A 57,671-nucleotide genomic window follows, 5' to 3' on the forward strand; every position below is an offset into this window, starting at 1 on the left:
TCGCTGGAAAAATACTTTGCGCGTGTTGAATCGGTTTGGAAGCCTGTTGCCAGTACTGAAGCCTTTGAAATTGTACGCCGCCGTTTGTTTGAATCGGCTGGTGAACGTGCTGAAGTGGAAGGCATTAGTCGGCAGTTCTCTGATTTCTATCGCACTAATAGTGATAAGTTTCCGTTGGAAACTCAGTCGAATGTGTATTTTGAAAGACTTTGCCAGTCTTACCCCATTCACCCAGAAGTGTTTGACCGCTTGTATGAAGACTGGTCGACCCTGGATAAATTCCAGCGCACGCGTGGCGTGTTGCAGTACATGGCCATTGTAATTCACCGCCTTTGGAATTCAGATAACAAAGACGCGTTGATTATGCCGGGTTCCATTGCCTTGGATGACAGCAATGTGCGTAACAAGAGCATTCACTACTTACCCCAAGGCTGGGAGCCGGTTCTGGAAAAAGAAGTGGATGGCCCACGCTCAGAGCCCGCTAATATTGATGGCCATGACACCCGATTTGGCAGTGTACAGGCTGCCCGCCGCGCGATGCGCACCATCTTTTTAGGCAGTGCCCCCTCAAATGCGGAACAAGGTGTTAAAGGCTTAAATCAAGAACATATTTTATTAGGCTGTGCTCAACCTGGTCAGACCCTTGGTGTATTTGAAGATGTGCTGAAGCGTTTACGAGATCGTCTTCATTATTTGTATTCAGAGCAAGATCGCTACTATCTGGATACGCGGCCAAATCTGCGGCGTGAAATGGAAAGCCGAAAGCATAATATTAATGAGTTCCAAGAGCTTCACCCGTTATTAAAAGAGCGTGTAGGAAATGTATTTGGGCGCAATCACTCCTTTGGCGGGGTTCATGTTTTCACGCCATCGGTAGATGTACCTGATGACTATGGCTCGGGCCCACGCTTAGTAGTGCTACCACCAAACGCTGCATACAGCCGAGGTGATGCCAGACAAGCTTATGAGGCTGCTGAAGGGATACTGCGCAACCGAGGTGACCAGCCACGACAAAAGCAAAACCGGTTGATTTTCTTTGCTCCGGAATATGATGTGGTTAGCCGTTTAAAAGATGCAGGTAGGACCTATCTTGCTTGGAAGAGTATCGTGTCTGATGTGGCTGATGGGAAGTTGGATCTAACTGTATCACTGTCCAAGCAGGCTAAGCGCAATATGGATACCGCCGAACAAAGCTTGCATCAAATAGTGCGCGAAACTTACAAGTGGATTATTTGTCCAGTTGAAGATTTTGTGCGAGGCAAGCCGAAGCTGACTTGGGAAGCAGTTTCAGTTTCACCTACTGCGCAAAACCTCGTGACTGAAATTGAAAACACGCTGCGTGAAGAAGAGTGGTTGATTTATGAGTGGAGCCCTATTCATCTGCGTAACACACTTCAGCAGTGGTATTTAAAAGATGATGTCACTGAAGTAGGTGCATTAAAAGTCTGGCAAGACAGTTGCCATTATTTGTACCTACCTCGCCTTGTGAATGACCAGGTTTTCCAAAATGCGATTACTTCGGGCTTAGATAGTGAAGACTACTTTGGTTTTGCTTCGGGTAAAGATGATGATCGTTATTTAGGTTTTGTTTTCGGTCGTGGTTCCATGTCGATTTTGGATGATTCTTCATTGTTGATCGAGCGTGAAGCAGCCGCTGCTTACCGAGAGCGAACAAAGCCAGCGCCCCCACCAGCCCCAGTTGGTGGTGGAACTTCACCGTCCCCAGGCGGTGTTAATGACCCTGGACCTGAAATTGGCCCGACTCCTGGAGGTGGTGGAGGGACTATTCCCACACCGGCAAAAAATAAGAAGCAATTTTACGGCAGTATTGAACTCGACCCTGTTAAAGCAAAAATGGATTTTGCGAATATTGTTGACGAAGTGTTGGAACAGTTTACTTCTAAACTGGGTGTTGAGGTTTCAATTTCTGTTGAGATTCAGGCTAAGTCAAACGAGGGCTTCGACGAGGCGGTAATACGTACTATTTCGGAAAATTGTAATGTTCTTAAATTCAGTCATTCAGAGTTTGAAGAGTAATGCCGTAGCTACCTAGTAGTATCTTTCATGCACATTATTCGGGCTGGGCTCTCTAAAAAAGAAGAAACAGCCCTCAATCAAAAAAGCAACTTCATACCCCCCTCTGACAAAGGATAAATATCAAGGTCAGAGGGGGAGAAACTTACTTCCCCGGCCCAAAGAACCGCGTCTCCTCAACAATTGTATCGCGTGAATCCCCTTCCAGTTCACTCAGTTTCAAGTGCACCGTCTGACTCATCGCGACTAACTTATCCTTAGGCACCGTTACCTGCGCAGTGACATTCGCGATCTCACCCGCCGCAATCACACGGTCATTCAGCACCTTAATCTTGGCATCTGGCAAGCCTTCTACTACCAGCTGATAACGCTGATCAAGATTACCTTTATTCATGACTTTCAAGGTGTAAGTATTTTCAACCAGATTACCGGACACCACTTTATACAGAGCGTTGCGGTCACGAATAATATCCATCTGCACAGTACTACGCATAAACAGTGCGATCAGGAAGCCTATTGCCAACACACCTAACAACCCTGCATAGATCAATATACGAGGTCGCAGGAAGTTGGTTTTACGCCCTTCCGTATTGGATTCTGTGGTGTACTGCACCAGATTTCGCGGCTTACCCACGCTATCCATGACTTCATTGCACACATCAATACAGGCTGCACAGGCAATGCACTCGTATTGTAAGCCGTTACGAATGTCGATACCGGTTGGGCACACTTGCACACAGAGTCCACAGTCAATACAGTCTCCGGCTTTATTCTCGTTTTCGTTACGCTTTTTGCCTTTCATGCGCGGCTCACCACGCTTTTCGTCGTAGGCAATAATCAGTGTGTCTTTATCAAACATGGCACTCTGAAAACGCGCATAAGGACACATGTACTGACACACTTGCTCACGCAGGAATCCGGCATTACCGTAAGTCGCGAAGCTGTAAAACAGCACCCAGAAGACTTGCCAGGCAGAGGCTTCAAAGGTCCAAAGCTCTACTGCCAGTTCCTTAATTGGCGAGAAGTAACCCACGAAGGTAAAGCCAGTCCATAGAGCGAACGTTACCCACAGGAATTGCTTGAGAACACGTTTGCGGATTTTCTCCGGCGTCCACGGTGATTTTGTCAGCTTGATCTGCTTAGCCCGCGAGCCTTCGACCAAACGCTCCATCCAGATGAAGGCGTCCGTCCAGACAGTTTGCGGACAGGCATAACCACACCACAAGCGTCCGGCAAGCGCGGTAAAGAAGAACAGCGACAGGCCTGCCATGATCAACAGCAGGGTCAAAAAGAAGAAATCCTGAGGCCACATAGTGAGGCCAAAGATATGGAATTTACGGGCAGGAAGATCAAACAAGATGGCTTGCCGTCCGTTCCAGGTGATCCACGGCGTGATGTAGTAAATACCTAACAACAGCAATAAGGTGATATTCCGCAGGTTCTGGAAGTAACCCTTGGTCTCACGCGGATACACTTTTTCATGCGATTTGTAGAATTTAATCGGCTGGGGAGAAGGATTAGCATTGCTCATGATGCGTCCTCCTCACTCTCCAACTGACTATTGCGTGCTTCGCGCTCACGCAACAGTGCAGCCGAGCGCTCTGGCAGGTGGATTAACCACGCGACCATTGCACCGGTTGCACTGGTAAGTCCCCAAAACAGGAAGAACCCAATGCTGTAACTTGTTGTGCGACTCCAATCCAGCGGATACGTGGCACTTTCCACTATTACCAACGGATCGAAAGTTGCAAAAAACAGTGCGGTGGCGACCGCAGCGGCAACAAATGACACCCAGACCACAACTCCTATTCGGCGATATAGCTCATGGTGAGGATGCTTACTTTCAGACAAGGGGCTCATTCTATTCTCCCAATTACTTGGACAGGGACATTACATAGGCGGTTAACAAACGAGTCTCTGCTTTAGTCAGCAGGTTCTCGTGTGCGGGCATCTGACCCTGACGACCTTCACGGATTACATCCTGAATGTCTGCCAGCTCAGAGCCATGTAACCAGATATCATCGGTCAGATTCGGTGCACCCAAGGCGTGCATACCTTTTGCATCTGGTCCGTGACAGGCGATACAAGTAGCAAATAAGGCTTCACCTTTCTTTGCTTCCTCGGCATCCGCTTCTGCTTCACGGCCACTTAATGTCAGCACGTAATTTGAAACCTGAACGATTTGTACATCACTCAAGCCCAACTTAGGCATCACACCCGCGCGACCTTTTACAATGGAGTGCTCGATTTGCTCTGGAGAGTTACCATATAACCAATCGTTATCGGTCAGGTTCGGGAAGCCTTTAGCACCCTGAGCCGCAGAACCGTGACAGCTTGCGCAGTTGTTTGAGAACAAACGACTTGCAGTTCCCATCGCCTTTTCATTTTTTGCCAGATCAGTCAGTTCCAGATCCGCAAACTTTTCAAAAGCAACCTTTTGGCGATCAATCATATCCTCACGGGCTTCTTCAAACTGCGACATTTGCGTCCACTTCAAAGCACCTTTGTAGTTACCTAGGCCCGGATACCAGTACAGGTAAATGATCGCCATACCAATGGTAATCACGAACAACCACAACCACCATTTAGGCAAAGGATTATTATACTCCTGGAGTGTTTCATCCCAGACATGACCGGTGGTTGATTCTTCGTCTTTACCGTTCGACTGGCTGGTGGCAAACAACAACCACGCAACACCGACAATATTTCCCACCACTAAAATGATGACATACCAACTCCAACCGTCAGTCATGGCTAGTCTCCTTCTTTTCTGGTGCATTTTCATTCAGGGGCATCTGCGCCATCTCATCAAATGCTGCTTTGTTACGTTTGCTGTAAGCCCAGAACACGATTCCGAGGAATACAACGATCAAAATACCGGTCATTACACCGCTGAAGGTTCCGCTCATTTCTGATCCCTCCCGTTATTGGCAACACCCAGGAATTGCAGATATGCAATCAAGGCATCCATCTCTGTCACGCCCTTCACTTTCTCAGCAGCACCATCAATCTGCTCCTGTGTGTAAGGATGTCCCAACATAGTGAGCACATTCATTTTGGTGGTGATCAGATCACCATCCAGCTCGCGCTCAGCTAACCATGGGAAACCAGGCATGTTTGACTCTGGTACCAAGTCGCGTGGATTCATCAGGTGTAAGCGATGCCATTCATCCGTATAACGACCACCCACACGGGCTAAGTCAGGGCCGGTACGCTTAGATCCCCACTGGAAAGGACGGTCATACACCGACTCACCCGCCACCGATGCAGGGCCATAACGCAAGCTCTCAGACACAAATGGACGAACCATTTGTGAGTGACAGTTGTAGCAACCTTCTTTGACGTAAATATCACGACCAGCCAGTTCCACTGCAGGATAAGGCACTACCCCTTCAGCCGGCTCTGTGGTTTGTGCCTGATACATTAGCGGCACAATTTCCGCCATTCCCGCGACGCTGATGACCAGTGCAATCAACACACCCATCACGCCAACATTGCGTTCTATAAAATCATGTTTAATCATCATTAAGCTCCTTGTGCCGCAACTGCAGGTGTTTTAATTGTGACCACTGCAGGTTCTACATCTTTGATTGTTTTCATCACGTTCCAAGCCATCAGGAACATACCGCCTAAGAACATCAGGCCGCCTAAGAAACGAACCACGTAGTACGGATAAGTCGCTTTAATACTTTCGATGAAGGTGTAAGTCAGCGTGCCGTCATCGTTCACCGCGCGCCACATCAGACCTTGCATAACACCCGCAATCCACATCGCAGCGATGTATAGCAGCACACCAATTGTGGCCAGCCAGAAGTGCGTGTTAATCATGGAAGTACTATACATTTCAGTCTTGCCGTATAGCTTTGGAATCAAGGCATACAGTGAACCGATAACGATAAATGCAACCCAACCCAATGCACCGGAATGTACGTGGCCGATTGTCCAGTCAGTGTAGTGAGATAATGCGTTAACAGTTTTGATAGACATCATCGGACCTTCGAAGGTAGACATACCGTAGAAAGACAATGACACGATCATGAACTTCAGAATTGGATCGGACCGTAACTTATGCCAGGCCCCGGACAGGGTCATGATTCCGTTGATCATGCCACCCCATGATGGCGCTAACAAAATCAGCGAGAACACCATTCCTAACGACTGTGCCCAATCTGGTAAAGCTGTGTAGTGAAGGTGGTGCGGGCCAGCCCACATGTAAATTGAAATGAGTGCCCAGAAGTGAACGACTGATAAACGGTAAGAGTAAACCGGACGATTCGCCTGCTTAGGAATGAAGTAGTACATCATGCCGAGGAAGGCCGCTGTCAGGAAGAAACCTACTGCGTTATGGCCGTACCACCACTGGCTCATAGCATCGACCGCACCTGAGAATACAGGGTAAGACTCTGTCAAACTCACCGGTACGGCCAGATTGTTTACGATATGCAGCACCGCAATGGTGATGATATAAGCCGCAAAGAACCAGTTCGCCACATAGATATGTGAAACCTTGCGCTTTACGATAGTACCGAAGAAGACGATACCGTATGCCACCCACACGACAGTAATCAATATGTCGATTGGCCAAATTAACTCAGCGTATTCTTTAGACTGAGTAAATCCCAACGGCAGCGTAACTGCAGCCAGAACGATCACCAGTGTCCATCCCCAAAAGGTGAATGCAGCCAATTTGGGCGCAAACAGGGGAACCTGACAGGTACGCTGTACCACGTAATAGGAGGTAGCAAACAACGCACTTCCCCCAAACGCAAAAATAACCGCGTTGGTGTGAAGCGGTCTTAATCGGCTGAACGTCAGAAATGAGACATCGAAATTCAGGGCGGGCCACGCTAACTGCGCGGCGATTATGACGCCAACTAACATCCCGACTATTCCCCATAACACGGTAATAATCGAGAATTGGCGCACTACTTTGTCATTGTAGGCTTGTTCACTCATGCATCGCTCCTTTCGCAAGCACCATAGATAAGATGTTTTGCGAATTATCAATGACAGTTGATTTTGAGGCTTTGACGTAGGTCAAGTGACAGAGTGTTAATGATTTGTGGGTTAAAACTTCAGACGGCGGGATTTCTGGAAGTTATTGCGCTTGAAAACACTACGCAAAGTAACTTCCTGAAATCCCTGAATGAGGTGGAAGCACCAATTCCCTTTTGCGAAATATAGCTAATGGTTCCATCCGATAGTGCGACGCGTTAGAATTCGTACTTTGAACAGTTTCAACGGAGCAATTGCGAGATGGGAAGAGCGTATCAAAACCGCAAAGAGTCCATGGCTAAAACATCAGACATGAAAGCCAAGGTCTATAGTAAGTACGGACGTGAGATTTACGTTTGTGCCAAAGCCGGCGGTGTTGACCCTGAAGGCAACCTTGCACTGCGTAGCTTGATTGATCGTGCCAAGAAGGATCAGGTTCCTTCTCACGTTATTGAGAAAGGTATCGAGAAAGCCAAAGGTGGTGGTGGTGAGGATTACTCCCCTGCTCGCTATGAAGGATATGGCCCCGGTAAGTGTATGGCGATTGTTGAATGCCTGACGGATAATCCGAATCGTACGTTTGGAGATGTTCGTGTCTGCTTTACTAAGACTAATAGTAAGATTGGAACTCAGGGTTCAGTTGCTCATATGTTCGATCACCTTGCCATTTTCATGTTTGCCGGTGATGACGAAGAAGCAATTCTGGATGCGCTGATGGAAGCGGATGTGGATGTGACTGATATTGAGAATGAAGACGGCAAGATCACTGTTTTTGCACCGAATGATGAATACGGTAAAGCGCGTGCTGCAATCGTCGCTGCTGTCCCGGATGTTGATTTTGATGTGGATGAGATTCAGTTTATTCCACAGAACACAACGCCAATTACCGATGAAGAAGATTTGGCGATGTTTGAGAAGTTTTTAGATATGCTGAATGATCTGGATGATGTTCAGAATGTTTATCATAATGCGGAAGTTTGAGCGCAAGGCTTAACCGCAAAGCTTAGAATATTGACGGGCAGGCTTGGAAATTCCATCTGCCCGTTGCTTAGATTTCTACACGAAACTCGATTTTTTACCCGCCCAAGTTTGACTCGATGATTTTATTAACGCCGTGACCAGGATTGGCCGCTTTGGTAATTTTCACCAAGTCGTATCTGGAGAGAATTTTTAGATCATTATTCAGGCTTGCAGGGCTTCTATGCATCGCAACCATTAGATCTGAAAAAATCACCTTTTCTTGTTTCCGTAAGTACTTCACCAAATTGGTTCTTTCTGGCTTAAGTATGAGCATAAGGTCTTTAGGGTCAACCCAAATTGTTTTCTTAGGGGTTACTCTCTTACCTTGATCTATTTCTTTAGCGGTTTCTTTAGCAGAAGCAAAGAAGTCCGACAGTCCACCTGACTTAATTTCTATACTCATTGTATGTACTCCTCAATTGCCGCTTCGAAGCGTTCTAAAATATCTTCATAACTACTGTTTTGCAATCATGCCTGTCACTGAGAGCTCTCATCATTTATACCCCTAATATTCTTAGTGTCTGACGTCGAATCCAAACAAAGACGTATATACTGTCAGGTAAAGAATCACACAAAGGAATATCAAAATGATCAAGAAAGCATATTTGGCTGGTGGCTGTTTTTGGGGCTTAGAAGATCTATTTCGCCAACAACAAGGCGTGATCAACACCGAAGTTGGCTATACCGGCGGAAGCGTTCCCAATCCAACTTACCGCAACCACGAAGGCCATGCCGAGGCAATGTTGATTGAGTATGATGATGCGGTCATCAGCTATCGTCAGCTACTGGAATATTTCTTCCGTGTTCACAACCCGACAACACTAAACCGTCAAGGTAATGACATTGGCTCATCGTATCGCTCTGCTATTTTCTACCAAAATGAAGAGGAAAAAGCAGAGGCAGAGGACTTTATTAAGTTTGTCGATGAGTCTGGAAAATGGCCAAATCCGGTTGTTACCACACTAGAACCACTGGATGTTTTTTATGATGCAGAAGATTATCATCAGGATTATTTGGTGAAAAATCCGGGTGGTTACACCTGCCATGTCGAATACTTTAAGTCGTATGACTAAACCGACACAATGAAGGTGATTAGATAGCATTTAAGGCTATTTGCAACCTAATGACCGAAACTAAATCGTGAGAGAATCGTCAACTATATAGACAATCAAAACGGGGACAAACAATGAAAATGATAAATCTCGGAAAAGCCAGCATCTACCTAATTTGCACCAGCCTTCTCACGGCCTGCGGCGCCAGCAATATAAGCTCCAGCCCAAATACAAATAAGCCAGAGACTCCAAGGCCAATGACTGTAAATACTGAAAAATTACTCAACACCATGATTTGGCAACTCGCTAGCATTAGAAATAGTGCTGGAATCACCTCGACTATGCTCAACTCCGGTGATGCTGCTAGCCGTTACCAAATCACCATAAACAATGATCGCATCTTCATTACTGGCGGTTGTAATAATATGAGTGGGAGCTTCTCACGTGGTGCGGATAATAGCTTATCAGTCGGCCCGATGATGGGCACTAAACGAGCCTGCACGGGCACTTTGATGCAATCAGATGCTGAAGTCAGTGATTATTTGAGCCGCGTTACAAGTTACTCCATCAACAATCAAACACTAACGCTGAAAACAGAGAATGGACAGCAGTTGAATTTTTCAGGTTCACCAACGGATGAGGCGAAGTACGGTTCAAAAGGTGTGCGCAAGTTTATCGAGCTGAATAGCACAGCCAAAGGCATTGAATGGCGTGAAGTCAAATACGACAGTCGCTGGATTCGCATAAAAGACGATGCGCCTTGGCAGTCAAATTTTCCGGGGATTCAGGGTTTTACCCCGAAGATGAATATGCACTATATCGTGCGACTGCATGAATACATTGCCCCGAAGACTAAGAAAGCCGTCTGGGTCAAAGACATGGTGACTACCAGCGGGATTTTGCGCTAGTTAATGCAATTAAACCACGCGCCATAGTAGCGGGAATTTAGGGTCAAATATCGTCATTTGGCCGCCTGCTACAGCTAATTTCTCAGAAATATCTAAGGCCTCAGACTGCTTTTCCAGCGTCATGGACGACTCGTTTAAAGGCTTACCATAAAAAGCTGGGCCATTGAGTGAGGTAAATTTTTCAAGGTTTTCCAGCTTGCCTGCATTTTCAAACACATGTGCGAGCACCGACATGGTCACGGATACATTGAAAATTCCGGCACAACCACATGCGCTCTCTTTTGCGCCATCCAAGTGCGGTGCTGAGTCAGTGCCTAAGAAAAAGCGTGGGTCACCAGACGTTGCTGCTTCAACCAAAGCCTGACGGTGTGTTTCGCGCTTAGCTACGGGCAAACAGTAATAATGCGGCTGAATACCCCCTACTAACATAGCGTTACGGTTAATCGTCAGGTGATGTGGGGTAATCGTCGCGGCAACATGACTGTCGCAGGACTTCACAAACTCCACCCCATCCGCGGTGGTGATGTGCTCCATCACGATTTTCAGTTCCGGAAACTGCTTGCGCACGCCCTTTAATGTTCGTTCGATAAACACTGCTTCACGATCAAAGATATCAATCTCGGCATCAACCACTTCGCCGTGGACCAACAGCGGCATGCCAATTTCCTGCATCGCTTCCAGTACCGGATAGACCGCTTCGATGTTCTTAACGCCTGCATCGGAATTCGTTGTCGCACCGGCTGGATAAAGCTTTAATGCCGTAACATCACCACTCGCAAAACCAGCCTTCACATCCGCCGGATCAGTTTGTTCAGTCAGATATAAAGTCATCAGTGGCTGAAAGCTGCTACCTTCAGGCAACGCTTGTTGAATACTCTCACGATAAGCAATAGCTTGCTCAGTGCGCACTACTGGTGGTACTAAATTAGGCATAATAATAGCACGACCAAAGTGCGCTGATGTGTATGGTGCAACCGCTTCCAACATCTCGCCATCCCGTAAATGTAAGTGCCAATCGTCTGGTGTGCGCAGTGTGATTTGCGTGGAAGTGCTCATACATTTACCTTTTGAATTTGCAAGATTTTAAAGCGGCTTAGCATAGCACCTTGATTTGCCATCGCAAGTCACTGACGTGAAAAGTCTCAAGTAAACTATTTGTCCCTGCAGCGGGACAAAAGCTAAACCATCACAACAGCATTCTCGATTACAATCAGAGTCATACTTGAAACAACTAACGTGACAGCAGGCTTAGTACATGCAATATATTGAAAATAAAACCTTCGACGAAATTGTTGTCGGGGACAGTGCTTCTCTTAGCCGTACGCTCAACAAGCAGGATATCGAATTATTTGCTTTAGCCTCCGGTGATGTTAATCCGGCACATATTGATCCGGACTATGCCAAAACCAGTATGTTCCACGTAGTCATCGCGCATGGCATGTGGGGCGGCGCTCTTGTTTCCGCTGTTCTTGGCACACAATTACCGGGGCCTGGCACTATTTACCTGAATCAATCCCTGAGTTTTCGCGGGCCGGTTAAGCTGGGAGATACGGTGACTGTCAGTGTGACTGTGACGGAAAAGACCCCGGAGAAAAAACGTTTATTACTGGATTGCTTATGCGTCAATCAGGCGGGTAAAACCGTCACCAAGGGGGTTGCTGAGGTCATTGCTCCGACTGAAAAAGTCAGACGCCCACGCACTCTACTACCGGATGTGGTCTTTGAAGGACGAGGGGCGCGATTTAAAGAAATGTTAGAGCGCACCCGAGGTATGCAGGCCATTCGTACCGCCGTGGTTCACCCTTGCGATGAAGCATCATTAACTGGCGCGATGGATGCGTATGCTGAAGATTTAATTGTGCCAGTTTTAGTCGGACCTAAAGGCAAAATTGAAACTGCTGCGAGAGCTGCCGGAATCTCGCTAGATGGAGTCGAGATTGTCGATGTACCACATAGTCACGCTGCTGCCGAAACAGCTGTAGAACTCGTCAGCCAAGAAAAAGCGGATGCACTCATGAAAGGAGCACTGCATACGGATGAACTGATGAGCGCAGTCCTGAATAAGCAAGCAGGCCTGCGAACGGAGCGTCGCCTTAGCCACATCTACGTAATGGATGCACCACATTACTCCAAGCCACTCTTAATCACCGATGCAGCCATCAATATACGACCGGATCTGGCCTGCAAACGGGATATCGTGCAAAACGCAATTGATTTGGCTATCGCACTGCAAATCAACACACCCAAGGTTGCCCTACTTAGCGCAGTGGAAACAATCAACGCCAGTATTCCCAGCACCTTAGACGCTGCCGCGCTGTGTAAAATGGCTGACCGCGGACAAATTAGCGGAGCTGTGTTGGATGGCCCGCTGGCATTTGATAATGCTATTTCCACAGAAGCAGCCGATATCAAAGGCATCGTGTCACCCGTTGCTGGTGATGCTGATATTTTGCTGGCACCGGATCTGGAAGCTGGCAATATGATGGCTAAGCAATTGATGTATTTGGCAGGTGCGGATGCTGCAGGCTTAGTACTGGGCGCACGAGTGCCGATTATTCTCACCAGTCGTGCAGATGATGCCTTAACCCGACTAGCATCCGCGACACTGGCCCAGCTGTATGTGAATCAACAGCGGCAGTAAACACTGCCTACGCCCAACTTCACATTAAGCTGAAGTCAAACAAAAAACAGCAGACATCACGACATCACGACATCACGACATCACGACATCACGACATCACGACATCACATGATAGCCTGCATCGACGTAAGCAATATTGCCAGTGACACTCTTCATCTGATCACTGGCAAGCCCCACCGCCATATTGCCCACATCCTCAATCGTCACTAAACGACGTTGCGGCGCGCGATTTCTGGCTTCATCAATCAACTCATCAAAATGATTAATCCCCGAAGCAGCCCGCGTACTCAATGGCCCCGGCGATAACGCATTAACCCGAATATCCTTGTGCCCAAGTTCAGCGGCCAGGTATCGGGTTGTACCTTCCAGCGCAGATTTTACTGGTCCCATAAGGTTGTAGTGATCAACCACTTTCTCGGCACCGTAATAACTGACAGTTAACAAAGCACCGCCCTGCTTCATTAAAGGCTCTGCACGACGCGCCATTTCAATAAAGGAATACACCGAGACATTCATCGCCTGCAAAAAACCGGCCCTCGAGCAATCGGTAATACGACCATGTAAATCGTCTCTTGGCGCAAAAGCTATCGAGTGCAACACAAAATCCAGCTTGCCCCAATCAGCTTCAATTTTCTGAAATACCGCGTCTAGCTCACCCTCTTTTTCCACGTCACACGGCATAATGATCGGTGAATCCAGCCCTTCACCCAGTGGCCTGACGTAAGGTTCTGCCTTCTCATTCACATAAGTAATCGCAATCTCTGCACCGGCATCATGAAACGCTTTCGCACAGCCATAAGCAATGGAGTGCCGGTTCGCAATGCCAACGACTAAACCTTTCTTTCCTTCTAGCAAATTCATTATCGTTCTCCGGAGATATCTCTGACTTAGCGATTATATTGCACCGCACAAAGAATCATCGTCAAGTTGCTCAGCTGATCATCGGGGTGAAATTATTTTGCGGACATATCCCATAATCTAAACGATATGCCGCATCAGCAACGCGTAGCCGCCATCCTCTGCAAGCTTAAGCTCAGGAAGATTATCCACAGGAATACGCACGATATGACCCGAGCCGGGAGCGACATCTATCGACTGCCCTTTTTCCGTTTCAAGCTGTTGGATATCAAAGCTAATATTACCAGCAGGTGTGATTAGCTCTACGGCATCATTGACCCCAAAACGGTTTTTAACATCTAATGTCAGCAAACCATTCTGTTTGTCAAAATGAGTGGCCTCTGCGACAAATTGCTGATTCGGGTTATCCGATGCGCCTTTTTCATAGTTTTGATATTCACTCGGCACATGACGTCGATAAAAGCCCTCGGTATAACCACGGTTTGCCAGATGCTCCAGCTCACTCATTAGGCTCATATCAAAAGTCTCACCCGCCACAGCGGCATCAATCGCGCGCCGGTATACTTGAGCAGTGCGTGCGGCGTAGTAATGAGACTTAGTGCGACCCTCTATTTTCAGTGAGTGAATACCCATTTTAACCAAACGCTCCACATGCTGGACGGCACGTAAGTCTTTGGAATTCATAATGTAAGTGCCATGCTCATCTTCATACGCAGGCATAAACTCATCCGGACGGTTTTTCTCCTGAAGTAAGACCGGCTGCACTTCATCGTGCGGTGACCAGATTTCGGGATTGCTCATGCGGCTGGTATCTACCGCCACCAGATCACCGGTTTCATTCTCTCTGGCTTCATGGCTGTTATATTCCCAGCGGCAGGAATTAGTGCAGGCACCTTGGTTAGGATCGCGATGACTCATGTATCCGGACAACAAACAACGACCGGAATATGCAATACAAAGCGCACCATGCACAAACACTTCCAACTCAACTTCAGGCGCTTGTTGACGAATCTCTTCGATCTCATCAATGGATAATTCACGCGACAAAATCACGCGCTCTATGCCCTGCTTTGCCCAGAATTTCACCGCAGCGTAATTCACGGCATTAGCCTGTACAGATAAATGAATCGGCTGATCCGGCCACGTCTCCCGCACCATCATAATAAGTCCGGGGTCAGACATGATCAGCGCATCAGGCTGCATGGCGATAACTGGCTCCAAGTCTTTGAGATAGGTATGCACCTTGCTGTTATGCGGTGCGATATTACTGGCAAGGTAGAATTTTTTATCCTGCGCATGCGCTTCGGAAATGGCAGCCTGCAAATTTTCAAGATGCTTAAATTCATTATTGCGTACCCGCAAACTGTAGCGGGGCTGCCCGGCGTAAACGGCATCCGCGCCATAAGCGAAAGCATAGCGCATGCTCTTAAGTGTACCGGCCGGGGAAAGTAATTCTGTACTCATAGTGTGATTTTACGTATAGGTCAACGCGCGAGACTTTAAACGACTAGTCGCGGAGCGACTTTGACACGAATCAATAATGTTCAAAATTGATAAAACACAATGTATGGAAGCCTGAGCCCGATTATTATAGTGAGAGATAAGACACTTAAGGGAATAAGCGATGAAACAGTTACTATTAATCAGCCTCTCAGCACTACTGGTATCATGCGGGGGCGGCGATAAACAAGCTACTGATACTGCCTCACCGGCAAAGGTCGCAGACGGTACACAGCAAGAAGTTAAGCAATCGTGGCAATCTGAGCACGACAAAGCAGCGCTAATTGAACAAGCGAAGTTAGCCGTACAAGCACTGGGCGGCACGCTAAAAGGTGAGCTGCAATCAGCCATGAAATCCGGTGGACCAGTGAATGCAATGGATGTGTGTAACACGAAAGCACCTGAAATTGCCAAATCTGTCTCTGCCGATAAAAACATGGCGGTATCACGCGTGAGTCTGCAAAACCGTAACCCAGTCATGGGCAAAGCAAACGACTGGCAAGATACCGTTCTGAATGAATTTGAAACGCGTAAAGCCAGTGGTGAGAAACCGGATACCTTGGCTTATGCCAATATCGTTAAGACATCAGATGGTCATGAGGAATTTCGTTTTATGAAAGCGATTCCAACGGGTAGTTTATGCCTTACTTGCCATGGTAGCGAATTGAAGCCGGAAGTCTCTGCCAAGCTAAACGAGCTTTATCCGGATGATAAAGCCACTGGCTTTAAAGAGGGTGATTTGCGCGGAGCATTTGTGGTGGTTAAGCAATTAGCTGAGTGAGTCATGAAATTTGGAGCAGGCGACAGATGCGCTCTGCTCCATTAATTTAAGATAACAGGAAGGCCATCAAACCTACTTCAACGGCAAATCAATCGAAGTCACCAAATCCAATCCGGACGACTCTGCCGGATCTGTCGTATAACGCTCCACCATCGGCTTACCCATCTGAATCTTGTGTTTGTACATACGCGCATGGCTAAATGCACTATGCCAAGCCAACTCAAGATGCTCGTAATCGCCTTTCAACGTCGTTCGCATATATTTCTGCGCCAGTAGCGAACCAGTAATCAGACCATCAACTTCTTTTGGATTATTGACGGGTACCGCAATATCACAAATGACCTTTTTATTTTTCATATCAAATTCATGATACAGCGTGAATGGCTGTGCGCTGATCTCCATACCATGCTCCACTGCCGCAGCCGCCACTTTCGGGAAACCCTCTTCCATCGCAGCCTTCATATCATCAATAGGCCCGACATAATGACTGGCAATATAATCTTCTGCCTGCCCCTCAACGGTACCTGGAAATTCAATTTCAAAGGCATCTTCCGTATCGCCACTTACCGCGGCCAATCGGGCAAGACCAATCTCATAGTCCTTGCCTACCCACTGGTCCATCATCTTGCTCATCCAGCGGAACAGGAATGGCATTTTCCCGCGCATGCCCCACGTCACTTCGGTCGTATCACCAATGGCGTTAAAGCGCCAATACACATCACTCTTAGACTTCATTGGCTTATAGAATTTCAGCGCCTGCTCAATAGATTCATTCTCAACCATGGAAGTAATTGTCATCTTGCCAGAGCCGATAAATTTTCCATCCCAGGAATACCAGCCACTGGCCGCGTTGGTCGGCTCACCGTACTCCAAGCTTGTATCAGGCTCGTGCATAATCCACGGATTCCATTGGCTCCACTGCTTTAGCTCAGCCACATTGGCATAGACCACCTCAGGCTTCACTTTGATCACACGACGACGTACCACTTCATAATTAGCTGGCTGCATCGATAGCCAAATGACTGCACCAATAACAATAATAGCGATAATACTTAAAAAAATGCCCATGTATTTCTCTCCTATCGATTCTTCAGACGCACCTTGATGACATCCATTAACACGTCAAAGTCAAAGCGTCTTGCTTGCTGTATTTGTCCTAAATAGCGCTCGAAATCCGCTTCAAACACGTCAATATTCTCAACCGCTTTTGTTTTCTCTTGTTCATCCAAATGAGCGTGATCACTGCGTAACTTTGCAACAAAAGAAGCGTACGCCGGCAGACTGGTATTATAAAAAGAACGCACCTTATCCGCCCGCTTCTCATCACCAATAGTAATCGTGAAAATCTTCTGCATCGCCGTATTTAACGGCGCTAATGATGACTGCCAATCCTCTGGTAGCAACTGCGTATCACTTTCAACTTGCTCTGACCGCTTAAACGCTTTTTGAATATAGTCAGGTTGTGACTTCAGTTGTTCACGCTGCTTCCAACGTTGTTGCTGCTCATTAGCGATTTCTGTGCCTTTATCCCACGCATCACCGATGCTTTTGCGAACTTTGCGGTACGCCAGATAGCCAGCTCCCAGCAAAATCAGCAAACCAATGATCACCATTAATATCAACGTTAAACGCAACATAGCTTTTTACCAACGCTCAATATCTAAATTATAGACCGGAAAAACCCCTTTTTTACGATCTTCAAAATAACGCTCCAGAGTCATCTTTACCGCCCTGAATGCGATTTGATCCCAAGGGATTTCATCTTCACGAAATAGCTCGACTTCCAGACTCTCGATACCCGCTGAATACTCATCATCCACCAGATCACCCAGCATCAGCACATGCACCTGATCCACACCAGGCACGCTAATCACCGTATACAACTGAAGGTTTTCCACCTTCGCCAACGCTTCTTCCTCAGTTTCGCGGGCAGCTGCTTCAGTAAGCGTTTCATCATTCTCCATAAAACCGGCAGGTAGCGTCCAATAGCCGTAGCGCGGTTCGATTGCTCGTTTGCACAGCAATACCCGGTCACCACTCACTGGCAGACTTCCCGCGACAACTCTAGGGTTTTGATAGTGTATTGTCTCGCAGCTATCACACACGTATCGGAGTCGGTTATCACCCTCTGGTATTTTCTGGCTGACACGTTCGCCGCATTCACTGCAAAAATTCATTTAGAATCCTTATTTTTCATTGTGATTAATTGACTCGATAAATCGGTCATGAAGTGATTTTAACTTGCTGATATCGCTATCATCTGATGCCAGTTCCAAAGCATTACACTCGGCACTTGCAAGATGAAATACATCAAACTTACGCTTTTCGATATTTCGGTTCTCACCACTCTGAGTTACTTCATTGCGATCAAAGCGGAATAAGTTTGCCGCTAATTCCGATACATCCCGCCCAATATCAAACTCTTCAAAACCACCAAGTGCACGCTTCATTTGCTCAAAACGCTCGTCTTCCTGCAAGCTAATTCCACGCAATACCTCGTATCGAATCAATGGAGTAATTGCCAAGGCAACATATGGGTCAGATAATAATGTCGTCAACTGCTCTTTGGCTTTTGCACGCTGCTCTTCAGAAGTAGAGCCAGTATCATCGAAAGCACCTATTAGCAAATTAGTATCGAGTAATACGCCACGTGTCATTGTGCTTTACTACCTTGCTGATTTAATAGAGATAATAACTGCTCCTTAGCATGCTTCTGCTGTTCTGCAGACATCCTCTCTCTTTTCATTTTGTTCAAATCGATATCAAAGGCGTCTCTGAGTACATCCACTAGTGCCGACTTATTCGGAGACTCAAGAATCTTCGTTCTTACGACACCATCTGCTTCACGATCCAAACGGTAGGCTTCGCCCTCATTAAGCTGCGACAACACAACAGATGAGTGCGTTGTGATATAAAAAGTCGTATTTGGGAATAAGTTTTTCAATAGTGGGATAATTTTGGCTTGCCATGAAAGGTGTAAATGACTCTCTATTTCATCAATCAGTACAACACCCTTAACCTTGTCCAAATTGACTTCATTTGTGAAGTAACCATAGCCAGAAATAATTGCCTGAATCATTTTTAGGATAGATGCAAAACCGGTACTTAGATGAGACAGCTCTCTCAACTGCCCATCAATTTTCAAGCTAACACGCCCATCACCGCCAATCTCCATTACACCTGGGTCAATTCTTCGATCCAGTTTATTTAGCAAGCTTAAGACCGTTTTTATTTCGATATCTCGATTATCTTTTTGCTTTTGGTATGGATTGGAAGACTGAGCCAATGTAACGAACCAACTCTCAATACTTATATCCATATTCATACTTGAAAAGCTACTACCCATAGACTCAATTGTTCTTTTTAAGTAAGCAAGTTTCCTTTGTTCGAAATCACCAAGCGAAGCCGCTCCTATGGACTCATGTTGAATAAAACCTCTGTTCTGTGAAGCTAAAAGTACAGTGGGAGACTTATGCACACCAAATGCTCCTCCTCCCCAATACGTGCCTAGTATCTCCGCATCCACAGGGGACATCTCCGGCAAAAGCCCCACAACCGACCTAAAAGACCAACCTTGTTTATTAAAAACTATTTTTTTTTGCCCAAGTAGTTTCTGAACCTCACAATTAGTGAAAAATAACGCTTGAAACAATGACTCTAACGTCTTTGTTTTACCAACCCCATTCTCACCAATTAAGGTATAAACCTGTTGACCCTCCTGTAGATCAAGCTCAACAGCACCAACACCTTTCACACCTTCAAATTTTATTTTTGGGCCCAGCATAAGCAGTCCTAAATGATCTTATTTCATAGCAATGACTATATCACAAGCCTAGCCCACAGCTTCTCAAATATGAGAACATGCACACTGAAAACTCGCAGAACCACACTCACAGGCATGACATGAAACTATCCGCATTTGGTGAAAAATTCGCAGCAGAGTCCGGCATCGTTGGCCTAATGGACGACCTAAGCTCCGCACTCAATGAAAACCCTGACATGCTTTTCCTTGGTGGCGGTAACCCGGGCCGTATTCCCGCGATGGCAGATATTTTTCAACAGCGCATGGCTGAGATCAGCAATGACCCTCAGGAACTGCACAGCATGCTGGGGATATATCAGTCCACCAAAGGCGAAAAAGGCTTTCGCGAGGCCGTTGCGGGCTTACTGTCAAAGCAATTTGGTTGGAAACTGTCTGAAAAAAACATCGCCATTTCCAATGGTAGTCAGGCAGCGTTCTTTATTCTGTTCAATATGCTCGGTGGACCAACCAAAGACGGTGGGCACCAATCGATTCACCTGCCAATGGCGCCGGAATACATTGGTTACAGCGACGTCGGTTTAAACGAAGGCTTGTTCACGGCCACCAAGCCTGACATCGAACACCTCGAAGATCATCTGTTTAAGTATCGCGTTGATTTTTCAGAACTAGATCTTACTAACGCCGGTGCAATGTGCGTCTCCCGCCCGACTAACCCGACAGGTAATGTGCTAACGGATAACGAAATCAGCCATCTCGACGAATTAGCAAAAGCCCAAGGCATTCCACTGATTTTAGATGGCGCATACGGTTTGCCCTTCCCCGGTATCATTTTTAATGACGTCAATCCGCACTGGAATGACAACACCATTTTGGTACTCAGCCTGTCCAAACTTGGCTTACCGGGTGTACGTACCGGCATCATTGTCGCCAATGAAGATGTCATTCAGGCTTACAGTAACGCCTCCACTATTGCCAACCTGGCCAGTTGTAACCTTGGCCCTAGTCTCTCCAAAGAGTGGTTTCGCAGTGGTGAGATTCTTACCATGAGTCAGCAACACATCAAACCGTTTTACCGTGACCGCTCAGAGTTGGCAGTGGGTTTGTTCAAAAGTGCACTTGGTGAGCTGCCTTATCACATTCATAAACCAGAGGGTGCGATCTTCTTGTGGCTGTGGTTTGAGGGACTGCCAATCACTAGTCAGGAACTCTATGAGCGACTCAAAGCCAGAGGCGTACTGGTTATTCCCGGTCAAAACTTCTTCCCCGGCATTGAGGCGGGCTGGCGACATACTCAGGAATGTATCCGTGTATCATACGCACAGGAAGAATCCGTTGTGCGCGACGGTATCGCCATCATCGCAGAAGAAGTCGCCGCAGCGTATGAGCAACAATAATCCACTACCTACAAGGGCCGGGCAATGAGTCAGGATTTAAACAGCAAATTACTACTACTGAAACACTGGCTTAAAATGGCACCCTCGTGGGTAAGACATGGCTCGCCACTCAAAATGGATGAAGAGCTGATATTTTTCCCAACCAGCGCCACCCAGCAGGAAGACGGCAGCTGGATTATTCCAGTACATGCCTGGTTTTTTGAGCTAGATAAAAACAGCATCATGCGCCTGCTGAGCGTTAAAGCGGTTTCTGAGCTGCTTGAGTTTATGGATGTCACCGAAGAACAAGCACGCCTGCCTATCTTTCAGGAACGCATCAAATGGTTCTTAGTCGATAATGAAAGCAATAAACGTATCCACATCAAACTCGATGGAGAACTACATCGCTCACCCCGCAGTAAACTCAGCGGGCACCTGCAGTTTGATATTCCCTACCAAGGCAAACCAGAAGAAGCGTGGTTAAAGTTGCCGGTGGATATGCCTGAGCAGGATACGCGTGAATTTTTCGCTGAAACACAACTCATCCCCCGACAAGGCTTGTCAGTCATTTCCGATATCGACGACACACTCAAGCCAAGTAATGTCTTAGACAAAAAGCTATTAATCCAAAGCGTGTTCCTCAAGGAGTATCATGCTGTGGAAGGGATGCCGGCGTTTTTCCAATGGCTATCCAATCAGGGCGCATATTTTCATTATCTGTCCTCATCGCCATGGCAGATGTACCCGCTGCTCAAACCACTACTTGATCAGTACTATCCAAGGGGGCCGGTACACCTGCGCAACTTCAACCCAAGCAACCGCAGCTTTATCAAATTCTTCATGTCATCAGAGGTTTACAAAACCACCAAAGCCATGAACATTATCCACCGTTACCCGGAACACCAATTCATATTAATTGGCGATAGCGGTGAAAAAGATCCGGAAGTGTATGCGCGGATTTATCGTGAGTTTCCGCACAATATCAAACAAATTCTCATACGGGCCGTTGACGGCTCCAATCTACACCAAAAACGCTTCGCTGAAGTGTTTGCAGAAGTACCGAAAGACAAGTGGAAAGTTTTTGCTGAGCCATCGCATTCATTGTTAGATATGTAACAGTATTTAGGATTAGAATCGCGAGCCTAAATTATGAGGCAATAAATCGTGATCAAGATAATCACTAGCACCTGGGCACTATTCTTAGGCTTGGGGCTAATCATGCTAGGCAACGGACTACAAGGTACCCTTCTGGGTATACGCGCCACCATGGAAGGCTTTAATACCAGTGTGACCGGTTTCGTCATGTCTGGCTACTTCTTGGGTCTGATTCTGGGCTGCTATGCCGTGCCTCACATGATCTCAAAAGTCGGCCATGTGAGAGTCTTTGGTGCTCTCGCCTCTATTGCCTCCGTATCGATTCTGATTCACGGTGTGTGGGTAGACCCCTTTTTGTGGTGGGCAATGCGTTTGGTCACAGGCTTCTCCTATGCCGGCTTATACATCGTCGTTGAAAGTTGGCTAAATGATGCCTCCGATAACTCAACGCGCGGTAAAATGCTCAGCGTCTACATGATCACCACGCTAGGCGGCATGGCGGGTGGACAGTTCCTGCTAAATATCGCCTCACCAAGAGAAATTGAGTTATTCATTCTGACATCGCTGTTAGTGAGCCTGGCCGTGGTGCCACTACTGATTTCTGCTACCCGTGGCCCAAGCTTCGATACCCATGAATCCGTGAGCATACGACAACTGTTTCAGGTCTCCCCACTCGGCGTGTTCGGCATGTTCGCCTCGGGTGTTAGTACCGGTGCATTCTTTGGTATGGGCTCGGTATATACCACCAATCTTGGCTTCTCAGTAAAAGACGTCTCACTGTTTATGAGCGCAGTCATCCTCGGGGGCTTCCTGTTTCAGTACCCGCTGGGTTGGCTGTCTGACCAAATCGGTCGACGTAGTGTAATACTAGGCACCTGTGCAGTAGGCACCGTGGTCTGCACCTACGGTGCATTTAGCGCATCATTAGGGCCAATATTTTTCATACTAGCCGCACTGATCGGTGGCATGATCATGCCGCTGTATGCACTCTGTAGTGCCCACGTAAATGACTACCTGAACCCACAGCAAATGGTTGCCGCCAGTGGCACATTGGTGCTAATCAACGCTACCGGTGCCGTGATAGGCTCACCACTAACAGCCACCGGTATGGAGTTTTTTGGCCCCTCTGCCTTCTATCTGACAATTGCCAGCATGACCACCGCCGTGGTCGCCTATACACTCTGGAGAAGCAGGCAACGTGAGATACCTGTTGAAGTTACTGAGCAGGGAGACTTCGTCGTTATGGCACCAACACCATTGAGTGCGGGTCTTAACTTTGACGTCGAAGAAGAAGTGCTGGAAGAAGCTTACAACCAAGCACCAGAAGAAGTTCAGGCAAGCTTTGAGGAGTTGACGCAGGAACTCGAAGAGCTGGCCCAATCAGAAGATGAGCAGTGAACCCATGATCCGGTGCAAACATGATTGCGCCGGATTAATTCTCTGTATTATGCTGCTACCAACCGTTTACGATTAAATCAGGATAACTCATGACTGAAAAAACTATCGTTGTCACCGAAAACGCACCCTCCGCAATCGGCCCCTACTCACAGGCCGTGACTGCAGGCAACACCACCTACATTTCAGGGCAGATCCCATTAAACCCTGAAACCATGAAAGTCGAGACCGAAGACTTTGCAGAACAAGCGGATCAGGTGTTTCGCAATATCAAAGCCGTCGCCGAAGCAGCGGGCGGTTCTCTGGAAGACATCGTAAAGCTGAATATTTATCTGACTGACCTCAGCAATTTCGCCATGGTTAACGAAGTCATGGTGCGTTACTTCAAAGAGCCATTCCCAGCACGTGCAGCCGTTGGCATCTCTCAACTTCCACTGGGTGTACTGGTCGAAGTTGAAGGCGTAATGGTCGTATAACCCATGGCCAGGCCCGCCCACGCACTGATTGACCTTGACGCGATTCGCCACAACTACGCGCAAGCAAAAGCACTCTCACCAAACAGCAAAGCCATCGCCATCATCAAGGCAAACGCCTACGGACATGGCGCTGTCATGGTGGGAAAAGCACTATCAGCTCAGGCAGATGCATTCGGTGTGGCCTGTTTAGAAGAAGCGCTGGAACTACGCGAGTCCGGCATTGAAAACCCTATCCTGCTACTGGAAGGCATTTTCGAACCCGAAGAACTGCAGGACGTGGATCAGCACAGACTGATGATTGCTGTGGCGACTTATCGTCAGCTGCAGTGGTTGCTCGAAGCCAAACTTGAGCATCCCGTTGATGTATTCCTGAAAATGGATAGCGGCATGCACCGATTGGGCTTCGCGCCGGAAGAAACCGAAGCGGTCTATCAACAATTAGCCCAGTGCAAACAAATCAACAGTGTGGTGCTAATGACCCACTTTGCACGGGCTGACGAAGCCGACACAAGCTTCACTGAACAACAAGTCAGTTGCTTTGATAGCGCGGTGGCTCACATTCCAGCACCTTGCGCCCTGTCCAACTCCGCAGGCATATTGTCAGACGCCAAAGCAAACCAAGCGTACATACGACCCGGCATTATGCTCTACGGTGCAACGCCAATGGGCACAGACCATGCCTCAGATGCCTTGCTAAAACCAGCGATGTCACTGCGCTCGGCCATATTCTCCATACGTGATTTACCGGTTGGAGAACGCATTGGCTACGGTGGACGGTTCGTTTGTGACCGCCCTACTCGGGTTGGTGTTGTGGCAATGGGTTATGCCGATGGCTACCCGCGACATGCTGTAGATGGCACGCCTGTTTGGGTGAATGGCCACATGAGCCGCATTATCGGCAAGGTGTCGATGGATATGCTGACGGTTGATTTAACCGATCTGCCGCATATTAAAGAAGGTGATCCTGTGGAGCTTTGGGGTGAGCATGTCAGTGCTAATTTAGTGGCGGACCATAGTGCGACGATTGCTTATACGTTGTTTACTGGGGTGACGAGGCGGGTGCCGTTGCGGTATGTTAATGAGTAACGCCTTGAATAAGACGAGCTAAAACGGCGCTTGCACCTGATCACAAAACAAGCCGAGAACTCGACGCGCGTTTATGGGGGCGCTTGGATTCATTTATTAGCACTAAATCTCTATTTCCATGGATATTATCGGGATCATTCTAGTCAGTGCGGAGACTAAGCGATCATACCCATCATCGATTTCCGAAAACCGAACCAGAACATTGTTAGTGCGTTGTTGGCCGTAAGAAACTCTGAATACATTTTTAGATAAGGATGCAGAAATTGCTCTATTGTGGCCTATCAGTTCTTCTCGGTGGCTTTCAAAGTAGCATTCGCCACGGTCGGGAACTTCAAATTGCGCTTGAATCATGAAATAGGGTTCATCCTCTGCATCTAAGTCGTCATGAAACAAAACTTGATAATAATCCCCTTCTATAGAGATGGATGCCTTTTTGAAATCAAATTCGCTAATCATTATCGTTTGAATCTATATATTCCCACATTTCATTTTGGTGTAACCAAATCGGATCAGCGCTCTGCCTGATAAATTCGTCTGCATCCATTCCGTCTATCGTCGGTGGGCGATTAATGCGAACCTGCTTACCGTTCATAAAAACCCACATGTATTTCTTCTGCCGCTCCTGCTTGGCCTTTTTCCTTGCCCGCTTTTGAGCCGCTGTCAGTTTCTTTCTTGACTTCGTCATTCGTTCTGCGTTCTTGTGCTAACGCTTTGCTCAGCGGCAATAAAATGCGGGGCGACGAGGTACGAGGAGCTCCGCTTTTTGATGTCCACTGTAGCTATTTGTTAGCATTTATTCGTTTAAGACAGATTGCAAGCTTCTTTGCTTGGGAAAGAGGAAGAAATTCTTGAAAAGCTAGCAATTCATCTGCTGCCTCTGAATATTTCTTTTGCTTGAATGCTGTTCCTGCCCTTGCAATAGCTCTTTTCATCTCCAATTCTCTATCGTGCTCTTCCCATGCCTTTATGTTATTTTCCTTCCATTTTTTTTCAAGATTTTGCAGCAACTGAAATTCGCTCCAATCATTATGAAGAAAGTTTTTTCCGAAGCTTTTCAAACACAATGCCTGATAACGAATATCTCCTATCTGGCCTCGACCTAACCCTTGACGTTTTTCCTCCCAGAATCCTTCTGGAACCAAGTGAAAAAAAGGCACAGTGCATCCGTTTTTATCTCTAATGTCTATACCGGCAGAAAACCCGTAAGAGTAACCTGCCACAATGATACGCCAGCCACTTTTTTCAAAATACACTTCATATGGGTTTGCGTACTTCTCTTCAGGCGGCTCAACTTCGGTAAAACCATAATCTTCTTGCAGAAAACCAAATTCTGCCCTACAGGCAGCTTTGAACTCATTTAATGTTGGTGCAGTTGCTTCTTCCATTTTGCTAACGCCCAGCTAAGCCGCCGGAACGGAGTTGATTGTTTTGTGCGAGCGTAGCGGAAAAGCACAAAACGAGCAACGCAGTGGAGGCCGGTTTGAGCTGTTTGTTAACTGTAATACGGACCGGACCATACGTAGCCTTGTTTTTTTGTTTTAAAGCCATCTTCGATTAGTTGAGTGCCACCACCTTTCATTGAGCTACCCCACATAAATATTTTGTCGCTGAACATATCTTTAAGGTATTCAGAGACTTCTGTGACTATTTCTTTGACCTCATCTGGATTGCCAGACTTTTCATTGAAATAGCCACAATGCCAATGAGTGAAATTGCCAATAAAAACTGTAAGCTCATCATAGTCATCTTGTATATCGATGCTACCGACTTCATTACAAACTGGAGGAATAGAAATAAGCTTTTTCTCATCATCGGTGCTAAATTGCAGCGACGGAAATTGCGACTCTATTTCCTTTTTCATTGCTTCGTAGAGCATGATTCCTCTTTTACAGTTAACGCCGCAATAAGCGGAATTTTAACGATTGGATTAATTTTGCTAGCGTAAGCGAACAGCAAAATTGATACAAGCGGTAAAATTTCCGGCGGAGGGGCCGAAGGCGCCGGAGCGTACTTGATTGCCATTGTTATGTGTAAAACAGTTGTACTTCAAGGTTGAAACGGAATATGTTTAACTTCAATAACTTTACCGTAACCCATTATTTTATTTGCCTCGCAAATATGCCAGCAATAACCGGGCTTAAATTCCTCAATATCTACTGAAGCAATAATGAAGTTACCGCGTGCTTTGCATGTTACTCCAGGCTTCAGTATATCTGTATCGATAAAATCGAGCTGCCCCATAAAGCAGTAATCACGCCCAGGCATCCAGTGGTTTGGCCTAACGCCAGAAGAATAACCCTTTCGCTCTCTCATACAAGATTCATAGAGCCCAACTTCAACAATGGCGCTTATATTTTTTGTTTCTAAATCTTCGACTCTCATGACACATAACAGCTTATTCTACGAACAAAGTTCGTAAAACAATCACGAACTTTGGCCGCATATCTCCAAACGGTAAAAAAATTACACGTTAATTTTCAACCGCTTACCATTTTGGTCGTGTTATATCACGAACCTTTTTACAAGGTTATTGTGACAAGAAACATGCACAACTAAAACTGTATATAAACACAGTTAACAGCAGTATTTGAAAAATATTTTTGATTTAGAGAGGAAATTAAGAAACGGAGGGTGACGAGACGCATAACGCCGCAATGTGCGGAATTTTACTTGTTGGATTGATTTGGGTTAGCGTAGCGACAAACCCTAATTGATACAACGGGTAAAATTTCCCAGCGTGCGAAGCACGCGGCACGATTGCCTTGTTATGAGCTAAAACATTCAGGTACTGTACTTTTGTAGACCAGTGCTTACGTCATACTCAATGAACTTGAGCGAATTAGAATTATGACGAACGAGTGCCGACTGCCAAATATCCTTTGCTGAAAGCAAAGCATCGAGTACTTTTTCGTACTTTGGGTGGTTTTGATATGCGTTTAGTTGATCTAGCAGACTAAGACACGTACGCAACCTATCGGCAGCGTATGTACCTCCGCACTGCATGGCACTCTCTCTAGTCTCTAAGATTCGCTTCAATTGATCTATTAAATCATCCATATATTAAAACCAATAGCATAGACCACGCGACGCATAACGCCGCCAGCAGGAGCAGACAACCCGCGCGGCGGTTTGGCTGTCCCTCTGGCTGGCTTTGTTATCTGTTTTAGTCATTTAGTTCTACGAAATTGCCGTGTTCATCTTTTGCGAAAGCAACTCCCGGCTCTCGCTCTAGTAGTGCAAGAATACTGTCATCTTCGCGAAGCACTGCACCTAACGAGACATACGATGAGTTATCTGAATCATCCATGTACTCATCTGTCTCGTCACCAGCAGTAAACCTCCAGCCACTATCATCATCGTAATCTGGTTCTTCACGATATAGGTAACCAACTGGTCTCCCTTCATAAAGGATATTGTTCGTTACGAAGCAACGCTTGATGTACTTTTCGGTTATTGAAGGAATTGGGTCGTCTAGGTCTGTATCAATGATATGGCATTCGCTAAATTCAATTGGATCCTTATGCTTTATGTCCTTTATATATGCTGGGTCATTGTCTAAGTAACCTGAATACATTCCATCCTTAACATCGGTAATTTCTACCCACATTCTCTCTGCTCTAGGAGCTTCGGGGTCATCAGATTCAAACTCAAATATTAACTTGGCCTGATTCCCGACTTGCAACTGTGACACAACTTCGCTTGATGGCTTGTAAAAGGTGCACGGGAACTCTTCTGCAATCTTCTGAGCATCTTCCAATTTCCAACTTCTATCTTGCACGATCTCTCCGTTCTTGATTACAGATAACGCCGCAAGAAGCGGTAAGCTTTACTTATCCGCATACTTGCCTTGTTAGTATTCAGCTATTTACTAATCTCTGAAAGCAAATCAGGGTTAATGACAAGATTTCTGACGCCGTGCGCATGATCTTCATCAAATACGTTACCTGTACACCACGTTTTAACGGTTTCTACATTGACCTTGGCTATTTTAGGTCGGACACTCCAAGAAACTTGTAAAGGAGAGCCTATTTCGTTATAGCTAGGGCCAGTGGTTGATCCAGTATACTGAACTGGTTTACCGGTATTAGATGGAATATTAATCGCTTGGTGAAAGCCATTAACGTTATCAATTTTAGTTAGCTCACCAAAATCAAGAGCACTTTTGTCGTTAACAAGAACATATACTTGAGTTTCTACACGTAATTGAGGGTTCTTGATTGAGTCACTTAGACACGAACCCAAAGTGGGACCAGGTTTAACCTGCGCGGTTGAATGGACATAGTGGAGCTCAATAGTATCACCAGAATTAAGTTCACCAAACGTACTAGGGCAAGCTCCCTGCGCAAGGGGCTTGAGCTCGGACTCATTTAATTTCCCCGCATATTTAAAGCCAGTTTGAAAGCCTTTTCCATTGCCATTGCCTGCATATTGAGTGAATTCCCCACCTTTATGCTCTGCATTTTTGTGAAAATGAATATTGCATAAATTCATTGCTGTGTAAGCAGGTGCGGCGCTAAATAATCGCTTATTTTTGCCTTCATAAACATCAATATCACGCGGAGATTGCGGCCCAAACCCAGCACCTCTGGTGTTTTTTTCTAATAAAGCTCGTTGATCTTCAATCACGGTGTCCGGAACAAATTTATCATGAGTTTCTTTAGCATATATACTCAATGGAACGAGCAGGAGCATTGTGCATGGGATTAAAAAATTTAAATTGTTTTTCACAATAATTATCCTCTATTTAATGGAAAGTTGATATTTTCATAAGGTACTACTAACGCCGCGCTCACCGGCAAATTGGAGCGTAGTGGAAATTTGTCCGAGTGCAGCGCCTTGTTAGTGCTAACACCAGGAATACAAAACAAATCATACATTTGTGTGAAGTTTCTTCAATCATATGGATAGCTATATACATTCAACATGGCAGAAGTTTCATAAGCGTTTCCACCTTGAGTTCTGCGACCAGATTCAGCAAATAGAAATAGCTTCTCTTTTGCCCTTGATGCTATTACATAAAGCATTTTGGATTCAGCATTCTGTCCTACTTGAGCTGGTTGATTAATTATGTCACTCCAATGGGGGACAAAGCCTTTTAGTAAACCGAAAGCTATTACTGTCTTATACTCCTCCCCTTTCACCCCATGACAGGAGTTCACAACTATTCCTGTGGACTCCTTAAAAAAACTTTTAAGGGCAACTACAGTGTCTTCATATTGACCGTTGTTGTTTTCTATATTTGAATTCGCTTTCTCAAAAAACAGGTCAAATTGCTCCTTGAGCAACAAATCATGCGCTAAATCTATGTCTAAATCGTCCAAGATAAACTCGAAACACTCTTTAAGGTATTCTGTTCCTACAACAGTATTACTGTGAAAAGAGTTAATAACTTTGAGCAGTTTTTTAGCGGTTAAATCACGGATATGATGATGGTTTTCTATGAGGTATTTTAACAACTCATTTGCCCATCTCACACGAGCACTTAGCAACCTTCCTGATGGTTCAGTCAATACCAGCTTAGAAACTATCAACCAAAAATTGTCTTGTTGGCCGTGAAATGGTGACAAAGCCGGAGCGTCAAACTTCACTTGCGGCAGTAAAGTTATGAGCTTCTTTGTCATTGACCTTATCGGTGCCCACTGAGGTGCAATAACACAAATATCATTTTCATTTGTGCCATTATTGAGTTCGGATTGAATTAACTGTGATATAGCTTCGGCCAAACGATCTTTATCTACTGATTGATTAAAAAAGCTGATGGTTCCTTGCTCATTTTTATGCGTTGCTTTTGATAGGCCACCTTGAACACCTCTAAAAACAGAAAAGTAGTCTACCAGTCTTTGCGTAGAGCGGTAATTATCGCTAAATGTATAGTGGTTAATGTTACTACCTATAAATTCTGCATTTAATTCTGCTAAGGAAAGAGATTTCCCTCCAATACCTCCATAAATTGCTTGATTCTCGTCGCCTACAATAAACAAAGATGGCTTTTTATGTGACTCATTAAATATCTTGGCTAAAATTGCATATTGCAGATCTTGTGTATCTTGAACTTCATCAACGCATATATGAGTAAATATATTGCTTAACGTTTGGGCAATTTCTGGCAGCATTTCCATTAACTGAAATGCAAAATAGAGTGACTGGTCAAAATCAATTTTCTTTCTTGAAGATAGTATCTGACGGTATTCCTGCTCTACTTCTCTTGCTCGGGCATTACGATTTTCAACCGCGCCCTGCCTATTAAAGGTTGTATTTACGTCATCAAAAATCCTTAAACCTTTATCAGCTTTTAATTTGTTAAGAATTCTTCTTGTTTCAAATTCATCCGCAATAGAGTAACCAGAATTAAGCACTGCAGAATATGAGGCATAAGGCTTTATTATCCACTCAAGTGCAAATGAATGAATCGTCCCAGCCCAAACGTGGCCACTTTCAATGGTGTAATTTTCTTCTAGTCTTGTCTTTATTTCATCGGCAGCTCTGTTTGTGAAAGTTACGGCGAGCACTTTATTGTTTTTATGATTTAGTTCTTCAACGCCTTTTGCTATTCGTGCCGTAAGTGCTCTAGTTTTGCCACTTCCTGGACAAGCTGTAACGTATGCATTTCCGTTGCAGTCTACAGCAGCGTGCTGTTCAACGCTTAATTTCATGCTTATCTATCCAGAAGTCGAATTAGGTAAGACAAGTCATCGTCAGGGCATTGTTTTTCAAACTCATCAATACAGGCGTTAATATCTACATGGTTGTCGGTAAAAAACTGTATTGGTTTATCTTCATCTTCCATTACTGGCATGGGGTTAGAAAGCCTATAACAACACATCTTATAAAGAATTTGAGGCGCTAGCTTGTAGCCACATGAAAATGCAATTGCATCTAGTATGTAATTAGGGACGTAAGTTTGAGAAGTTACTTTTTCAGAAGTCAGCAGAGACAGCCACCCTTTACCAACCTTGTCTGCGAGACGAAGTATTTCTTTTCCATAGATTTTTACTTCGCCATTTTCAAGTAAACCTATTGATTTATCTATACTGGCTTGCTGTTGGTAAATAGAGAGGAGCACTCCTTTCAGTTCGATTAAATTATCAACACCAACGAAGTCAACTTCAAAAGTATGATTGGCGTAAAAAGCGCTAATAAAATTATTATCCTTAGTATGTTCGTCTAGCTTGTCCTTTCTAATTAATCCTGATTTTTGAGAATTTCGACATGACTTTTGATACTTATTGTCATCATCCTCATCATCTGGAAGGGGTTCGATGGATGTGTCTAAGTCAGTAATAATTGCACAGTGTTTTCGTATTCTTTCAGGGTGAAATAAATTTGAAATATGTTCAAAAAAAGCGCTGTCCATACTTATTAGGCTAATCCCAAGTTCGTCTAGTGATACCCCGAGGACCTTTTTAACTAAAACAGGAATTAATATAAGCTCCGCTTCGCCCTCAACCAAAATTACTCCTTTAGCAAAAAGAAGTGTTGAGCGAGTGGCGTTCAAGTATCTTTCTATGCGACTGCACTCTGTGGGATTTAGACTGTTTGAAGGTTGAAAAACATCAACGTGGTTTTCGTTCAACCCAAGTATGTTCATCTCGGAAATCTTTGCTACTGATGAAATATGGGTAGAGTGCGTTGATAGGAACACTTGAGTCTTATTAATAGCGTGGTTTTCAAACAATGTTTTTTGAATATGCGTATGAATGTGAGCTTCTGGTTCTTCTATGACTAAGAACTGTGCCGCTTTATCAGCTTCTTGCTTTCGCTCATATTCTAGTAGTTTTAGTGCGACATAAATTAAGTTAGCACCACCAAGACTAAGCTCATTAAGGTCACCGCTATAACCGTCAACATAGTTGTCACCGACAGTTAGTGAAAGTTTTTGTAGCAGTTTGTCTAACTCACTTGGTAAAGACGACTCAATATCAATGATTGGGGAAAACGTATAGCCAACCGTTTTATGCAGTGTATCTTGAATCCCGCTGGAAACTTGCTTTATTTCATCTAGCTCGGAAATTGCGTTGTTTATGTCAGAAACGAGGGAAGTAATGTTTTCGGAATCTTTGTCGGATATTTCTGATTCCAGTCCTTTCAATAAAGCTATTAATGGACTGTTTCTGTAGTTTTTTAAGTCTGAGACTACATCTCTCAATGCTTTCACAAATGTAAAGGATACTTCTTCATGTAGTGGTGAAAGCTTTACTCCATAGGACTTAAAATCTTTGTTATCAGGGTCTGGAAACACAAAGTTTTGAAAGTCACCGACTAAATCTCGATATGTATCGTCGCATAGGAAATCTGCGTTAGCTCTACCAGAAAATACGGGTTCATAATCTTCTATGCTAATTTCATCGATGATTTGCTGGGCTAAAGCTGCGTTACCACTTGCTTCAAATAGGGCTTTTCTTGCTTTTAGGCAAGGTCGGAAATAATAGGTTAACGTGCCTTTTTCGCTGCCGTCCATATGGCCTGCGTCGTGTTTTAGCATCTGGCAACCTTCATGAGCTGACAGTTCATCAAAATCTACCGAAATTACAATCCAATGGCCTTTCCAGCTTACTAAGTTGCGACAAAAGTCACTATCCCTCAACTTTGTTACATTTCTTGGTAAGGACTCGTCTAAAAGAAGTCTCAGTGCAAAAAGGGCATTTGTTTTACCTGAACCATTCTCACCGAGAATAGTGTTCACGCCTTTTTTAAACTCGAAGTTTGCACTTAAAAAATTTCTGAAATTTCGTATTCTTAATGAGCTTATGTACATCCATTATCCTTAATTTCTTTGAGACTCCCACAAGAGCACTAACGCTTCAAGCTGCGGCTGCGAAGCAGTCCGGCAGCCTTGACTTGTTATGTACGATGCAAGTAATTATTAAGCTCCTCGACTAACTCAAGTGCTTCACTTTTTGTCAGATAAGGTACCTTTATAGTTCTAGCCCAAAAGAAACTTTTACCTGTTTTTGAGCTAACTTCTGAAAAAGGCATAGCCAATAGTTTGCTATCTTTCCGGTTCGGGATAGGAGTCAAAAACTCTACATCTCGATACAAAGTTTCACTGTCTGGAGCTTTAACCTCACCTTTTACTTTTGCGGCAGCTATTAAGCCGCACCATTTGTGCGAAAAGAAAACAATATCTCCTACATGAACGTGGCGAACAAACCTCTTTGCGTCACCATATGCCTCAAGACGACTATTATCCATCATCGACCAAATAGAATTCTCATCCCAGCTACGATTTGTGTCAAATAATACACCTTTAACATCACTTGGATTTTTGTGCTTGTCATATGGAAGCGCGAAGAATTCAAAGTACTTTTCACCAGCTAGTTCGTAAACTCTATATGGTAGGAAATCAATGGATATACCATTTTTCTTCCAGTAATCGACGGAAGAGATTAATGCTTCATCGGCTGCACTACCGATAACTAATAGGTGTTGTTTATTATTTATTTCTTTTGGATCTAATTCATGCTCAAGACTAAAAGCCTCTCTATGAGCTTCAACTAGCGATATTTCGCCTTTGCTATATTCTTTGAACTTTTTTTCTAATTTCTGATAACTCCATTGACCAGCATCTTGCGCATATCTTAGTGCTTGATGGACGGCATCTTTCCCTGCTGATGAACGCTTTAATTCAAATATAACTAATTCACCATTTTCATTAAGTGCATATATATCAGCTTCTGCTTGCCATTGTCTTTCCTGAAACACAGGCATTAATCTAGCATCTTCAAACAACACATCTAAAATGCTGTCTGCAATTAAGTTTTCTAGGTCTTTCTCAAGTTTTCCAAAACTAGAAAAGTCTTTGAACTCTACAGGCTCTAACTTTTCAAAAACTTCGGCTTGTTCTTCTATTTTGTAGAGCATCTCTGCATTCCTTTGAGTACATAACGCCGTAATAACCGAGCGTAGCGTTGCGTGGTAATGTGAGCAAAGCGAACCACGCAATGCGGAGTCCGGTTGATTACTTTGTTAACTGCTGACAGCACCATGCTTTGCTACTCCTATATAGTGAAACTCAATCATTTTTGAAAATGAATGATTACACAATGTAATGACCTGATCTTTTAAGGCTGACTTTACCTTTAAAGCAGCTTCTTCTCTGGCCACCGAAAACGAATTATGTCTATCGATTACAAAATAAACTTCTGGATCTTGAAAAAAAGAACCAATAAAGCCCTCGACAAGCTCGTCATTGAAATCGTCACCTTCCCCAACAAAAGACCATTCGTTACCTGATACTTTTTCCCATAGAATTTTACCTTTCATGTGGCAGCAGGCTATGTGAATATTCTTTGAGTCCATACTTTCTCTAGGCAGTTAACGCCTTACACAGCGGAAAACGACGAGCGCGAGCGAGTTGATTTTCCGATGATGTAACTTGTTATAAACATATTATTCTGGAAATTTAAAATCTTCAGCCACTTTTTTAAGTGTATACGTAGCATTTAATTCATAGTGTCTATATTTAAAAATTTCTTCATTTAGCTCTAATATCTCGTAAGCATCGTAATTATATGGGTCTGACGGGTCAACTGGATCTATTTCATTATCTCTGATATAACCTCTGAACATTGATAAATATACTGGCCCTGAAATTGCCCATTGACCAACCTCTGAGCTTTCAGAGATTTTTCCGTTTTCTTTGTGAATACGAAAGTGTATTTTGTAAGTTCCATCTTTTTTTCTTTCTACAATCCACTGTCTCTTACCGCCACCTTTAACTGTTTGTTTACCGTACCATTTACCCACCATTTTATTCCATTTTTCTTCTTGCGATAATGTGAGCTGAGGCTTGTCATGAGGTACTTCATCAGTTGATGTTAATGAGGAGTTACAAGCAGATAATGTTAATAAAGTTAGAACTAATACAAATTTTTTCATATGTACCTTTTGATTTTTATAACAGTATGCTATACGGAAGGCTATGTTGATTGATCTATACGGAATCCGTTTATCCAAAACAACATAGCCTCTAAAAATCTCGCTAACCACCTGATTTTAAAACAGCCATAAAGAAGCGATGAATTATCTACCAGAACTATACAGAATCAGCGAACCAATAAAGCCTCATGCTACTTGATGAATAACAAGACAGTCAATTGTTTATTATTTTTCCAGTATGGCGTTAAACTCCAGTCCGAAACTCCTCCATACTTGCAGCACCTTCGGTTGCCAAACAGCACCACACCATAACCACTTACAGTCACATCGTTCTAACACCCCATCTGCAATTATTCTTGCATCATGCCTATGATTTTATTGCTTGACCCAAATCTGGCTCATCGCTAAATTCATCATTCTAAGTGATTGAACCTTATAGAAAATTCATAGGCTATCACCTTACGGACTCACCATAAACTTTATACAAGACAGCCCCTACGCAGATCCGCTAAGGGACTGTTTTTACTCGCTGAATTTACTGTTACCGACACCCTCCTCGTCGGCCTGGAGTTATTTTAAATGGCACAATTTCCTTCAAAAGCAAACGTCGTAATCATCGGACTCGGTGGCATTACAGGCTCCTCGGTGGCGCATCACCTCATTGAGCGCGGCTGGGACAATATTGTTGGTATCGATAAATCGGCAATCCCAACGGATATCGGCTCAACAGCGCATGCTTCGGACTTTTGCTTTAACACCATGCATGACCAAATGACGATATTCACCACGAAATACAGTATCGATTTCTTTGAAAAAATGGGCCGTTACGAGCGTATTGGTGGTATCGAAGTGGCACGTGTGGGTGATGATGAGCGTATGGTCGAGCTGAAGCGTCGGGTGACCTCAGGGCGTGCGTTTGGTAGCCGCGTTGAGATGATTTCAGCCGCCGAAGCCAAAGAGAAATTCCCGCTACTGGAAGAGGATATGATTCAGGGCGCATTGTGGGATCCGGATGCAGGTTTAGTCACTCCGCGCTCTCAAACCGTTGCCGGTGAGTTGGTGGAAATGGGTGTAGAAAGTGGCAAGTTGCAAGCATTTGCCAATACATCCTGTACCGGATTAAACATCGAAGATGGCCGCATCAAAGGCGTCGAGACTGAGCGCGGTTATATTGAAGCAGATCACGTGGTGGTCTGTGCCGGACTTTGGGGCCGCTTAATTGCTGAAATGGCGGGCGAAGATCTGCCGATCATGCCGGTGGATCATCCGCTGACGTTCTTCAAGCCTTTTGAGGAATTCGCAGGCACTGGAAAAGACATTGGTTATCCCCTGCTTCGAGATCAGGGTAACTCTGCCTATTTACGGGATACTGGTGACCCGACGACCGCAGAAGGTGGTCAAATTGAGTGGGGCTATTATGAAGAAAAAGCGCCACGCATGTGTCACCCACGCGATTTGTTAGAAAAGGAAGAAGCCCGCCTGTCGCCTTCGCAGCGCGATTTAGAGCTGGAAGAAGTCATGGAGCCATTAGAGCGCGCCATTGAGCTGACACCGATTCTGGGTGAGCTGGGCTATGATGAGAAGTATTCTTTTAATGGTTTGTTGCAGGTAACGGCTGACGGCGGCCCGTCTATCGGTGAGTCGGCCAACGTGCGCGGCTTGTGGTATGTGGAGTCGGTCTGGGTAAAAGATGGCCCCGGCACCGGTAAAATCGTTGCGGATTGGATGACTGACGGACGCACGCATCTTGATCACGCTCGTATTGATGTTGCACGCTATTACCCGTTCCAGTGTGAGGAGCAATACATTGCAGACCGCTGTTATGAAACGGCATTCAAAATCTATAACCCACCGGTGCATAACCGCGAGCCATACACCGCTGCCCGTGATTTTCGTCGCAGTCCGTTCTGGGAGCGTGAAAACGAGCTAGGTGGTTACTTTATGGAAGCGGCAGGTTGGGAGCGTGCCCACGGTTACGCAGCCAACGAGCATTTATTGGAAAAGTGGGCCGACAAAGTTCCGGTGCGTGAGGTGGAATGGGAGAACCGTCACTTCTGGCGTGTCTCCAATGCCGAGCACTTAGAAATGTCTGAGACGGTTGGCATGGTGAACCTGAGTCACTTTGCTATCTATGACATGGTCGGTAATGGCGCAGCTGAGCTAATGGAGTTCTTGTGTGTGGCTAAAGTTGCTGGCGACACGCCGGTCGGCAAAGGTGTTTATACACACTTCTTAGATGCTGCCGGTGGCGTTCGCGCAGATCTGACCGTGCTTCGTTTGGGCGAGAATCATTTCCGTGTGATTGATGGTGGCGATGCCGGTAACCGTGACTTTGTGTGGATGAAACGCATGGCACAAGACTACGGCTACGATGAAGTGGAAGTGCTTGACCGTTCTGCTGAGTTTGGCTGTTTAGGACTTTGGGGGCCAAATGCCCGCGCCACACTCTCTAATCTGATTGAAGATCCCGATACTATCAGTCATGAAAATTTCCCGTTTGCTGGCATTCGCGAATTAACCATCGCTGGCAAAACAGTCACAGCATTCCGAATTTCTTATGTCGGTGAGCAAGGCTGGGAGTTGCATTTCAAACTGGAAGATGGTTTGGCCGTCTGGGATGCCTTGTATGCAGAGGGCGTATTACCAGTAGGCATCGAGACCTACGCCAATAGTCGCCGTCTGGAAAAGAGCTTACGCCTGCAAAACGCTGACATTTTAACGGAGTACAACCTTCTGGAAGTGGATTTAGCCCGTAAGTTGGTTAAAGCGGCAGACTTCGTTGGTAAAGAGGCTTATCTGGAACAACGTGCGCGTGAGCATCAACCAGCGTATCTATGTACCTTGACCATGGAAGACAATACCGATTCCAATGGGGTTGCCCGCTATCCTTTAGGCGCGTGCCCGATTATGGATCCGGATACTGGTGAGACGTTGATTGACTCAGAGGGTCGCCGTTCTTACACCACCAGTATTGCGTATGGCCCGAGTATTGGTAAGAACATTGCCTTGGCGTTCCTGCCGCATGAGTATTGTCAGGAAGGGCGTATTTTGGATATGGATTACTTTGATGAGCGTTACAAGGTCAAGGTTGAATCAGTCGGTTATGGCCCACTGTATGATCCGGAAAATATTAAGCCGCGCTCTTAATTATCAAGCCGTGATTTATTAGCACAAAAAAAGGGTAGCGTCTAAACAGGGCTACCCTTTTTTATTCAGTCTTTATTGTGATCACTGCTCTTTTTTTGTTTGCCAGTGTAGGCTTTTGAGAGCTAAATCGCTTTATTGCGACATCGCCGCCAATGCTTTAATCACTTTATATAAAGGACGGCGTTTGGCAGAGGTCTCAGTGACAAACTGTGGTTTTATACTGCGTAAAATCTGCGGCAGCGTGTTTCCACGAATTTGTCGGTCATAAGGGCTTTTATTGATGTAACTGGTGGCAACAAACGATAACAGATCAGGATGATTTCGCTGAGACTCACGATCCCACTCACCACCAATGATATTGCCGTCAACATCTAATTCAAGGTCATAGCGATAACCATTGGTAAAGGTGCGCTCGTAGCTTTTATCCAGCTTTGCCGCTGTCAGTGGTAATGCTTCAATCTGGTATTCCAACTGCACATTGACGCCAACTATACTCGCGACTCTGTCACTGCGGTGAGCGGCGTAACGGTCACGTGTGTAATTCTCCTTTGACACAATAGAGTGTCTCGGATCAACATAGGACTTATTCGTTTGTGGGTTGTAATACTGCAGCTTGTAGGACTTTACCGGATAATTCCAGGTTTCAGCGCTGTAGTCAGTGTCCATAGTAAATCCACGTTTGCCAATACCTAGTTGATTCACAAGCACTGCATGGAATATTCCGGGATTCGTATCACGACAGCCCGGATCAATCGCACGCCCTGCACCATCCATCGCGGGCTTTTTGTCATAACAATCAGAACCGAAGCTAGCGATTTTATAATCAGAGTACAGCAAGGTCAGCAATGCGCGAATATCGGAGGGGTAGAATAGAATCTCCTGACCCGCTACATTTTTGACAGTAACCGCCTTTACCGGTGGTTTTTCATTCATTGCTGCAAACGCCCAACCATCACAGGAGCCTTCCCAGGGTTGAGTTTTGGCAGTGATCTCACTAAGAAAGGCACGTGTCAATGTGTAACCTGGTTGCTTTGGGTTGTTGGGGCTACCAACATCACCGACTAGCAGGTCGTACTTCTCAGCTGGTGATAACATGTGAGTGCGGTTCGCTCTGACCATCTTAGCCGCTGGCATTTTTTTCAGGATGTATTCCGAAGGTATTTTCCAGTCGTTCGGCTTCGGTTTTTTGGGGTTTATCCAAAAACCCGGAGAGGCATAGCGATAAGCCAAGCCACCGGCGTAGCGTGCCCAATAGTCATCAGACCATAATTCATTTCGGGACCTGCCTTCGGTAATGGACGATAATTGATGTATGTTTAGAACGGGCTGTTTAATCCAAAAGCCGCTAAAAGCTCCGGGGTGATACGGTGCGAACTCTTCAGCATTGCTGGTACTGATGCTCAGCATCGCAGCTAAACAGACACTAAAAGTGTATTTTTTCAGCATTTTATTATTCTCGATAATCGGGGATAGTGTTTGGGGGTACTGAAAGAAGTATCAAACAAATGAATATGCAACAAGCTTTTATGAGCAGGATAGTCAAAATATGAGCTAAGCGGGGTAAAAAGCGTAGAAATTTGATTCAACTATGCACGAATCGAACGAATCGATTGGTTCGTCAAAATATAAAAAAGTGTGGATTTTGTAGAGAAAAACTGAGAACTCTTTCAATGGTGGCCGGAGGCAGAATCGAACTGCCGACACGCGGATTTTCAATCCGCTGCTCTACCAACTGAGCTATCCGGCCGCTGAAAGAGGCGCTATTAAACCGTTTAAACTTACACCTGTCAACCTGCTTTTTAATTTTTTTATTTTTCCGCTTTTATGCACCGCAACATATAAGCGCTTATCGATCTATTCAAAATCCTGTATGCTAAGCACCTGCACAACTGTCCGGATTATCATGCTACAAATTGCCCTTTATCAACCAGAGATTCCACCGAATACCGGGAATATAATTCGACTGTGTGCGAATGCCGGCTGTCGCTTACATCTGATCCATCCATTAGGCTTCAGCATGGAGACCAAGCAGCTACGGCGTGCGGGTCTGGATTATCGTGAGTTGACTGTGGTCGAGGAGCACGAATCCTGGGAAGTATTTGCTGAAAAACATCAGGAGAGCCGAATGTATGCCTTCACTACAAAGGCTGAACGCGTCTATAGCGAAGCTTCATATCAGGCAGATGATATTTTGTTATTTGGACCAGAAACCCGCGGCCTTCCGGATTCATTACTAGACTCGCTAAGCAATGAACAGCGACTGAGGCTCCCGATGTTACCCAGCAGTCGTAGCCTGAACCTTTCCAATACGGTAGCGGTTGCCGCCTATGAAGCGCTGCGCCAACTCGACTTCCCGACTCTGAGCTAGATTCTATGCGCTTAATACGTGATATTTCTCAGCTAGAACAGCTTCAGCAAGGCTCTGTCGCGACTATCGGTAATTTCGACGGCTTACATCTCGGCCATCAACTAATCTTCGATCAATTAGCACGACATGCCGAAACACTGGCACTGCCTAAGGTAGTGATTAGCTTCGAGCCACTACCGATTGAGTTCTTTTCTGCTCATCAAGCTCAGCGGGTTTATCCGTTTCGAGACAAGGTGCGGTATCTCAGCCAACTCGGGATCGATTATTTCTTGTGTTTACGCTTTGACGACAAGCTTGCCAATATGCCGCCGGATCAGTTTATTCACGAACTTCTGCTGCGTATGGCGAATGTGCGGCACTTGGTCGTGGGCGATGATTTTTGTTTTGGTAAAAAACGCCAGGGCAATTATCAGCTACTTAAAGAAACCGGCAAGCAGCACAATATGGAGGTCAGCAACAGCCTGACTCACTCCGATGACACAGGCAGAATTAGCAGTACGCGCATCCGGCAGCACCTCAATGCTGGCGAGCTCAAAGCGGCTAATGCCCTACTAGGACGTAAATACAGCCTCAGTGGTCGTGTCCGACATGGTGATAAAATGGGAAGAACCATCGGCTTTCCAACGATGAACTTACGCATTCAGGATAATATTGCTGCGGCTAATGGCGTTTATGCTGTTCGGGTGAATGGTCTCAAGGGAGAAACCCTGCAAGGCGTTGCTAATCTGGGAAACCGACCGACGGTAGGTGGTGTTGAAACACGTTTGGAAGTATACTTATTTGATTTCAATGAGTTTGTTTATGGCGAGCACATTGAAGTGGAGCTGGTTTCTTTCATTCGACCAGAAATCCGCTTCGATAATTTTGAGGCCTTGACCACACAAATTGGCAAGGATGCTATCGAGGCTAAGAACCAATTTAGTTAGTCGTGATCTCAACTTAAAGTATATTAACGTGTCTGTTCCTTGTTACTATAGGGTATCTGACAAGTGTAAAGATTAGGTAAATCCATTTACAACAATAGCGTACGACCTTAAGGTAGGCGCAGAATAATGGTGACCGTCAAAAGGGTTAAAAAAGCATGACAACAATGCCAAACATGGGAAAAATAGCAGTCTCTGCTCTATTAGTGCCGGCCTTATTGATGACAAGTGCACAGGCCGAAGACCTTTTTACTGTGTACCAGCATGCTAAAGAAAGCGACCCTCAAATCAGGGCTGCAGAAGCGGGTTATTTGTCAACGCTGGAAAAACTTCCTCAGTCTCTTGCCGCACTAAAGCCCAAGGTGACACTCAGTGCCAACGCTAGTTACTCATTAGACAGGAGTTGGACTTTCGGGGGTAATGATAATGCTGCTAAGGCGTCGGCCAACTACACACTTAGTCTATCTAAGCCTTTGTATCGCCCACAAATCAGAGAGCAAATCGCCCAGACTAATGTAGCGATCGCTCAGGCTGAAGAGTCGCTGTTAGCGGAACAGCAAAACCTGATCCTGAGGGTAGCTGAAGCTTATTTTACCTACCTGACCGCACGCGACGGTGCTGACTTCTCGCGCTCTGAAGCCGCTGCCATTGAACGCCAATATAAACAAGTTGAAGCATATTTCGAAGCAGGACGCTCTGCGATTACCGACGTAAAAGAGTCTCAGTCTCGTTATGATCAGGCAGTTTCAAGTGTCGTAGTGGCTGACCAAAATGTTGATATCGCTCTGGAAAGCCTTCACGCCTTAACCGGACGCTACTACCGTATTCTCAGGGGAGCAGGTGCAACCACACCTCTGGTTGTACCGACACCAAACGATATTTCAGCCTGGTCTCAGGCAGCGATTCAAAACAACAAACAAGTTAAAATCTCAGAGTATTCAGTTGAGAACGCCCAAAAAGCGGTAGACATTGCCCGCGCCGGCAAAAAACCTACGCTGGACTTATTTGCAAACCATGGCAGCAATATCGTCAGGGGTGAAACAGCATCTAACTTTGAGTCCACGGATGTTTCAATCGGCGTTCAATTTAATATGACGCTATATGATGCGGGCAGTGCGGATGCGGCCATTCGTGAGGCACGCTATGGCTTTCATCAGGCATTGCAGCAGCTTGAATCAACCAAGCGCAGTGCCTCTCAGCAGGCCCGGACTTATTACCTGAATATCATTACCGGTCTGTCTCAGATTCAATCGTTGAAACGCTCTCTGGAGTCAAGCCAGGTCGCCAGCAAAGCCACTCAGGAAGGCTTTCGTGTAGGAACCCGTACAGCCGTTGATGTACTGCTAGCACTTCGGGATACCTACCAAGCACAATCTAATTATTCGTCAGCTCGCTATACATTTTTATTGAACACTATCCGGCTAAAGCAAGCGGCCGGAACGTTGAGCGAAAACGACTTACGCACACTCTCCCGTATCCTCAACCGATCACAGAGTACCCGCCTGAAACCGGTCACTCTGGCGAAGTAACTGAACTAACGATGAGCACTTAGTCCATGCGGCATGGTGCTCATTGTATTTTCTGCTAAACTCTGCGGCTCAATACCCATAAATATAAATAGCCATGCAAACTATACAGCGCCATAAAACTGTTCCTGTCTCTATTGACCACGTTGTCGTGGGTGGAAATGCTCCCGTTGTCGTTCAGTCGATGACCAATACCGACACAGCAGATGTTGTCCGAACAGTGAAACAAGTCGCTGAATTAGCCAAGGCTGGCTCTGAGCTTGTAAGAATCACCGTTAACAACATGGAATCTGCCGAGGCAGTTCCTGAGATTCGTGAAAGGCTGGATAAGATGAATTGCTCAGTCCCACTGGTGGGTGATTTTCATTTTAATGGTCATAAGCTGTTAACAGCAGTACCTGAGTGCGCTCAGGCGTTGGCTAAGTTTCGTATTAATCCGGGTAATGTCGGTCGTGGCCTAAAGCGCGATGAGCAATTTGCCAGTATGATTGAATTTGCTTGTCGTTATGACAAGGCTGTTCGCATCGGCGTGAATTGGGGGTCGCTGGATCAGGAATTACTGGCGTCCATGCTTGACGATAACGCGAAGCTGGCTAAACCCAGAGACTTACTTGCCGTACAACATGATGCTTTGATTGAGTCTGCACTAGGTAGCGCTCAAAAAGCAGAGTCGTATGGTCTGGCGCATGACAAAATCATTATCTCCTGCAAACTCAGTGGCGTTCAGGGGTTGATTCATGCCTATCGTGACCTTGCTTCACGCTGTGACTACCCGTTACATCTCGGCTTAACGGAAGCTGGTATGGGCAGTAAAGGTATTGTGGCATCAACTGCCGCTTTATCCGTCCTTCTACAAGAAGGTATCGGCGACACTATTCGTATCTCACTGACGCCGGAACCGGGCGCACCGCGCGAAAAAGAAGTAGTTGTCGGTCAGGAAATCTTACAAAGCATGGGCCTGCGCTCCTTCACACCGCAAGTGGTCGCTTGCCCCGGCTGTGGTCGCACCAGTAGTGAATATTTCCAGCACTTGGCAGAGGATATCCAGAGCTATCTGCGCCACCAAATGCCAGTTTGGAAGAGCGATTACCCCGGCGTTGAGAGTATGTCAGTTGCTGTAATGGGCTGTGTCGTGAATGGGCCGGGAGAAAGTAAACATGCCAATATCGGCATCAGTTTACCGGGTAACGGAGAAAAGCCTGTCGCACCAGTTTATGAAGATGGTGAGAAGACAGTCACGCTGAAAGGTGAGCACATTGCTGAGGAATTTCAGGTACTTGTGAATCAGTACGTGGAGCGCACTTATTCACCTAAGGTCTGAATAAATCAGTTATACGGTGTAGCCACTCATCCACAAATCCATACTCGGGCCGAACAAAACTGGCTATGATTGTGTCATACCTCAAAAATGATAAGAAAAAGGTAATACACAATGCCCTCACAAAAAAAACACCTCGCACTGCTCCTGTCAGCAGTGTGCTTATGCCCCGCTGTCGCTTCAGCTGAAAGCAACTTTTCCTACGACTTTTATGAGATCGGAATTTCCTCTACCACTGGAAATGATGAGTCATACACTAGCCTGCAGGCCAATGGCTCAATGGAAATTAACAATGACCATTACCTGACAGCAAAGATCAAAACGGATATTGCCGGTGAAGTCACGGCGAACGAAATTGGCGTGGGCATCGGTGCTTACAAATCCAGCTCAGAAGAGACTGACTACTACTCTCAAGCCGGCATTAAACACGGCAAACAAGGTGGCAGCTCTCAACAAACCCTAAATGTTGGTTTTGGTGCCCGTCACCAGATGAGCGATGTTATTGAGCTAAAAGGCGGAATTGATCTGCTATTCTCAACTGACGAGGACTTCTCAGGTGTTAGCGGCAGCATCTCTGCACTCTACGACTACGATGAAAACATGCAAATCGGTGGTGCTGTCACAACCGATGGCGACACCGCAGAAACCAGTTTATTTACACGCATCAAGATGCTTTAACTACCGTCTATCCGCAGTAATCCGGAGCACTAACACAACAGTGTTCCGGACTAAAAACATCATTACAAAATACTCATTTCATTATTCCGCTGATACCCATTAGAATACCAAGGTTACATCTTTTTAACTCTGGGATACTCAAATGGACCCTCTCGATCAGCTGGACACCTTGGCTAAACGCCTATCTTCACTTATCCCCGAGCCACTTCAGGCGACTCAACAAGATATCGAATCTAACCTTCGTTCAGGCCTCGAAAGTGGTTTGCGCAAAATGAATTTGGTGACTCGTGAGGAATTTGATGTGCAATCTGCTGTCCTACTACGCACCAGAGAGAAATTGGAACAATTAGAGAAGCGTGTTGTGGAACTGGAAGCCCACACGAAGTAACTCAACTCTCTAACTGACAAGCCCTTTGTGGCAATAGATAACCTTTAATAAAAGAAATCATTATGAAAAAAATTCTTATTGTTTTGACTGCAGCATTTAGTTTAATGCTCGGTTCTGCCTCATTCGCGGCAGTTGACCCTAATGTTGAATTGAAAAAGGCTTTTCAGGCAAAGGACTATAGAAAAGCCTTTAATATCGCTTCTGACTTTGCCAAAAAAGGCGACAAGTCGGGCCAGTACGTTTTAGGTCAGTTGTACCTTGATGGAAAAGGCGTTGGTAAAAACCCTAAGGTTGGCTTTAGCTGGATTCAAAAAGCAGCGAACCAACACGTTCCAATGGCACAATTCACACTTGCCTCTCTGTACGCAACCGGTACCGGAACAGGCAAAAACATGAAGCAGGCACAGTTATGGTTTAACCGTGCTTCTCAACGTGGTGTTGCTCCGGCAATGCGTGCCTTGGGTATCATGTATGAAAAAGGCGACGGCGTACCAAAGAATATGGGCGCAGCAATGACATGGTATGAAAAAGCAGCTCACAAAGGCATGGTCGATGTACAGATGATGCTTGCAGAGCGCTACCTTAAAGGGATTGGCGTGAAAGCAAACCCTGGTAAAGCCTTTGCATTTGCGACTAAAGCCTCAAGAAGCCCTGCTGCAAAAGTTGATGCGAGCTACTTGCTGGGCCTGATGTATGCATCAGGAAAAGGCATCAAGAAAAACCCACAGCTGGCTTTCCGCAATATGAAAATTGCAGCCGATGCGAATCTTCCACCTGCACAATACAGCTTAGGCTCTATGTACATTCAGGGTGTAGGTACGCAGAAAAACCCGGGCATGGCATTCAAAATGTTCAACCTGGCGGCGCGTAAAAACCTTCCGCTTGCACAGCACAACCTTGGTCTGATGTACCTTCAGGGGCAAGGTACCAAGAAAAACCCTGGCATGGCATTTAACTGGTTAAATAAAGCAGCACAGAAAGGTTTGGCAAAGTCTCAGTTTGTACTTGGAGACTTGTACGTAGATGGTGTTGGCGTCAAAGCTAAGAACCATAAAATGGCAATGAACTGGTACAAGAAAGCGGCAGCTCAAGGGCTACCATCAGCTGAGTACAGCGTCGGTGCAATGTACGCAAATGGCTACGGTGTAAAGCGGGATGTTAATCAGGCACGTATTTGGTTCACCAAAGCGGCCAAGAAAGGCTCAACGCGCGCTAAGCAAGCTATTCAACAACTGAATGTGATGGCACAAAAACGATAAGTACCAAGCTTATAATTTAGCCAAAGAAAAAGCCTCTTAACTGAGGCTTTTTCGTGTCTGGAGGCTAGGCTGGCAAGCGATCCTGAAGCAACATTAACTCGGCAACATGCCGGTAATGCAGGGCTGAGTTTTCCAGTAAAGCCAGATTACGCTGTCCATCAAGAAGCTGGGTAAGCGCCTCAATTAATGCTTGTTGCTCATCTGTTTTCCAGGCTTCATTATCAGCGAGCTGTGACAGTAATTTTCTAACATCAGTGTCGTTATCAGATTGAATCGCCTGCAACACCATGGCACACAGTTGGCCATCACCCTCATTATTCGCGCCGCCATCAACACGATAGGAAACATAGGCTTCAATCGCTTGCTGCCGTGCTTTTTCAGCACCCTCAGCATTATTATTTCCGGCATGAAGCTCGCTTAGAATACTCCACGTCTTCCAAGGCTCAGCCGCGTGGCCAAATTGCTGCCCCAAACTTCCCGCTAGCTCCAATGTTTCCAATGCCAGCTTTGTTTCGCCCTGCTTGCGATAAACATCCGCTAAACGATTCGCTGCTGCCGCTTGACGATATTGATCTCCCGACTCCTCCGCCAGAGTAACCGCTTGTTTGTAGTAGCTGACGGCTTCAGCTAATGAGTCGCTCTGTTCACTTAAACCACCCAGCTCCAGCAATGTACTTATCACACCAACCACATTTTTTTGTGTTGTTAATAAGTCCAGTGCAGCAGTCAGCGCAGCCGATGCATTATCATAGTCTTCATTCACGCGATGTAGCATAGCAATTTGGTGCCAGACATTGACCGCCAACACACCCTCTCCGATTTGCTCAAACACATCTAGTGCGCTCTGATAACCACGCAAGGCATCAGCCGGACGTTTTAACATGCTGTAGACCGCTGCACGCTGCGTTTGCGCAATCCCGGAGCCACGCTGGTCAGGAATCGAGTCGGCTAATTCAATGGCTTTGGAGTAGACAACCTCCGCCGGCACTAACTGACGCTGCGCGAATAAGCACTCACCCTGCTCCATCATGCTTGCAACCATGTAGGATGCGGCAGTTCTGTCTGTCGTAATCTTAGGCTCCAGGATTGCCTGAGCCTGCTCCAGGTAATTCAAGGCCTCCTCACCGGAGCCGCCTCGCTTCAGGACGCGCGCCATCAAGATATTAGCAAAAGCCAAATCTTTATCCGCTCCCTCATAAGCCTCAGTACCTACTTCATGACACTGTTGGAGCAGCGCCTGAGCTGCCCGTGAGGCTGGTAGCATTGAATTCTGAGCAATGAGGCCTTCAACATTTTGTCGCTCCTGATCAAAGCGTACAGGCCCCCAATCACCAAGCAATGCTTCGGCATTCGCCATCCATTGCTTGAGCTGGGTTTTCTCTGCCTCGCAGTCCTGCTTTTCCAGCAAGGTATCCATGCGACGTAATAACTCCAGCACACCGTTTGCATTATCAGCAACCAGATTCGGTGCGGAAGATAATTCAGATAAGTATGCCATCAAATTATCACGCTCCAGTGTACTGAGGCGCTGCGCCATCGCACTGTCTTCAAAGTGCTGTTGATAAAGAAAGCCCAATAATTGGTCCATCGCCGCCAACCAATGCTGATGTGATACCTGCTGCTGTTCAGGACGGGTAGAGGCTTGCAGATGAGTTAATAATTCCGGATCAAAACGGTAATAAGTATGCTCTTTCTCTTCAGCCAGGCCTGCACTAACCACACTATCCATCATAGCCTTGGCTGCCTCGACTGACTCACTGCGGGCAACGTGGCTAATCACCACCAGATTACCGCCTTGTTTGAGCACGGAGAGTTTAGACAATGATGCTTGAATGTCTGCGGGTAAAGCTTGCAGAGCCGAGGTAATAGCTGAGGAGTTTGACATGATAATAGTCTCTTAACGCGTAAGAGGCGCATTATCAGGGGAGAGATAGTCTATTGCAATCGCAGACTGCAGCGCAGCAAATTTCAGGGAAAAAAAGACCCGACAAAGTCGGGCCAAATCACACTTAGGAGGAAACGAAAAGTTTATTCCGCGATAATCATTCGAAACATTTCATCTTTGAGGTGGAGACGCTTCTTCTTGAGCTCCTCAGTAACCTCATCAGAGGGAGTTTCAATGTTTTGCTGAATACGGCGCAGCTCATGATCTAACTCATCGTATTCTTTAAACAGACGAGCGAAGTGATTGTCACTCATCTTTAGATCATGAATGCGAGCTTTGTGCTCTGGAAATTCGTGAATCAGATCGTGATGCTCTGCAAACATTGTGCTGCTCCGTTGTTCTTGTCGATGGATGTATTGTCACACCATGCTCAGCCGCTGTAATTGATTTAGATCAAGTTGGGATAATTTATTCCATTAATAAGGAAAATCATATTAAGATGATACCCTAGTAAAATACTTAGGAGTCGCTATGAAAGTTCGCCCATTCATCCTCCCACTGCTAGCTACCTGCTTTGCATTGAATCCCGCCATCGCCAAAGAATGGCAAGATGACAAGACCTACAAATTCACGATCCTGCACACTAATGACAACCACGGCCGCTTCTGGCACAACCGCCACGGCGAGTATGGAATGCCTGCCCGTTACACAGTGATCAATGCAGTTCGCAGACAAGTAGAAGCTGCAGGTGGTAGCGTATTACTGCTATCAGGTGGCGACATCAACACGGGTGTTCCTGAGTCTGATCTGCAAGATGCCGAGCCTGATTTCGTTGGTATGAAGAAGATGGCTTACGATGCAATGGCACTGGGTAACCATGAATTCGACAACTCACTGGACGTACTGGCTAAGCAGCAAGAATGGGCAGGCTTCCCATTCCTATCTGCAAATATCTACGCAAAAGACAGCGGTGAGCGTATGTTCCAACCGTACACAGTGATCGACAAGCAAGGCATCAAAATTGCCATCATGGGTTTAACCACCGAGGACACTGCCCGAATTGGTAACCCTGAATATTTGGCTAACGTGGAATTCCGCGATCCTAAAGAGGAAGCTAAGTTAGTGGTTGCTGAGCTTCAGGAGGAAGTGAAGCCTGACCTGATCCTCGCTGTGACTCACATGGGGCACTATGACAACGGAATGCATGGTTACAATGCTCCGGGTGATGTCTCTCTTGCTCGCGCACTCCCTGAAGGTGCTGTCACTGCCGTTATCGGCGGACACTCGCAAGAACCATTGTGCATGGAGTCAGAAAATGTGCGCAATGAAAACTACCAAGCCGGTCAAATTTGTAAGCCTGAATACCAAAACGGAACTCACATCATGCAAGCGCATGAGTGGGGTAAGTATGTTGGTCGTGCCGACTTTGAATTTAAAAACGGGGTTGCTGAGCTCAAGTCGTACAGCTTGATTCCAGTCAACCTGAAAAAGAAAGTGAAGGATGCTGAAGGCAACAGTAAGCGTGTCTTTATTGCTAATGAAATTGCCCATAACAAAGAAATGCTGGCACTGCTTGGCCCTTACTTAAACAAAGGTAAAGAGTCGCTAGGTATCAAAGTTGGCAGCACTAGTAAGCTGTTAGTCGGTGAGCGTAATAAAGTACGCTTTGGCCAAACCAATCTGGGACGCCTAATCGCAACTGCACAGATGGAAAAAGCAAAAGCTGATTTGGGTATTATGAACTCAGGTGGTGTGCGTGCTTCTATCGAGACGGGCGATATCACCTATAAGGAAGTACTAACGGTACACCCCTTTGCTAACACACTCACGTCTGTTTCCATGAAAGGTAAAGATCTGCTTGAGTACTTAACTGTAGTTGCTTTGAAACCTACCGACACCGGTGCTTATGCTCAGTTTGCGGGTGTTTCTATGACGGTCGGTAAAGACGCTATCAGTGATGTGAAAATTGGTGGTGAAGCCATAGATCTTGAAAAAGAATATCGCTTCTCATTACCTAGCTTCACGGCAGCCGGTGGTGATGGTTATCCTAAAGTCAGTGACATGGACAGTTTTGTAGATACAGGCTTTGTGGATGCCGATGTTTTGAAAGAGTATCTGGAAAACAACAATCCACTGGATGTGGATGCATTTGAACCGAAGGGTGAAATTGTTTACGTGGATTAATCTTCCGAGGCTAAAACATTGATCTGGCAGCTGTGCCTGTCACCGTTGGCGGATCTTTGAAAATAGCTTTAGCCACTTCATAAAAAGCCTGCAACGATTATTCGAAGCAGGCTTTTTTGTGAATTAAACTTAACCGGACAGTCAATTGCTCAGCCCTAACACCAGACATATTGGGAGGTAGTAAAACTAAAATAAGTGCTTGAGGTCCGTTCCAGATCAACTCGTCGCTGGTTTTCTCTGCTCAACCTTCTCCAGTACTGCAAGCTTCTCCTCACGCGACAAAATCATCCATTCCCGTATTTCATCCATAGTGCGATAGCAACCATCACAAAGACCAGATTCATCATCCAATGTACAAATCATTACACACGGCGATGGCACACTATAATCAAGCTCCGGCTTGGGCGTTTTACGGCGACGCACACGCGCTTCTCTCTCCATTACGCTGATTCCTTACAAATATCCAGATAGTTCGCCACCACCGTTGGCATACCCTGTTCAATACATTCAACAGTTAGCACATGGCCGATGGATACTTCCAGAATCCCCGGAATGGTCAGAAATGTGGCAAGATTATGACTATCAAGATCATGCCCTGCATTGACTTCCAGTTCTAAGCGCTGCGCCTCAGCACTTGCTTCGATGTATTTTTTCAGCACGGCATCCTGCTGAGGGCTTCCGTAGGTACTGGCATATTCTTCCGTATACAACTCAATACGATCAACGCCTGTGTCGGCAACACGTCTGATCTGCTCCAGATCAGGGTCCATAAAAGCAGCTACCCGAATGCCGGATTTTTTTAGGCGATCAGTGACCATTTCCAATAGTTCGTGATGCCATGCTACATCCCAGCCATGATCTGAAGTGAGTTGATCTGCTGCATCTGGCACTAAGGTACACTGATCCGGATTGCACGCTTCTACTAAGTCGAGGAAGTCTTCGGAGGGATAGCCTTCAATATTAAACTCCACGTCCGGATAATCCGCCAGTAGTTTGGCTAAATCCCGCGCATCCTGCCGTGTAATATGTCGCTCATCTTCTCGCGGATGCACGGTAATCCCATGCACACCCAGTGCGATAAATTTTTTCGCAAACTCAACCACATTGGGGAAGTCCCGCCCACGTGAATTACGGAGCAGAGCAATTTTATTCAGATTGACACTAAGCTGGGTCATAACGATGAATTCCTAAATCAGCATTGATAAGTGCATGGTATTCGCTTCGCTGGCAACTAACAATAGCATCGCTAAGCGTGGTTTCAATCCCAGACAGAATCATGCACTATTCAGAATAAGTAACTATAGGAGCAGAATCATGGCACGTAAGCGTATGGTGATCGAAATGGGGATGGGCACAGATCTCCAAGGTCAGAATTACACCAAAGCAGCCGTTCGCGCATTAAAAGATGCGCTGTGGCACAACTCACTAACCATCGCCCCGGCTTTTGGTTTTGATAAGGAACAGATGATTATTGAGGTGACGGTTGGCGTGGCCCAGCCTGATCAGGTTGATACTGACGAGGTTAAAGCAGTCCTTCCCTACGGTCAGGCCACTGTCGAAGCAGTAAAAGGTGGTTTGGATATACCCTCAGACTGCGGCACAAAGACCACTGTTGTAGCTAACGCAGTTGCGGTGGTTTATCTGGACTTTGCAGAGGAGGATGCAGCATGAGTTTACAACGTATTATTTTAGAAATGGGTACCGGTAATGACCTATACGGTGAAGACTACACAAAAGCTGCTGTCAGGGCCGTGCAGGACGCATTACATCACAGCTCTATATCGCTATTTCGCTCTACTGATTTAAACCGTGATGATATGCAGGTAGAAGTGACGATCGGCAGCCAAAAGCCGGAGAATCTGGACGCTGACACTATCGCGAAACAAATTCCCTTTGGCACAGTGAAGGTAAACAGCGTATTTGGTGGACTCAATGTAACTGACCCTGAGCAGGATACCGTGACCGTTATTGCAACGGCTGCCATTGCTGCGCGAATAGAGATCCCTGAGGGTAAGTACAGACCTGCCTAATGACAGACGGGGTTGATCAGCGGGCTGCTCATGACGGAGTAAGCAGATGCTTTACTCGTCTGTCAGTAGCCCGTGGTATCAAAGTGGTGATGCTTTAGCACCTTCTTAATCGTCGCCATAAAGGCCGCGTACTCTTCATCATCAAGGCAAGCGAAGTTGATCTCCGCATTTTTGCTGCCCACACCGTGCAGACTATCCCGCAGCTTCGTTCCTTCCTCTGTTAATTGAACGCTGACCGAGCGCCGGTCTTCTGCACTGGTTATTCTCGACACTAAACTCTTCTGTGTCAGCTTTTCAACGATACGGGACACCGGTGCCTGGTGCATGCCGGCAAAGTGCGCAAGGTCATTTATCGATATGCCTGGTCGCTCACTGAGTATTGAAATAATGATCCACTCTGACACAGCGATGCCTGCTTCGGCATCCTTTAACAAAGCCTGCAAGTTATTATTGAGTGAAGCGTTCAAACAACGAAGCCAAAACCCGGGTAATGAATGCAAACGTAATGGTTTAGACATAATTTATCCCCAAATATTGTCGGTATATCCAAATACTACACCACATTTCACTCCAGGCTGTGACAAAATGTTCTTAATCACGCTCACGGAAGCTAAAGTCATAGGCGGCAACCTGTCTTTTTTCTGACCCTTTAGACTTTAGAGGCACCGAAAAACGGCAACCAGTGTCAGTGCATTGCTGAGAAAAATTCAAGCCTGATATACCGTTACCGCTGTAAGAAGGTGTTTTTAAGTTGAACAATAATTGATTCGCTGACATATCAAAGGCCTGTAACTCAACTGCATCATCAACAGTATTTCCAATGGTCATTAGTACGTTGGCTTGGGGTATAAATTTGCCATTAATAACAGTTTGTGTGCGGGAATTCAGGCTATATATCTCCTCTTTCAATATATCTGAGCCATCCAACGCATAGCGATTAACGCGCCCACCATGGCCTATCGCGACCAGATAACTATAGTCCGGTGCAAAAATCGCTTCGTGTAAAGCATATCCGGTTTCGATCTTTGATAATACCTCCCCATCCGGTAAACCATTGTCCGCTAGCCGCCAGTTGCTAATCTGTCGTTTACTCGTTGCCAGCAGGTAGCGACTATCTTCAGAAATTGACACAGACAGTAACGGCGCTGGTTGCAGCTCCGCACTATTATCAAGTAATTGCGTATGCAGCACCTTCGAGTAAAGAATACCAGCGTCAATATTGTTCATATCAACAAGCGCAACGGTGCCATTAGCAGCGGCACTGTACAGATAGGGTTAAACGTCATTCCCTGAATCCAGTTCATTTGCCCTTCAACACTGCCCTCAGCCGATAAACCTGTTAGCTCTGAATAACGCCAGAAACTCAATTTCCAACCGAGATGTCGTTCCTGCGTGAGTGCTACCAATTGCTGTGTTTTTGGATTAAACAACAACTCCTCAACAGGGCCTGTACCTACCTGCTTTTCTATAATGGGTAGTGGTGTGCCGATTCTATAAAGCTGCATAATACCGTCATTCAGTCCGACTGCCAGCAATGAGCCATCAGCAGATAATGCTGTGCTCTCGGGTGAGCCTTGGGCAATTGGAATTAACTGCGTCCACGGTAAATTGGTTCGCCATTGCAATAATGAGCCATCTTTACCCGGCGAATAGAGCTGGCGTCGATTCTGGTCATAAGCCAGCCTGCTGACAGCGACTTCGGCCTCGTGACCGTTGAACACCGCCAATAACACCTGATATTTCTCTTTTGCGCTGACTTTCCAGAAGCGCATGGTTTTGTCTTGCCCAGCTGTCACCAGGCGCTCTATGCCGAACTGATCTTCAACCCACTGCAAACTAAACAACACACCTTGATGCTCCGTAAAGAATGAGTGCAGTAACTTCCCTTGCTGCCAGTCCCAGATAAACACTTGCTTACCTGCCGCCGTTGCCAATAACTTACGATCCTTTGAAAAGCTCATACCCAACACAGAGGTTGGATGTCTTAGTGGTTGCAGTATCGAGACGGCCTGATCGTCACTGTCTAGCGCCCAAAAGCGAACCGACCCATCATGCGAAGCACTGGCGAGAACATCTTGCGATGCAAAGCTCAATCCGCCTTCAGAGATTTGGCTATTGTGCTCTTTGCCCGTCCACACTAGAGATAAATAACCCGGCTCCAACTTCCATAAACTCACCATGCCAGGGTTGCCGACATAACCTACTGCCAGGTATTGACCGTCAGGACTGTAAGTAATCGCCTTAGCACGCTTCACGCCCTCTAGCTTTTGACTGAGGTAAAAGACAGGTTCTTTCGCTAATAAATCCGGATTACCGGAGCCACGACCATGCTCTTCGTTTGGCCACTGCCAGAGAATAATCTGACCGGCATCATCGACCGTTGCAAAACCATCTCCAGAGGGACTAACGGCAATATCCTGAATAGTCTCTGTATCGACTGGCATGCGGCGACCTTCAGGGGTTGTCACTTGCAAGCGATATTTCAGCGCCATTTCACCTTGTTTATTGATGAAAATCCAACCATCCTCACCCACACTAATCAGAGCATTTCGCTTGGTATCAATCGCCGCCGAATACAACGGTGTATTCACTTTTTCATACCATAGGCTGGGTGATAAGCCGCTGATTTCTAGCTTACGCTGCATCAGCTTTAACTGGTAATCCAGATAATCTGCACTTTTATCGCGCCATATTTCAGCATCTAAAAGGGCTTTGCGTGCTTCTGGATAACGCTCATTTTGCATGAATAAACGCGCCTGTATAATTAACGACTCATACAAGGTCTTGTCATAGACTGATTGCCTCCCCTCTTCAACATCAGCCGCGGTGCTGCCGTAGGATTCGATAGCCTTGGATTTGATTTCTACCGCCTCCGCGAGGTAGCGAAGGTCTTCATATTTTCGCTCCAGATCCTGTTGAATCACCGACTCCTGATTCAGGGCTTGCTTTGTTTCCTCAGCAACAGCCTGAGCCTTGATAACCTGTTCAGATTTCTCCTCAACTAGTGCCTCCGCCTGTCTGACTTGGTCAACGCTCTCTTGCACTCTGACCTTAGCTTCTGCAACCTTCTTTTCATTGCTGATCGCCGCCATCCAGCCAAACACGGCAGCCCCAACTGCAATAACAAATCCGAGTAGTGTTGTCATAAGTGCCCGACGACTTTTGGCACGAAGTTGCTCTTGCTTTTGTTCCTCAGCTGTTCGCTTTGCCTGCACACTTTTTTCCAAAAAGGCCATCACGCTCTGAAAGTTGTCACCGTAGCGCTGCGACCAGTTCGCAGACGGTTTTTCAGTTTCACGCCAGTGCAATGCAATCTCAAGCTCAGGCGAGGACAACAAGGCTGCCTCACCCTGCTGATACCTCAGCGCAGTATTCTCGAGGCGCTGATATAACAAACCATGTTCGGCCTCAGCATCTACCCAATCATTCAGGCGTTTCCACTGACGAATCAAACTTTCATGCGTGATATCAATCACGGTGTTGTCTTTTAGCTCAACGGACAAGGGAGGCATCAGGAAATGACGCCCTGACCGACGAAACACATTGATCATTTCCAGCATATTTTCACGGGTAGCATTCGGCAGGTTGAGCGCTTCACCAAATGTAACCGGGCGTCGTATGCTATGCCCTTCAGGGGTCTTTTCTGTAAGTAATCGGAATAACTGCCCGGCGAGTGCTTGCTGGGATTCATCTAACTCATCCCACGCCTCTTCCAGATGATCATTAAGCATGCGCTGTAAGCCACCGGTTGCTTCATACTCTTCCAGCGTCAGCACTTTATCTTCATCATGCTCCCACAAGCGCATTAAGGCATGTTGCAATAACGGCAACTGATCCATTGCCTGCCCTGCATCATTAAGCAATCGATTGGTTAATTCAGGCGTGACGCTTCCGTCAAATACCCGGGCCGGAAAGGTGATCGCATCAGCCAATTGATCCCGGTCCAGACTGGGGGTGAGATACAGCCCTTGATTGATTGCTTCCGGTAGTCCGTGAAAAGCCACACAATTGCCCAGAAACTCTGAGCGCATGGTAATCGAGGTATAGACTTGAGGATGGTGGCAGGCACTTAGCATTAAATTAACAAATTCACCTGCTTCATTACTGGCA

The 57,671-nt window shown here is 46.0% G+C and carries 57 protein-coding genes and 1 tRNA gene (2 of these 58 cut by a window edge); 22 read left to right on the forward strand and 36 right to left on the reverse strand.

Going from position 1 to position 57,671, the window contains the following annotated elements; translation table 11 throughout:
- Positions 1–2,037: the 3' portion of an ATP-binding protein gene (locus DKW60_RS12435; protein ID WP_109837975.1), read on the forward strand. 798 nt of this gene lie to the left of the window's left edge; only the last 2,037 of its 2,835 coding nucleotides appear in the window; its start codon lies off the left edge, out of view; it ends in the stop codon at positions 2,035–2,037.
- 142 nt (positions 2,038–2,179) lie between these two features.
- On the opposite strand, the gene ccoG is transcribed toward DKW60_RS12435, so the two are convergent.
- Genes ccoG through ccoN form a run of 6 tightly spaced genes read right to left on the reverse strand, consistent with a single transcriptional unit; the run spans position 2,180 to position 6,990 of the window.
- A complete protein-coding gene (ccoG, locus tag DKW60_RS12440; protein ID WP_109837976.1) occupies positions 2,180–3,565 on the reverse strand; it encodes a cytochrome c oxidase accessory protein CcoG in 1,386 nt (461 codons plus the stop codon).
- Positions 3,562–3,894 carry a hypothetical protein gene (locus DKW60_RS12445; protein WP_109837977.1) on the reverse strand — a complete coding sequence of 111 codons (333 nt, stop codon included), beginning with the start codon at positions 3,892–3,894 and terminating at the stop codon, positions 3,562–3,564. The genes ccoG and DKW60_RS12445 overlap by 4 nt, the downstream gene beginning before the upstream one ends.
- A 13-nt stretch (positions 3,895–3,907) precedes the next feature.
- Complete coding sequence (gene ccoP / locus DKW60_RS12450; protein WP_109837978.1) at positions 3,908–4,786, reverse strand: cytochrome-c oxidase, cbb3-type subunit III; 879 nt, start codon at positions 4,784–4,786, stop codon at positions 3,908–3,910.
- The gene (locus tag DKW60_RS12455; protein WP_109837979.1) at positions 4,779–4,943 is read right to left on the reverse strand and encodes a cbb3-type cytochrome oxidase subunit 3; all 165 of its coding nucleotides are present in this window, start codon (positions 4,941–4,943) and stop codon (positions 4,779–4,781) included. Before DKW60_RS12455 ends, ccoP begins: the two co-directional genes overlap by 8 nt.
- Positions 4,940–5,560 (reverse strand): cytochrome-c oxidase, cbb3-type subunit II, encoded by a 621-nt coding sequence (gene ccoO, locus DKW60_RS12460; RefSeq protein WP_109837980.1) that lies wholly within the window; start codon positions 5,558–5,560, stop codon positions 4,940–4,942. The genes DKW60_RS12455 and ccoO overlap by 4 nt, the downstream gene beginning before the upstream one ends.
- Positions 5,560–6,990 (reverse strand): cytochrome-c oxidase, cbb3-type subunit I, encoded by a 1,431-nt coding sequence (gene ccoN, locus DKW60_RS12465; RefSeq protein ID WP_109837981.1) that lies wholly within the window; start codon positions 6,988–6,990, stop codon positions 5,560–5,562. Before ccoN ends, ccoO begins: the two co-directional genes overlap by 1 nt.
- Before the next feature lie 300 nt (positions 6,991–7,290).
- Between ccoN and DKW60_RS12470 the strand changes: the two genes are divergently transcribed.
- A complete protein-coding gene (locus tag DKW60_RS12470; RefSeq protein WP_109837982.1) occupies positions 7,291–8,010 on the forward strand; it encodes a YebC/PmpR family DNA-binding transcriptional regulator in 720 nt (239 codons plus the stop codon).
- 94 nt (positions 8,011–8,104) lie between these two features.
- Here DKW60_RS12470 and DKW60_RS12475 read toward each other — a convergent pair whose 3' ends face one another.
- The gene (locus tag DKW60_RS12475) at positions 8,105–8,452 is read right to left on the reverse strand and encodes a transcriptional regulator (protein WP_109837983.1); all 348 of its coding nucleotides are present in this window, start codon (positions 8,450–8,452) and stop codon (positions 8,105–8,107) included.
- Positions 8,453–8,636: 184 nt separating this feature from the next.
- On the opposite strand from DKW60_RS12475, the gene msrA reads away from it, so the two are divergent.
- Both msrA and DKW60_RS12485 read left to right on the forward strand, forming a co-directional pair.
- A complete protein-coding gene (msrA, locus tag DKW60_RS12480; RefSeq protein ID WP_109837984.1) occupies positions 8,637–9,122 on the forward strand; it encodes a peptide-methionine (S)-S-oxide reductase MsrA in 486 nt (161 codons plus the stop codon).
- Positions 9,123–9,358: 236 nt separating this feature from the next.
- Positions 9,359–10,009 carry an META domain-containing protein gene (locus tag DKW60_RS12485; protein ID WP_181389685.1) on the forward strand — a complete coding sequence of 217 codons (651 nt, stop codon included), beginning with the start codon at positions 9,359–9,361 and terminating at the stop codon, positions 10,007–10,009.
- A gap of 9 nt (positions 10,010–10,018) precedes the next feature.
- On the opposite strand, the gene pyrC is transcribed toward DKW60_RS12485, so the two are convergent.
- Positions 10,019–11,065, reverse strand: coding sequence for a dihydroorotase (gene pyrC, locus DKW60_RS12490; protein ID WP_109837986.1), 1,047 nt, complete (start codon positions 11,063–11,065; stop codon positions 10,019–10,021).
- 199 nt (positions 11,066–11,264) lie between these two features.
- Between pyrC and DKW60_RS12495 the strand changes: the two genes are divergently transcribed.
- Positions 11,265–12,650: a bifunctional enoyl-CoA hydratase/phosphate acetyltransferase gene (locus DKW60_RS12495; protein WP_109837987.1), complete on the forward strand. Its 1,386-nt coding sequence runs from the start codon at positions 11,265–11,267 to the stop codon at positions 12,648–12,650.
- 96 nt (positions 12,651–12,746) lie between these two features.
- Here DKW60_RS12495 and fabI read toward each other — a convergent pair whose 3' ends face one another.
- Both fabI and trhP read right to left on the reverse strand, forming a co-directional pair.
- Entirely contained in the window at positions 12,747–13,511 is a 765-nt protein-coding gene (fabI, locus tag DKW60_RS12500; RefSeq protein ID WP_109837988.1) for an enoyl-ACP reductase FabI, read from the reverse strand.
- 117 nt (positions 13,512–13,628) lie between these two features.
- Complete coding sequence (trhP, locus tag DKW60_RS12505) at positions 13,629–14,972, reverse strand: prephenate-dependent tRNA uridine(34) hydroxylase TrhP (protein ID WP_109837989.1); 1,344 nt, start codon at positions 14,970–14,972, stop codon at positions 13,629–13,631.
- A gap of 160 nt (positions 14,973–15,132) precedes the next feature.
- Here trhP and DKW60_RS12510 point away from each other — a divergent pair, with 160 nt between their 5' ends.
- Positions 15,133–15,789, forward strand: coding sequence for a Tll0287-like domain-containing protein (locus DKW60_RS12510; protein WP_109837990.1), 657 nt, complete (start codon positions 15,133–15,135; stop codon positions 15,787–15,789).
- Between the two features lie 72 nt (positions 15,790–15,861).
- On the opposite strand, the gene DKW60_RS12515 is transcribed toward DKW60_RS12510, so the two are convergent.
- The 5 genes from DKW60_RS12515 to DKW60_RS12535 are packed head-to-tail and all read right to left on the reverse strand — an operon-like array spanning position 15,862 to position 19,573.
- The gene (locus DKW60_RS12515) at positions 15,862–16,857 is read right to left on the reverse strand and encodes an SRPBCC family protein (RefSeq protein ID WP_109837991.1); all 996 of its coding nucleotides are present in this window, start codon (positions 16,855–16,857) and stop codon (positions 15,862–15,864) included.
- Between the two features lie 11 nt (positions 16,858–16,868).
- Positions 16,869–17,426: a hypothetical protein gene (locus DKW60_RS12520; protein ID WP_109837992.1), complete on the reverse strand. Its 558-nt coding sequence runs from the start codon at positions 17,424–17,426 to the stop codon at positions 16,869–16,871.
- Positions 17,427–17,432: 6 nt separating this feature from the next.
- Positions 17,433–17,966 carry an NUDIX hydrolase gene (locus DKW60_RS12525; RefSeq protein ID WP_109837993.1) on the reverse strand — a complete coding sequence of 178 codons (534 nt, stop codon included), beginning with the start codon at positions 17,964–17,966 and terminating at the stop codon, positions 17,433–17,435.
- Positions 17,967–17,975: 9 nt separating this feature from the next.
- Entirely contained in the window at positions 17,976–18,446 is a 471-nt protein-coding gene (locus tag DKW60_RS12530; RefSeq protein ID WP_109837994.1) for a type II toxin-antitoxin system VapC family toxin, read from the reverse strand.
- The gene (locus tag DKW60_RS12535) at positions 18,443–19,573 is read right to left on the reverse strand and encodes an AAA family ATPase (protein ID WP_109837995.1); all 1,131 of its coding nucleotides are present in this window, start codon (positions 19,571–19,573) and stop codon (positions 18,443–18,445) included. The genes DKW60_RS12530 and DKW60_RS12535 overlap by 4 nt, the downstream gene beginning before the upstream one ends.
- A 119-nt stretch (positions 19,574–19,692) precedes the next feature.
- On the opposite strand from DKW60_RS12535, the gene DKW60_RS12540 reads away from it, so the two are divergent.
- The 5 genes from DKW60_RS12540 (at position 19,693) to alr (ending at position 24,977) form a co-directional block, all read left to right on the forward strand.
- Positions 19,693–20,946, forward strand: a complete 1,254-nt coding sequence (locus DKW60_RS12540; protein WP_109837996.1) for a valine--pyruvate transaminase — start codon at positions 19,693–19,695, stop codon at positions 20,944–20,946.
- 24 nt (positions 20,947–20,970) lie between these two features.
- On the forward strand, positions 20,971–22,041 hold the full coding sequence (locus tag DKW60_RS12545; protein WP_109837997.1) for a phosphatidate phosphatase App1 family protein: 1,071 nt from the start codon (positions 20,971–20,973) through the stop codon (positions 22,039–22,041).
- 48 nt (positions 22,042–22,089) lie between these two features.
- Positions 22,090–23,418: an MFS transporter gene (locus DKW60_RS12550; RefSeq protein ID WP_109837998.1), complete on the forward strand. Its 1,329-nt coding sequence runs from the start codon at positions 22,090–22,092 to the stop codon at positions 23,416–23,418.
- A gap of 89 nt (positions 23,419–23,507) precedes the next feature.
- Positions 23,508–23,891, forward strand: a complete 384-nt coding sequence (locus tag DKW60_RS12555; protein WP_109837999.1) for a RidA family protein — start codon at positions 23,508–23,510, stop codon at positions 23,889–23,891.
- A gap of 3 nt (positions 23,892–23,894) precedes the next feature.
- Entirely contained in the window at positions 23,895–24,977 is a 1,083-nt protein-coding gene (gene alr / locus DKW60_RS12560; RefSeq protein WP_109838000.1) for an alanine racemase, read from the forward strand.
- A gap of 102 nt (positions 24,978–25,079) precedes the next feature.
- Here alr and DKW60_RS12565 read toward each other — a convergent pair whose 3' ends face one another.
- The 12 genes from DKW60_RS12565 to DKW60_RS12625 form a co-directional block, all read right to left on the reverse strand.
- The gene (locus DKW60_RS12565) at positions 25,080–25,433 is read right to left on the reverse strand and encodes a hypothetical protein (protein ID WP_109838001.1); all 354 of its coding nucleotides are present in this window, start codon (positions 25,431–25,433) and stop codon (positions 25,080–25,082) included.
- Complete coding sequence (locus DKW60_RS12570; protein WP_109838002.1) at positions 25,426–25,662, reverse strand: hypothetical protein; 237 nt, start codon at positions 25,660–25,662, stop codon at positions 25,426–25,428. Before DKW60_RS12570 ends, DKW60_RS12565 begins: the two co-directional genes overlap by 8 nt.
- A 94-nt stretch (positions 25,663–25,756) precedes the next feature.
- Positions 25,757–26,362, reverse strand: a complete 606-nt coding sequence (locus DKW60_RS12575) for a hypothetical protein (RefSeq protein WP_109838003.1) — start codon at positions 26,360–26,362, stop codon at positions 25,757–25,759.
- Positions 26,363–26,469: 107 nt separating this feature from the next.
- Complete coding sequence (locus DKW60_RS12580) at positions 26,470–26,853, reverse strand: hypothetical protein (protein ID WP_109838004.1); 384 nt, start codon at positions 26,851–26,853, stop codon at positions 26,470–26,472.
- 170 nt (positions 26,854–27,023) lie between these two features.
- Positions 27,024–27,359 carry a hypothetical protein gene (locus tag DKW60_RS12585; RefSeq protein WP_146203478.1) on the reverse strand — a complete coding sequence of 112 codons (336 nt, stop codon included), beginning with the start codon at positions 27,357–27,359 and terminating at the stop codon, positions 27,024–27,026.
- Between the two features lie 781 nt (positions 27,360–28,140).
- Positions 28,141–28,755 (reverse strand): immunity protein Imm33 domain-containing protein, encoded by a 615-nt coding sequence (locus DKW60_RS12595; RefSeq protein ID WP_109838007.1) that lies wholly within the window; start codon positions 28,753–28,755, stop codon positions 28,141–28,143.
- A gap of 83 nt (positions 28,756–28,838) precedes the next feature.
- A complete protein-coding gene (locus DKW60_RS12600; RefSeq protein ID WP_245929704.1) occupies positions 28,839–29,705 on the reverse strand; it encodes a delta-class carbonic anhydrase in 867 nt (288 codons plus the stop codon).
- 164 nt (positions 29,706–29,869) lie between these two features.
- Positions 29,870–31,630 carry a UvrD-helicase domain-containing protein gene (locus DKW60_RS12605; protein ID WP_109838008.1) on the reverse strand — a complete coding sequence of 587 codons (1,761 nt, stop codon included), beginning with the start codon at positions 31,628–31,630 and terminating at the stop codon, positions 29,870–29,872.
- Between the two features lie 2 nt (positions 31,631–31,632).
- Positions 31,633–33,732: an ATP-dependent nuclease gene (locus DKW60_RS12610; RefSeq protein ID WP_109838009.1), complete on the reverse strand. Its 2,100-nt coding sequence runs from the start codon at positions 33,730–33,732 to the stop codon at positions 31,633–31,635.
- An 86-nt stretch (positions 33,733–33,818) separates the two neighbouring features.
- Positions 33,819–34,838, reverse strand: a complete 1,020-nt coding sequence (locus tag DKW60_RS12615; protein WP_109838010.1) for a PDDEXK family nuclease — start codon at positions 34,836–34,838, stop codon at positions 33,819–33,821.
- Between the two features lie 105 nt (positions 34,839–34,943).
- Complete coding sequence (locus tag DKW60_RS12620; protein WP_146203479.1) at positions 34,944–35,276, reverse strand: hypothetical protein; 333 nt, start codon at positions 35,274–35,276, stop codon at positions 34,944–34,946.
- A 90-nt stretch (positions 35,277–35,366) separates the two neighbouring features.
- Entirely contained in the window at positions 35,367–35,855 is a 489-nt protein-coding gene (locus tag DKW60_RS12625; RefSeq protein WP_109838012.1) for a hypothetical protein, read from the reverse strand.
- A gap of 579 nt (positions 35,856–36,434) precedes the next feature.
- On the opposite strand from DKW60_RS12625, the gene DKW60_RS12630 reads away from it, so the two are divergent.
- Positions 36,435–39,002 (forward strand): GcvT family protein, encoded by a 2,568-nt coding sequence (locus DKW60_RS12630; protein WP_109838013.1) that lies wholly within the window; start codon positions 36,435–36,437, stop codon positions 39,000–39,002.
- A 132-nt stretch (positions 39,003–39,134) separates the two neighbouring features.
- On the opposite strand, the gene DKW60_RS12635 is transcribed toward DKW60_RS12630, so the two are convergent.
- Both DKW60_RS12635 and DKW60_RS12640 read right to left on the reverse strand, forming a co-directional pair.
- The gene (locus DKW60_RS12635) at positions 39,135–40,448 is read right to left on the reverse strand and encodes a hypothetical protein (protein ID WP_109838014.1); all 1,314 of its coding nucleotides are present in this window, start codon (positions 40,446–40,448) and stop codon (positions 39,135–39,137) included.
- Between the two features lie 225 nt (positions 40,449–40,673).
- Positions 40,674–40,749: transfer RNA gene (locus DKW60_RS12640), tRNA-Phe, on the reverse strand.
- Positions 40,750–40,905: 156 nt separating this feature from the next.
- Here DKW60_RS12640 and DKW60_RS12645 point away from each other — a divergent pair.
- The 7 genes from DKW60_RS12645 to DKW60_RS12675 all read left to right on the forward strand — a co-directional run bounded on the left by DKW60_RS12645 (position 40,906) and on the right by DKW60_RS12675 (position 47,462).
- Positions 40,906–41,370, forward strand: coding sequence for a tRNA (cytidine(34)-2'-O)-methyltransferase (locus tag DKW60_RS12645; RefSeq protein WP_181389686.1), 465 nt, complete (start codon positions 40,906–40,908; stop codon positions 41,368–41,370).
- Positions 41,371–41,375: 5 nt separating this feature from the next.
- Positions 41,376–42,296, forward strand: a complete 921-nt coding sequence (gene ribF / locus DKW60_RS12650) for a bifunctional riboflavin kinase/FAD synthetase (protein WP_109838016.1) — start codon at positions 41,376–41,378, stop codon at positions 42,294–42,296.
- A gap of 155 nt (positions 42,297–42,451) precedes the next feature.
- A complete protein-coding gene (locus DKW60_RS12655; RefSeq protein ID WP_109838017.1) occupies positions 42,452–43,822 on the forward strand; it encodes a TolC family outer membrane protein in 1,371 nt (456 codons plus the stop codon).
- A gap of 94 nt (positions 43,823–43,916) precedes the next feature.
- Positions 43,917–45,140 carry a flavodoxin-dependent (E)-4-hydroxy-3-methylbut-2-enyl-diphosphate synthase gene (gene ispG / locus DKW60_RS12660; protein ID WP_109838018.1) on the forward strand — a complete coding sequence of 408 codons (1,224 nt, stop codon included), beginning with the start codon at positions 43,917–43,919 and terminating at the stop codon, positions 45,138–45,140.
- 111 nt (positions 45,141–45,251) lie between these two features.
- Positions 45,252–45,815 (forward strand): hypothetical protein, encoded by a 564-nt coding sequence (locus tag DKW60_RS12665; protein ID WP_109838019.1) that lies wholly within the window; start codon positions 45,252–45,254, stop codon positions 45,813–45,815.
- Between the two features lie 142 nt (positions 45,816–45,957).
- Positions 45,958–46,203, forward strand: a complete 246-nt coding sequence (locus DKW60_RS12670) for an accessory factor UbiK family protein (protein WP_109838020.1) — start codon at positions 45,958–45,960, stop codon at positions 46,201–46,203.
- 62 nt (positions 46,204–46,265) lie between these two features.
- Positions 46,266–47,462, forward strand: a complete 1,197-nt coding sequence (locus DKW60_RS12675) for a tetratricopeptide repeat protein (protein WP_109838021.1) — start codon at positions 46,266–46,268, stop codon at positions 47,460–47,462.
- 64 nt (positions 47,463–47,526) lie between these two features.
- On the opposite strand, the gene DKW60_RS12680 is transcribed toward DKW60_RS12675, so the two are convergent.
- Together DKW60_RS12680 and DKW60_RS12685 are read right to left on the reverse strand one after the other, a co-directional pair.
- Complete coding sequence (locus DKW60_RS12680; protein ID WP_109838022.1) at positions 47,527–49,347, reverse strand: tetratricopeptide repeat protein; 1,821 nt, start codon at positions 49,345–49,347, stop codon at positions 47,527–47,529.
- Positions 49,348–49,490: 143 nt separating this feature from the next.
- Positions 49,491–49,730, reverse strand: a complete 240-nt coding sequence (locus DKW60_RS12685; protein WP_109838023.1) for an HP1242/YdcH family protein — start codon at positions 49,728–49,730, stop codon at positions 49,491–49,493.
- Between the two features lie 148 nt (positions 49,731–49,878).
- On the opposite strand from DKW60_RS12685, the gene ushA reads away from it, so the two are divergent.
- Positions 49,879–51,531 carry a bifunctional UDP-sugar hydrolase/5'-nucleotidase UshA gene (gene ushA, locus DKW60_RS12690; RefSeq protein WP_109838024.1) on the forward strand — a complete coding sequence of 551 codons (1,653 nt, stop codon included), beginning with the start codon at positions 49,879–49,881 and terminating at the stop codon, positions 51,529–51,531.
- A 216-nt stretch (positions 51,532–51,747) separates the two neighbouring features.
- Here ushA and DKW60_RS12695 read toward each other — a convergent pair whose 3' ends face one another.
- Complete coding sequence (locus tag DKW60_RS12695) at positions 51,748–51,972, reverse strand: DUF1289 domain-containing protein (RefSeq protein ID WP_109838025.1); 225 nt, start codon at positions 51,970–51,972, stop codon at positions 51,748–51,750.
- Positions 51,972–52,706, reverse strand: a complete 735-nt coding sequence (locus DKW60_RS12700; protein WP_109838026.1) for a pyridoxine 5'-phosphate synthase — start codon at positions 52,704–52,706, stop codon at positions 51,972–51,974. Before DKW60_RS12700 ends, DKW60_RS12695 begins: the two co-directional genes overlap by 1 nt.
- A 139-nt stretch (positions 52,707–52,845) precedes the next feature.
- Here DKW60_RS12700 and DKW60_RS12705 point away from each other — a divergent pair, with 139 nt between their 5' ends.
- Together DKW60_RS12705 and DKW60_RS12710 are read left to right on the forward strand one after the other, a co-directional pair.
- The gene (locus DKW60_RS12705; RefSeq protein ID WP_109838027.1) at positions 52,846–53,202 is read left to right on the forward strand and encodes a Lin0512 family protein; all 357 of its coding nucleotides are present in this window, start codon (positions 52,846–52,848) and stop codon (positions 53,200–53,202) included.
- Entirely contained in the window at positions 53,199–53,561 is a 363-nt protein-coding gene (locus DKW60_RS12710; RefSeq protein ID WP_109838028.1) for a Lin0512 family protein, read from the forward strand. The genes DKW60_RS12705 and DKW60_RS12710 overlap by 4 nt, the downstream gene beginning before the upstream one ends.
- A 62-nt stretch (positions 53,562–53,623) precedes the next feature.
- Here DKW60_RS12710 and DKW60_RS12715 read toward each other — a convergent pair whose 3' ends face one another.
- The 3 genes from DKW60_RS12715 to DKW60_RS12725 form a co-directional block, all read right to left on the reverse strand.
- Positions 53,624–54,079, reverse strand: a complete 456-nt coding sequence (locus DKW60_RS12715; protein WP_109838029.1) for a MarR family winged helix-turn-helix transcriptional regulator — start codon at positions 54,077–54,079, stop codon at positions 53,624–53,626.
- A gap of 73 nt (positions 54,080–54,152) precedes the next feature.
- Complete coding sequence (locus tag DKW60_RS12720; protein ID WP_109838030.1) at positions 54,153–54,788, reverse strand: cytochrome D1 domain-containing protein; 636 nt, start codon at positions 54,786–54,788, stop codon at positions 54,153–54,155.
- Positions 54,785–57,671, reverse strand: partial view of an nSTAND1 domain-containing NTPase gene (locus DKW60_RS12725; RefSeq protein ID WP_109838031.1) — the 3' portion only. 503 nt of this gene lie beyond the right edge of the window; 2,887 of the gene's 3,390 nt are visible here — the last part of the coding sequence; the start codon falls outside the window, past its right edge; its stop codon occupies positions 54,785–54,787. The genes DKW60_RS12720 and DKW60_RS12725 overlap by 4 nt, the downstream gene beginning before the upstream one ends.

This window comes from Leucothrix pacifica (genome assembly GCF_003172875.1).
GTDB classification, from domain to species: Bacteria; Pseudomonadota; Gammaproteobacteria; order Thiotrichales; family Thiotrichaceae; genus Leucothrix; species Leucothrix pacifica.

Bases quoted from the DNA above. Each gene is read 5' to 3' on its own strand.
- ccoG (WP_109837976.1), bottom strand. From the start codon at position 3,565: ATGAGCAATGCTAATCCTTCTCCCCAGCCGATTAAATTCTACAAATCG.
- DKW60_RS12445 (WP_109837977.1), bottom strand. From the start codon at position 3,894: ATGAGCCCCTTGTCTGAAAGTAAGCATCCTCACCATGAGCTATATCGC.
- ccoP (WP_109837978.1), bottom strand. From the start codon at position 4,786: ATGACTGACGGTTGGAGTTGGTATGTCATCATTTTAGTGGTGGGAAAT.
- DKW60_RS12455 (WP_109837979.1), bottom strand. From the start codon at position 4,943: ATGAGCGGAACCTTCAGCGGTGTAATGACCGGTATTTTGATCGTTGTA.
- ccoO (WP_109837980.1), bottom strand. From the start codon at position 5,560: ATGATGATTAAACATGATTTTATAGAACGCAATGTTGGCGTGATGGGT.
- ccoN (WP_109837981.1), bottom strand. From the start codon at position 6,990: ATGAGTGAACAAGCCTACAATGACAAAGTAGTGCGCCAATTCTCGATT.
- DKW60_RS12470 (WP_109837982.1), top strand. From the start codon at position 7,291: ATGGGAAGAGCGTATCAAAACCGCAAAGAGTCCATGGCTAAAACATCA.
- DKW60_RS12475 (WP_109837983.1), bottom strand. From the start codon at position 8,452: ATGAGTATAGAAATTAAGTCAGGTGGACTGTCGGACTTCTTTGCTTCT.
- msrA (WP_109837984.1), top strand. From the start codon at position 8,637: ATGATCAAGAAAGCATATTTGGCTGGTGGCTGTTTTTGGGGCTTAGAA.
- DKW60_RS12485 (WP_181389685.1), top strand. From the start codon at position 9,359: ATGACTGTAAATACTGAAAAATTACTCAACACCATGATTTGGCAACTC.
- pyrC (WP_109837986.1), bottom strand. From the start codon at position 11,065: ATGAGCACTTCCACGCAAATCACACTGCGCACACCAGACGATTGGCAC.
- DKW60_RS12495 (WP_109837987.1), top strand. From the start codon at position 11,265: ATGCAATATATTGAAAATAAAACCTTCGACGAAATTGTTGTCGGGGAC.
- fabI (WP_109837988.1), bottom strand. From the start codon at position 13,511: ATGAATTTGCTAGAAGGAAAGAAAGGTTTAGTCGTTGGCATTGCGAAC.
- trhP (WP_109837989.1), bottom strand. From the start codon at position 14,972: ATGAGTACAGAATTACTTTCCCCGGCCGGTACACTTAAGAGCATGCGC.
- DKW60_RS12510 (WP_109837990.1), top strand. From the start codon at position 15,133: ATGAAACAGTTACTATTAATCAGCCTCTCAGCACTACTGGTATCATGC.
- DKW60_RS12515 (WP_109837991.1), bottom strand. From the start codon at position 16,857: ATGGGCATTTTTTTAAGTATTATCGCTATTATTGTTATTGGTGCAGTC.
- DKW60_RS12520 (WP_109837992.1), bottom strand. From the start codon at position 17,426: ATGTTGCGTTTAACGTTGATATTAATGGTGATCATTGGTTTGCTGATT.
- DKW60_RS12525 (WP_109837993.1), bottom strand. From the start codon at position 17,966: ATGAATTTTTGCAGTGAATGCGGCGAACGTGTCAGCCAGAAAATACCA.
- DKW60_RS12530 (WP_109837994.1), bottom strand. From the start codon at position 18,446: ATGACACGTGGCGTATTACTCGATACTAATTTGCTAATAGGTGCTTTC.
- DKW60_RS12535 (WP_109837995.1), bottom strand. From the start codon at position 19,573: ATGCTGGGCCCAAAAATAAAATTTGAAGGTGTGAAAGGTGTTGGTGCT.
- DKW60_RS12540 (WP_109837996.1), top strand. From the start codon at position 19,693: ATGAAACTATCCGCATTTGGTGAAAAATTCGCAGCAGAGTCCGGCATC.
- DKW60_RS12545 (WP_109837997.1), top strand. From the start codon at position 20,971: ATGAGTCAGGATTTAAACAGCAAATTACTACTACTGAAACACTGGCTT.
- DKW60_RS12555 (WP_109837999.1), top strand. From the start codon at position 23,508: ATGACTGAAAAAACTATCGTTGTCACCGAAAACGCACCCTCCGCAATC.
- alr (WP_109838000.1), top strand. From the start codon at position 23,895: ATGGCCAGGCCCGCCCACGCACTGATTGACCTTGACGCGATTCGCCAC.
- DKW60_RS12565 (WP_109838001.1), bottom strand. From the start codon at position 25,433: ATGATTAGCGAATTTGATTTCAAAAAGGCATCCATCTCTATAGAAGGG.
- DKW60_RS12570 (WP_109838002.1), bottom strand. From the start codon at position 25,662: ATGACGAAGTCAAGAAAGAAACTGACAGCGGCTCAAAAGCGGGCAAGG.
- DKW60_RS12575 (WP_109838003.1), bottom strand. From the start codon at position 26,362: ATGGAAGAAGCAACTGCACCAACATTAAATGAGTTCAAAGCTGCCTGT.
- DKW60_RS12580 (WP_109838004.1), bottom strand. From the start codon at position 26,853: ATGCTCTACGAAGCAATGAAAAAGGAAATAGAGTCGCAATTTCCGTCG.
- DKW60_RS12585 (WP_146203478.1), bottom strand. From the start codon at position 27,359: ATGAGAGTCGAAGATTTAGAAACAAAAAATATAAGCGCCATTGTTGAA.
- DKW60_RS12605 (WP_109838008.1), bottom strand. From the start codon at position 31,630: ATGAAATTAAGCGTTGAACAGCACGCTGCTGTAGACTGCAACGGAAAT.
- DKW60_RS12610 (WP_109838009.1), bottom strand. From the start codon at position 33,732: ATGTACATAAGCTCATTAAGAATACGAAATTTCAGAAATTTTTTAAGT.
- DKW60_RS12615 (WP_109838010.1), bottom strand. From the start codon at position 34,838: ATGCTCTACAAAATAGAAGAACAAGCCGAAGTTTTTGAAAAGTTAGAG.
- DKW60_RS12620 (WP_146203479.1), bottom strand. From the start codon at position 35,276: ATGGACTCAAAGAATATTCACATAGCCTGCTGCCACATGAAAGGTAAA.
- DKW60_RS12625 (WP_109838012.1), bottom strand. From the start codon at position 35,855: ATGAAAAAATTTGTATTAGTTCTAACTTTATTAACATTATCTGCTTGT.
- DKW60_RS12630 (WP_109838013.1), top strand. From the start codon at position 36,435: ATGGCACAATTTCCTTCAAAAGCAAACGTCGTAATCATCGGACTCGGT.
- DKW60_RS12635 (WP_109838014.1), bottom strand. From the start codon at position 40,448: ATGCTGAAAAAATACACTTTTAGTGTCTGTTTAGCTGCGATGCTGAGC.
- DKW60_RS12645 (WP_181389686.1), top strand. From the start codon at position 40,906: ATGCTACAAATTGCCCTTTATCAACCAGAGATTCCACCGAATACCGGG.
- ribF (WP_109838016.1), top strand. From the start codon at position 41,376: ATGCGCTTAATACGTGATATTTCTCAGCTAGAACAGCTTCAGCAAGGC.
- DKW60_RS12655 (WP_109838017.1), top strand. From the start codon at position 42,452: ATGACAACAATGCCAAACATGGGAAAAATAGCAGTCTCTGCTCTATTA.
- ispG (WP_109838018.1), top strand. From the start codon at position 43,917: ATGCAAACTATACAGCGCCATAAAACTGTTCCTGTCTCTATTGACCAC.
- DKW60_RS12665 (WP_109838019.1), top strand. From the start codon at position 45,252: ATGCCCTCACAAAAAAAACACCTCGCACTGCTCCTGTCAGCAGTGTGC.
- DKW60_RS12670 (WP_109838020.1), top strand. From the start codon at position 45,958: ATGGACCCTCTCGATCAGCTGGACACCTTGGCTAAACGCCTATCTTCA.
- DKW60_RS12675 (WP_109838021.1), top strand. From the start codon at position 46,266: ATGAAAAAAATTCTTATTGTTTTGACTGCAGCATTTAGTTTAATGCTC.
- DKW60_RS12680 (WP_109838022.1), bottom strand. From the start codon at position 49,347: ATGTCAAACTCCTCAGCTATTACCTCGGCTCTGCAAGCTTTACCCGCA.
- DKW60_RS12685 (WP_109838023.1), bottom strand. From the start codon at position 49,730: ATGTTTGCAGAGCATCACGATCTGATTCACGAATTTCCAGAGCACAAA.
- ushA (WP_109838024.1), top strand. From the start codon at position 49,879: ATGAAAGTTCGCCCATTCATCCTCCCACTGCTAGCTACCTGCTTTGCA.
- DKW60_RS12695 (WP_109838025.1), bottom strand. From the start codon at position 51,972: ATGGAGAGAGAAGCGCGTGTGCGTCGCCGTAAAACGCCCAAGCCGGAG.
- DKW60_RS12700 (WP_109838026.1), bottom strand. From the start codon at position 52,706: ATGACCCAGCTTAGTGTCAATCTGAATAAAATTGCTCTGCTCCGTAAT.
- DKW60_RS12705 (WP_109838027.1), top strand. From the start codon at position 52,846: ATGGCACGTAAGCGTATGGTGATCGAAATGGGGATGGGCACAGATCTC.
- DKW60_RS12710 (WP_109838028.1), top strand. From the start codon at position 53,199: ATGAGTTTACAACGTATTATTTTAGAAATGGGTACCGGTAATGACCTA.
- DKW60_RS12715 (WP_109838029.1), bottom strand. From the start codon at position 54,079: ATGTCTAAACCATTACGTTTGCATTCATTACCCGGGTTTTGGCTTCGT.
- DKW60_RS12720 (WP_109838030.1), bottom strand. From the start codon at position 54,788: ATGAACAATATTGACGCTGGTATTCTTTACTCGAAGGTGCTGCATACG.